This window comes from Bacteroidota bacterium, assembly GCA_040388375.1.
Lineage (GTDB): Bacteria > Bacteroidota > Bacteroidia > UKL13-3 > UKL13-3 > JAAFJM01.
Genome location: JAZKBU010000004.1, coordinates 1 through 57,671, shown reverse-complemented (window position 1 = coordinate 57,671; position 57,671 = coordinate 1). Strand labels below are relative to the sequence as shown.

The 57,671-nt window shown below is 35.2% G+C and carries 50 protein-coding genes (1 of these 50 running past the window's edge); 27 read left to right on the top strand and 23 right to left on the bottom strand.

All coding sequences use genetic code 11. The annotated features are described in order from the left end of the window. Window positions 1-2,858, top strand: the 3' portion of a protein-coding gene (locus tag V4538_05900) for a glycoside hydrolase family 3 N-terminal domain-containing protein (GenBank protein MES2380552.1). 67 nt of this gene lie to the left of the window's left edge; only the last 2,858 of its 2,925 coding nucleotides appear in the window; the start codon falls outside the window, past its left edge; it ends in the stop codon at window positions 2,856-2,858. Between the two features lie 54 nt (window positions 2,859-2,912). On the opposite strand, the gene ssb is transcribed toward V4538_05900, so the two are convergent. After that, window positions 2,913-3,254 carry a single-stranded DNA-binding protein gene (gene ssb / locus V4538_05895; protein ID MES2380551.1) on the bottom strand — a complete coding sequence of 114 codons (342 nt, stop codon included), beginning with the start codon at window positions 3,252-3,254 and terminating at the stop codon, window positions 2,913-2,915. A 197-nt stretch (window positions 3,255-3,451) separates the two neighbouring features. On the opposite strand from ssb, the gene V4538_05890 reads away from it, so the two are divergent. Further along, window positions 3,452-3,811, top strand: coding sequence for a hypothetical protein (locus V4538_05890; protein MES2380550.1), 360 nt, complete (start codon window positions 3,452-3,454; stop codon window positions 3,809-3,811). A gap of 3 nt (window positions 3,812-3,814) precedes the next feature. On the opposite strand, the gene V4538_05885 is transcribed toward V4538_05890, so the two are convergent. The 9 genes from V4538_05885 to V4538_05845 form a co-directional block, all read right to left on the bottom strand. After that, window positions 3,815-4,744, bottom strand: a complete 930-nt coding sequence (locus V4538_05885) for a DUF2279 domain-containing protein (GenBank protein ID MES2380549.1) — start codon at window positions 4,742-4,744, stop codon at window positions 3,815-3,817. Window positions 4,745-4,858: 114 nt separating this feature from the next. Then, window positions 4,859-6,142 (bottom strand): transglycosylase SLT domain-containing protein, encoded by a 1,284-nt coding sequence (locus V4538_05880; protein MES2380548.1) that lies wholly within the window; start codon window positions 6,140-6,142, stop codon window positions 4,859-4,861. 95 nt (window positions 6,143-6,237) lie between these two features. Further along, the gene (gene gatA, locus V4538_05875) at window positions 6,238-7,662 is read right to left on the bottom strand and encodes an Asp-tRNA(Asn)/Glu-tRNA(Gln) amidotransferase subunit GatA (GenBank protein ID MES2380547.1); all 1,425 of its coding nucleotides are present in this window, start codon (window positions 7,660-7,662) and stop codon (window positions 6,238-6,240) included. Between the two features lie 110 nt (window positions 7,663-7,772). After that, on the bottom strand, window positions 7,773-7,985 hold the full coding sequence (locus V4538_05870) for a twin-arginine translocase TatA/TatE family subunit (GenBank protein MES2380546.1): 213 nt from the start codon (window positions 7,983-7,985) through the stop codon (window positions 7,773-7,775). A 96-nt stretch (window positions 7,986-8,081) separates the two neighbouring features. Beyond that, window positions 8,082-8,963: a 4,5-DOPA dioxygenase extradiol gene (ygiD, locus tag V4538_05865; GenBank protein ID MES2380545.1), complete on the bottom strand. Its 882-nt coding sequence runs from the start codon at window positions 8,961-8,963 to the stop codon at window positions 8,082-8,084. Window positions 8,964-9,230: 267 nt separating this feature from the next. Next, entirely contained in the window at window positions 9,231-10,445 is a 1,215-nt protein-coding gene (locus tag V4538_05860) for an efflux RND transporter periplasmic adaptor subunit (GenBank protein MES2380544.1), read from the bottom strand. After that, window positions 10,442-11,434 carry a cation diffusion facilitator family transporter gene (locus V4538_05855; GenBank protein ID MES2380543.1) on the bottom strand — a complete coding sequence of 331 codons (993 nt, stop codon included), beginning with the start codon at window positions 11,432-11,434 and terminating at the stop codon, window positions 10,442-10,444. The genes V4538_05860 and V4538_05855 overlap by 4 nt, the downstream gene beginning before the upstream one ends. Window position 11,435: 1 nt before the next feature. After that, a complete protein-coding gene (locus tag V4538_05850) occupies window positions 11,436-15,806 on the bottom strand; it encodes a CusA/CzcA family heavy metal efflux RND transporter (GenBank protein ID MES2380542.1) in 4,371 nt (1,456 codons plus the stop codon). A gap of 77 nt (window positions 15,807-15,883) precedes the next feature. Further along, entirely contained in the window at window positions 15,884-16,270 is a 387-nt protein-coding gene (locus V4538_05845) for a hypothetical protein (GenBank protein MES2380541.1), read from the bottom strand. Window positions 16,271-16,413: 143 nt separating this feature from the next. Between V4538_05845 and V4538_05840 the strand changes: the two genes are divergently transcribed. Further along, on the top strand, window positions 16,414-17,886 hold the full coding sequence (locus tag V4538_05840; protein MES2380540.1) for a glycine--tRNA ligase: 1,473 nt from the start codon (window positions 16,414-16,416) through the stop codon (window positions 17,884-17,886). Window positions 17,887-17,935: 49 nt separating this feature from the next. Here the strand turns inward: V4538_05840 and V4538_05835 are convergent, their stop codons facing one another. The 4 genes from V4538_05835 to V4538_05820 are packed head-to-tail and all read right to left on the bottom strand — an operon-like array spanning window position 17,936 to window position 22,640. After that, window positions 17,936-18,427: a hypothetical protein gene (locus V4538_05835; protein MES2380539.1), complete on the bottom strand. Its 492-nt coding sequence runs from the start codon at window positions 18,425-18,427 to the stop codon at window positions 17,936-17,938. A 49-nt stretch (window positions 18,428-18,476) separates the two neighbouring features. After that, entirely contained in the window at window positions 18,477-20,165 is a 1,689-nt protein-coding gene (locus V4538_05830; protein MES2380538.1) for a M20/M25/M40 family metallo-hydrolase, read from the bottom strand. After that, window positions 20,146-20,970 carry a sulfite exporter TauE/SafE family protein gene (locus V4538_05825; protein ID MES2380537.1) on the bottom strand — a complete coding sequence of 275 codons (825 nt, stop codon included), beginning with the start codon at window positions 20,968-20,970 and terminating at the stop codon, window positions 20,146-20,148. The genes V4538_05830 and V4538_05825 overlap by 20 nt, the downstream gene beginning before the upstream one ends. Further along, window positions 20,970-22,640 (bottom strand): S41 family peptidase, encoded by a 1,671-nt coding sequence (locus V4538_05820; GenBank protein MES2380536.1) that lies wholly within the window; start codon window positions 22,638-22,640, stop codon window positions 20,970-20,972. The genes V4538_05825 and V4538_05820 overlap by 1 nt, the downstream gene beginning before the upstream one ends. Before the next feature lie 225 nt (window positions 22,641-22,865). Between V4538_05820 and aspS the strand changes: the two genes are divergently transcribed. Beyond that, on the top strand, window positions 22,866-24,617 hold the full coding sequence (gene aspS / locus V4538_05815) for an aspartate--tRNA ligase (GenBank protein MES2380535.1): 1,752 nt from the start codon (window positions 22,866-22,868) through the stop codon (window positions 24,615-24,617). Between the two features lie 6 nt (window positions 24,618-24,623). Here aspS and V4538_05810 read toward each other — a convergent pair whose 3' ends face one another. The 3 genes from V4538_05810 to yidD are packed head-to-tail and all read right to left on the bottom strand — an operon-like array spanning window position 24,624 to window position 26,606. Next, the gene (locus V4538_05810) at window positions 24,624-25,475 is read right to left on the bottom strand and encodes a hypothetical protein (protein MES2380534.1); all 852 of its coding nucleotides are present in this window, start codon (window positions 25,473-25,475) and stop codon (window positions 24,624-24,626) included. Further along, window positions 25,435-26,247, bottom strand: a complete 813-nt coding sequence (locus V4538_05805; GenBank protein MES2380533.1) for a hypothetical protein — start codon at window positions 26,245-26,247, stop codon at window positions 25,435-25,437. The genes V4538_05810 and V4538_05805 overlap by 41 nt, the downstream gene beginning before the upstream one ends. Then, window positions 26,244-26,606, bottom strand: a complete 363-nt coding sequence (gene yidD / locus V4538_05800; protein ID MES2380532.1) for a membrane protein insertion efficiency factor YidD — start codon at window positions 26,604-26,606, stop codon at window positions 26,244-26,246. Before yidD ends, V4538_05805 begins: the two co-directional genes overlap by 4 nt. A 40-nt stretch (window positions 26,607-26,646) precedes the next feature. On the opposite strand from yidD, the gene V4538_05795 reads away from it, so the two are divergent. The 11 genes from V4538_05795 (at window position 26,647) to ribH (ending at window position 38,623) form a co-directional block, all read left to right on the top strand. Beyond that, a complete protein-coding gene (locus V4538_05795) occupies window positions 26,647-28,320 on the top strand; it encodes a hypothetical protein (GenBank protein ID MES2380531.1) in 1,674 nt (557 codons plus the stop codon). 24 nt (window positions 28,321-28,344) lie between these two features. Next, entirely contained in the window at window positions 28,345-30,606 is a 2,262-nt protein-coding gene (locus V4538_05790) for a M48 family metallopeptidase (protein ID MES2380530.1), read from the top strand. Between the two features lie 2 nt (window positions 30,607-30,608). Next, window positions 30,609-31,397: a hypothetical protein gene (locus V4538_05785; protein ID MES2380529.1), complete on the top strand. Its 789-nt coding sequence runs from the start codon at window positions 30,609-30,611 to the stop codon at window positions 31,395-31,397. A 170-nt stretch (window positions 31,398-31,567) separates the two neighbouring features. Beyond that, window positions 31,568-32,941, top strand: coding sequence for a nucleoside recognition domain-containing protein (locus V4538_05780; protein MES2380528.1), 1,374 nt, complete (start codon window positions 31,568-31,570; stop codon window positions 32,939-32,941). Between the two features lie 101 nt (window positions 32,942-33,042). Next, window positions 33,043-33,945: a hypothetical protein gene (locus tag V4538_05775; GenBank protein MES2380527.1), complete on the top strand. Its 903-nt coding sequence runs from the start codon at window positions 33,043-33,045 to the stop codon at window positions 33,943-33,945. Window positions 33,946-33,960: 15 nt separating this feature from the next. Next, a complete protein-coding gene (locus V4538_05770) occupies window positions 33,961-34,422 on the top strand; it encodes a hypothetical protein (GenBank protein MES2380526.1) in 462 nt (153 codons plus the stop codon). 41 nt (window positions 34,423-34,463) lie between these two features. Then, entirely contained in the window at window positions 34,464-35,723 is a 1,260-nt protein-coding gene (gene kynU, locus V4538_05765) for a kynureninase (GenBank protein ID MES2380525.1), read from the top strand. Further along, window positions 35,720-36,139 (top strand): GNAT family N-acetyltransferase, encoded by a 420-nt coding sequence (locus V4538_05760; GenBank protein ID MES2380524.1) that lies wholly within the window; start codon window positions 35,720-35,722, stop codon window positions 36,137-36,139. The genes kynU and V4538_05760 overlap by 4 nt, the downstream gene beginning before the upstream one ends. 205 nt (window positions 36,140-36,344) lie before the next feature. Further along, window positions 36,345-37,334, top strand: a complete 990-nt coding sequence (gene pdhA, locus V4538_05755; protein ID MES2380523.1) for a pyruvate dehydrogenase (acetyl-transferring) E1 component subunit alpha — start codon at window positions 36,345-36,347, stop codon at window positions 37,332-37,334. Between the two features lie 44 nt (window positions 37,335-37,378). Further along, window positions 37,379-38,074 (top strand): tetratricopeptide repeat protein, encoded by a 696-nt coding sequence (locus tag V4538_05750; protein MES2380522.1) that lies wholly within the window; start codon window positions 37,379-37,381, stop codon window positions 38,072-38,074. A 57-nt stretch (window positions 38,075-38,131) separates the two neighbouring features. Beyond that, window positions 38,132-38,623: a 6,7-dimethyl-8-ribityllumazine synthase gene (gene ribH, locus V4538_05745; protein ID MES2380521.1), complete on the top strand. Its 492-nt coding sequence runs from the start codon at window positions 38,132-38,134 to the stop codon at window positions 38,621-38,623. 174 nt (window positions 38,624-38,797) lie between these two features. On the opposite strand, the gene V4538_05740 is transcribed toward ribH, so the two are convergent. From V4538_05740 to idi, 5 genes are all read right to left on the bottom strand, one after another. After that, window positions 38,798-39,352, bottom strand: coding sequence for an OmpH family outer membrane protein (locus V4538_05740; GenBank protein ID MES2380520.1), 555 nt, complete (start codon window positions 39,350-39,352; stop codon window positions 38,798-38,800). A gap of 27 nt (window positions 39,353-39,379) precedes the next feature. Next, window positions 39,380-39,958, bottom strand: a complete 579-nt coding sequence (locus V4538_05735) for an OmpH family outer membrane protein (protein ID MES2380519.1) — start codon at window positions 39,956-39,958, stop codon at window positions 39,380-39,382. A 49-nt stretch (window positions 39,959-40,007) separates the two neighbouring features. Beyond that, complete coding sequence (bamA, locus tag V4538_05730) at window positions 40,008-42,527, bottom strand: outer membrane protein assembly factor BamA (GenBank protein ID MES2380518.1); 2,520 nt, start codon at window positions 42,525-42,527, stop codon at window positions 40,008-40,010. A 26-nt stretch (window positions 42,528-42,553) separates the two neighbouring features. Then, the gene (locus tag V4538_05725; protein MES2380517.1) at window positions 42,554-43,297 is read right to left on the bottom strand and encodes an isoprenyl transferase; all 744 of its coding nucleotides are present in this window, start codon (window positions 43,295-43,297) and stop codon (window positions 42,554-42,556) included. 118 nt (window positions 43,298-43,415) lie between these two features. Further along, window positions 43,416-43,934 carry an isopentenyl-diphosphate Delta-isomerase gene (gene idi, locus V4538_05720; GenBank protein ID MES2380516.1) on the bottom strand — a complete coding sequence of 173 codons (519 nt, stop codon included), beginning with the start codon at window positions 43,932-43,934 and terminating at the stop codon, window positions 43,416-43,418. Window positions 43,935-44,145: 211 nt separating this feature from the next. Here idi and V4538_05715 point away from each other — a divergent pair, with 211 nt between their 5' ends. The 11 genes from V4538_05715 to V4538_05665 all read left to right on the top strand — a co-directional run bounded on the left by V4538_05715 (window position 44,146) and on the right by V4538_05665 (window position 56,120). Then, window positions 44,146-45,549 carry a phosphoglucomutase/phosphomannomutase family protein gene (locus tag V4538_05715; protein MES2380515.1) on the top strand — a complete coding sequence of 468 codons (1,404 nt, stop codon included), beginning with the start codon at window positions 44,146-44,148 and terminating at the stop codon, window positions 45,547-45,549. A gap of 145 nt (window positions 45,550-45,694) precedes the next feature. Then, a complete protein-coding gene (locus tag V4538_05710; protein ID MES2380514.1) occupies window positions 45,695-47,221 on the top strand; it encodes a GH3 auxin-responsive promoter family protein in 1,527 nt (508 codons plus the stop codon). Between the two features lie 64 nt (window positions 47,222-47,285). After that, window positions 47,286-47,717 carry an SET domain-containing protein gene (locus V4538_05705; protein ID MES2380513.1) on the top strand — a complete coding sequence of 144 codons (432 nt, stop codon included), beginning with the start codon at window positions 47,286-47,288 and terminating at the stop codon, window positions 47,715-47,717. 83 nt (window positions 47,718-47,800) lie between these two features. Then, window positions 47,801-49,357: a YifB family Mg chelatase-like AAA ATPase gene (locus V4538_05700; protein ID MES2380512.1), complete on the top strand. Its 1,557-nt coding sequence runs from the start codon at window positions 47,801-47,803 to the stop codon at window positions 49,355-49,357. Window positions 49,358-49,363: 6 nt separating this feature from the next. Next, window positions 49,364-49,753 (top strand): RDD family protein, encoded by a 390-nt coding sequence (locus V4538_05695; protein ID MES2380511.1) that lies wholly within the window; start codon window positions 49,364-49,366, stop codon window positions 49,751-49,753. Window positions 49,754-49,785: 32 nt separating this feature from the next. Beyond that, window positions 49,786-50,946 carry a glycosyltransferase family 87 protein gene (locus tag V4538_05690; GenBank protein ID MES2380510.1) on the top strand — a complete coding sequence of 387 codons (1,161 nt, stop codon included), beginning with the start codon at window positions 49,786-49,788 and terminating at the stop codon, window positions 50,944-50,946. Between the two features lie 96 nt (window positions 50,947-51,042). Continuing rightward, window positions 51,043-52,041 carry a type I glyceraldehyde-3-phosphate dehydrogenase gene (gap, locus tag V4538_05685; GenBank protein MES2380509.1) on the top strand — a complete coding sequence of 333 codons (999 nt, stop codon included), beginning with the start codon at window positions 51,043-51,045 and terminating at the stop codon, window positions 52,039-52,041. 160 nt (window positions 52,042-52,201) lie between these two features. Continuing rightward, window positions 52,202-53,764: a methylmalonyl-CoA mutase family protein gene (locus tag V4538_05680; GenBank protein ID MES2380508.1), complete on the top strand. Its 1,563-nt coding sequence runs from the start codon at window positions 52,202-52,204 to the stop codon at window positions 53,762-53,764. Window positions 53,765-53,824: 60 nt separating this feature from the next. Further along, window positions 53,825-54,481 (top strand): lactate utilization protein, encoded by a 657-nt coding sequence (locus V4538_05675; protein MES2380507.1) that lies wholly within the window; start codon window positions 53,825-53,827, stop codon window positions 54,479-54,481. Between the two features lie 17 nt (window positions 54,482-54,498). Continuing rightward, entirely contained in the window at window positions 54,499-55,272 is a 774-nt protein-coding gene (locus tag V4538_05670; protein MES2380506.1) for a UDP-2,3-diacylglucosamine diphosphatase, read from the top strand. Then, window positions 55,269-56,120 (top strand): hypothetical protein, encoded by an 852-nt coding sequence (locus tag V4538_05665; protein MES2380505.1) that lies wholly within the window; start codon window positions 55,269-55,271, stop codon window positions 56,118-56,120. Before V4538_05670 ends, V4538_05665 begins: the two co-directional genes overlap by 4 nt. Here the strand turns inward: V4538_05665 and lpcA are convergent. After that, on the bottom strand, window positions 56,117-56,683 hold the full coding sequence (lpcA, locus tag V4538_05660) for a D-sedoheptulose 7-phosphate isomerase (GenBank protein MES2380504.1): 567 nt from the start codon (window positions 56,681-56,683) through the stop codon (window positions 56,117-56,119). The two genes, V4538_05665 and lpcA, sit on opposite strands and share 4 nt — an antisense overlap. 156 nt (window positions 56,684-56,839) lie before the next feature. On the opposite strand from lpcA, the gene V4538_05655 reads away from it, so the two are divergent. Further along, window positions 56,840-57,671 (top strand): hypothetical protein (locus tag V4538_05655; protein MES2380503.1); only part of this gene is annotated, 832 nt, incomplete at its 3' end.

The window sequence follows — 57,671 nt, the reverse complement described above, 5'->3', positions numbered from 1 at the left end:
GCAGCCATGCTCAAACTATTAATTGGAAAAAGCAAAACGATTGGGTTGATAGCGTATATGCTAAACTAAGCAATGATGAAAAAATAGCGCAGCTAATGATAGTAGCCGCTTGGAGCAATAAGGATAAAGCCCACGAAAAAGATGTGGAATGCCATGTAAGCGAAATAGGAGTTGGCGGATTGATATTTTTTAAAGGCACTCCAACCAAACAAGCTGTTTTAACCAACAGGTATCAAAAAGTGGCCAAAGTGCCTTTGTTAATTGGTATTGATGGTGAGTGGGGTTTAAGTATGCGTTTGGATAGTACTCCAGTGTTTCCTCGTCAGTTGGTTTTTGGCAGTGCTAATAGAACAGAATTAACTAGGAATTTTGGTATAATGGTGGGTAAGCAGTGCAAGCGAATGGGTATTCATTTCAATTTTGCACCCGATGTTGATGTGAATAATAACATGAGCAACCCGGTTATAAATGACAGAAGTTTTGGAGAGAGCAAATACATAGTAGCTAAAAACGGAATCGCTTATATGCAAGGCATGCAGGATGAAAACATTTTGGCTTCTGCCAAACATTTTCCCGGTCATGGCGATACTGAAAACGATTCACATTTTGGGTTACCAGTCATAAAAGGTTCGCGTAAACGACTAGATAGTCTGGAACTTTATCCATTCAAAGAGTTAATTAACCACGATGTGGCTGCTATTATGAGTGCGCATTTATCTGTTCCTGCTTTGGATAGTACACCCAATTTGGCTTCCAGTATTTCGCCAGCAATTATAAAAGGAGTACTTCAAAAAGAAATGGGTTTTGAAGGCATTATTATTACTGATGCTTTAAACATGAAGGGCGTAAGTGGTTCTTATTTGCCAGGCGAAGTAGCAGCCAAAGCTTTGGTAGCGGGTAACGATTTTTTATTGTTTGTAGAAGATGTGCCTTTAAGTATTTCTATTATTAAAGATTATATAAAAAGCGGGCAGCTAAGCTGGGCGCAAATTGAACAAAGCTGTAAAAAAATATTGTTGGCTAAATACTGGTGTGGCTTAAACAAATACCAACCTATTGATGTAAATAATTTATATGCTGATTTAAACAATTACGAAGCTGATTTATTAATTAATCAGGTAATAAAAAATGCTATTGTAGTGGCACGTAATGGCGATAAAATTATTCCCATTCAAAATCCTGAACAATATAAAATAGCTTCCATTAATGTGGGTTCGTCAGGCTTAAGCGATTTTCAGATACAACTAAGTCATTATTTAAAAGCCGATTATTTTGCGATAGATAAAAACGAAACAAAAGAAAACTTTGATAGTCTTTTAGCTAAAAGTGACTACTATAATTTGATTGTAGTTAGCCTACACAATACGAGTAGGTTTGTAAGTAAAAAATTGGGCTTAACGCAAGCACAAATTGATTTTGTAAAACAATTAGGCAGCCGCAATAAAGCCATTTTAGTAAACCATGGTAATCCTTATATTTTACAGCATTTTGATAGTTTTAAAAATGTAATTGTAGCCTACGAAGATTTACCTATTTACAATAAAATGGCTGCGCAAATATTAGGAGGCGGAACAGAGTCGAAAGGAAAGTTACCTGTTTCTGTAACTTCGGCTTTTGCATTGGGAAGTGGGATAGAAACAGAAGCATTGCCTAAGTTTGATTATGTATACCCGGAAGAGGCTAAGGTTGACCATAAAAAATTAAAACAAATTGATAGTATAGTAAACAATGCCATTGCCCAAAAAGCAATGCCAGGTTGCCAGGTTTTTGTTGCCAAAGGAGGTAAAGTAATTTATAATAAATCATTTGGTTTTCAAATGTACGACAGCGTAACACCAGTAAAAAATAACCATTTATACGATGTGGCTTCACTGACCAAAATACTCAGTACCACTTTGGCTGTTATGAAACTGTATGAAGAGAAAAAAATTAAACTGGATGATAAAATAGGCATGTATTTGCCCTTTTTGAAAGGTACTGATAAAGAAAAAATAAAAATACAGGATATACTTACACACCAGGCAGGCTTAACTCCTTTTATTCCTTTTTATAAAAGTACTTTACTGGCCAATGGTCAATTAAATCCTATTGTTTATGCTGATACACCCAATGAAGAATATACTTTGGAGGTGGCAAAAAATATTTATATCAATAAAAATTACGAAAAAGAAATTTGGACAACCATTGCCAATAGTGAGTTGAAAAAACCAGGTGAATATTTGTATAGCGATTTAGGTTTTATGATGCTGCGCAAAATGGTAGAGATAATAACCAACCAGGAATTTGAAAGCTATTTGCAGGAAGAGTTTTATAAGCCATTAAACTTATCGACTATGGTTTATAATCCAATAAAAACAGTTAACAATAATTGGATAGTACCAACTGAGTACGATTCTGTTTTTAGAAAACAATTGGTAAAAGGTTATGTACACGACCCTGCAGCGGCTATGCTTGGAGGCGTGAGCGGACATGCTGGATTATTTGCCACGGCTAACGATGTAGGTATTATTATGCAAATGCTTTTAAACAAAGGATATTATGGTAATAACAGGGTTTTAAAAGCAAGTACGGTAGAAATGTTTACCCATAAGTTTAGTAAAAAAAGTAGGAGAGGTTTAGGTTTTGATAAACCTGAAATGGATTTAACAAAAGACAGTCCCGCCAGCCGCGAATGCAATAGCAGCGTTTTTGGCCACCAGGGCTTTACAGGCACTTGCACCTGGGTGGATCCTGAAAATGATTTGGTATATGTTTTTTTAAGTAACCGTGTTCATCCGAGTGCTGATAATAAAAAGTTTGGCGAGTTAAGTGTAAGAACCAAAGTGCAAGACGCCATTTACGGAGCTATAAAAGATTAAACAGAAAAAGCTGTCTCTTTGGACAGCCTTTTCCGTTTAATAAACCTCGTACTGTTATTTTGCTTTGTTGCCCAGCATGAGGAATTCATTGACAATAATTTCTGTAACGTATCTTTTTATACCGTCTTTATCGGTATAGTTACGGTTACTTAGTTTTCCTTCAATAGCTACCTCGCTACCTTTGGTTAAATATTTTTCAGCTATATCTGCTTGCTTACCCCATACTATTAAGTTGTGCCACATGGTTTCCTCTACTTTCTGGCCGTTTTCATCTTTGTAACTTTCATTGGTTGCAATACTAAATTTAGCTAATTTTTTTCCATTAGTAGTTTCTTTTACTTCTGGGCTCATGCCTAAATTACCAATTAAGCGAACGCTGTTTTTTAAGTTGTTCATACGTGTTGTTTTTGTTCTTAAATGAATAATAATTTTTAACTTGTTGTTGCATTTATGTTTTGTTGTAAATGAACGATGCAAAGATGTGGCAGCCTTAAAAACAAAGCCGTATGGTAAGCGCGTATTAACGGAAGTATCCGATTTATCCGTTTGCAATCGGAAAATATAAAATGTATATTGCTTTAAAATTCAACTAAATGGAAACAAAAACCTGTGCTACCTGTGGCGAACCGTTAAAGGGCAGAATTGATAAAAAATTTTGCGATGATGCTTGCAGGAGTAATTTTAACAATAGGTTAAATAGCGATGCAAGTGCCTTTGTAAAGTCGGTAAATAATATTTTGCGTAAGAACAGGAGAATTATTGAAGAGCTTATTCCCGAAAATGAGAGTAAGACCAGCGTAAGTTTAAAAAAATTACAGGATAAAGGATTCAACTTTTCATACCATACGCATACTTATGTAACAAAAGCAGGTGTTACTTATTTGTTTTGTTATGAGTATGGTTATTTGCCTTTAGAAGGAAACTTTTTTACTTTGGTAAAGCAGGAACGATAGGGTTTATAAAAACAGCCAGTAAAACTCCGTACTTGGCCCTACACGCAAAGTTGGTAAAGGAATTTTTATATAATTCAGGGTGCGTGCTAATATTTTTTGTCCATCGGTTTTTTGAGGTATTATTTTTCTCCAGTCAATATCAAGCGATAGGTAATATTCGTAATTACCCTTTCCTTTGTTTTCTGGTTCATTAATGCCTTTATAGTACCAATTCAAAGTATTGTCAACACCAAAACCTCCTGCCAAACATAAAAAATCTGGCCATACTTTTTCAACCTTTGAGCCTTTAGGAAGCCAATCATTTAAACTTAAAGTGAGCCAATAAGTATGGTTCATATAATCGTCAATCCAATCGCCATGCGAAAATTGTTTGAAGTAATAATCATCGTGTTTGTAGTAACTAAACTTAAAGTTAAAAGCGTTTAGTTTAGGGAATTTATATTTTAAATAAGGAATGGCACTGCCTACAGTTCCTGCTGCTATATCGCCAATACTAAAACCATACGTTTTGGCAAAACCATCTTTTATTTCAATAAAAGTTTGCATAGTGGTTCCTAATACAAAAGAATATAAATAGGCTTTGTTTTCATTTAAACCAGTCCATTTTAAAGCATCGTGGGTTAACTCTGCCGAAATTAATCCACCCATTAAATGCGCACATTTATCCAAATTGATGGCATATTTATAATCGGCTCCATCATCAAAATGAAACGATTGTTTGTTTTCGCTCCACCAAACATTTTGTACATAAATATAAGAAGCGGCCAGGGTTAACGAACTTGCGCCTAAAACAATGGCGAGTCTTTTTTTATTAATGGAAGAAACTGCTGTATTGGCTGTATCGGTGTTTTGATTTGATTGAGCAAAACCGGTTTGAAATACCAATAAAAGCAAACATGTAAAGTAAAAATACCTGGATGTTATTTTTTTCATTGCGAACAAATATAGCCTTTTTAGGAAACTTTACTATTAGCGTATTGTAAATGTTTTAAGACATATTTTAACACAGCATTTACACTATAGTTATGCTTTATGAAACCACTAAAATTAATCCTTACGTTTAATTTTTTTCTTTTCTTTGGTAGGCATTTTATTAATACGCTTATAGTAACCTGTTTTATTAGCAGCTACATAAATGGTTAGTTTCTGTCCTTTTTGAACTTGATTAGATTTAATCTTATTCCATTTTTTTATGTCGGCATTGGTACAGTCAAACCAATCGGCTATATCATTTAAAATATCGCCTTTCTTAACTACATATGTTACTTTGGCTTGCTTTACCTTTTTGTCACCTGCATCATCTTCTTCAACAACGTCTGTTTTTTTCTTTTTAGGTTTCGAATCGTCTTTAACCTCTGGTGTTGCTGGTTCCGTTGTTTCTGTTTTCGGCTCTTCCTGTTGTATAATTATGGGTGTTACTTCTGTATTTACTGGTTTGTAAACACTATCGTGTAGTAAGTAAAACAAACGCGATTTGGCTTTAGGTAATTTAACAAAATAACCATCAGCACTCATGGGTATAATGTCTTTTTTAAACACAGGGTTAAGCGTGCGCAAGTCTTCTATACTAACAGTCAGCGTTGATGCAATTTGTTCAAACGATAAAGGTTTATTTACTAAAACACTATCGCTTTCTATTAATAAATCAGGATTACTCGGTTTAATATTATGTTCTTTATAATAGTTCATAATATAAGCAGCTGCTACAAATTGCGGATAAGCATCGCGGCAAGCAGTTGGTAAAAACGGATAAATGTCCCAGAAATAAAGACTGTTACCAGCCATGCGAATACATTTGTTCATGGTTGTTGGTGAGCAACCATACGCACCAATTACCAATGGCCAGCTTTTATAAATACTGTATAAATCTTTAAAATGCTGTGCAAATACGGCCGAAGCTTTGTTTGGGTCGCGTCTTTCGTCTACAAAGGTATTTACCTTTAGTTTGTACATACGCGAAACAGGGTAACTCATACTCCAAATGCCACTGGCACCCGAAGTACTTACAAATTGCGGATTTAGTTCTGACGATGATAAAGCCAAATATTTTAAATCGGTAGGTAAGCCTTTTGCTTTTAAATGTTTTTCTAATAACGGAAAATAGTATTTGCTTAAACCTATTAGTTCTTTTGTTTTATCGGGGTTTTGTAAATATAACTCAATAAATTTTTTTACTTCTGGTTTATACAATAACTCAGTTTGCGAGCGCAATTGTGCTAAACGCTGTATATATACCTGCTCTTGTGCATTGCCTAAAAACGGCAATACAGTCATAACAAATACAAATAGTTGCGTAAGGCGTATAAAAAAATTGGATTGTTTATATTTCATCGACAAAAAATAAGTTAAGGTTGTACAGAGGTTATTGTACAATTTTAAACGTTTAAAAAACAAAAATTAGTTTAAGTAATTAAGATGTAAACATCTTAAAGGGTAATTGGTCTTATATTGTTGACCATTGAAAGCAGTTTTCCATCCTCTTTATGGTTGGCCATTAACTGTAAGCCAATAGGCATATTGTTCTGGTCTTTTTCATAAGGAAATGAAAGTGCTGGAATACCTACTATATTGGCATGTAACGTAAATATATCGGCTAAATACATTTGAATAGGATCGTTGCTTTTTTCGCCAATTTTAAAAGCAGTTGTTGGTGCTGTTGGCGATAGTATAAAATCAAAATCCTGAAATATAGCTTTGGTTTTATTGGCTATTAACCTACGCACTTTTTGAGCTTTGGTATAATAAGCATCGTAGTAACCTGAGCTTAATACAAAAGTACCTAACATAATTCTGCGTTTTACTTCTGGTCCAAACCCTTCGGAACGAGATTGACGTATGGTTGTTTCAATATCGACAGCTGAACTACTTCTATGCCCGTAATGCATACCAGCATAACGCGATAAATTGCTTGAGGCTTCAGCAGTAGTTAAGGTATAGTAAACAGGAATCATTAAGTTTAATTCGGGTAAACTAACTCCTTCTACCTGGTGACCTTTGCTGGTTAATTCTTTAATTAAATTTTCAGTTGCTTGTTTTACTTCGGGTTGTATGCCTTCCATTTCAAGCGTTTCTTTTATATAAGCAAACTTGTATATTTTACCTTCGGTATCAAAGTTAAAATTAACTGGTTTTTCTTGAATAGTGGTTGCATCGTATTCATCAGGACCAGCCATTATTTCCAATAAAAGCTTGGTGTCGGCTACTGATTGGGTAATAGGGCCAATAATATCGAAACTACTTGCATAAGCTATTAAACCCCAACGCGAAATATAACCGTAAGTGGGTTTGTAACCAAAGGTACCTGTAAAAGATGCAGGCTGGCGAACAGAGCCTCCTGTATCGCTTCCTAAAGCAGCATGGCATAAATGGGCTTGCACTGCTACTGCAGAACCTCCAGAACTACCGCCCGAAACTTTGGTATTATCCGCGTGGTTTAAAACGGTTTTATAAGCAGAGTTTTCGTTAGAAGCACCCATGGCAAACTCATCGCAATTCAATCGGCCAATAATAATTACATCTTCCGCTAAAAGTCTTTCAATGGCAGTAGCAGAATAAAGAGAGGTAAAGCCTTCTAAAATTTTTGAAGAGGCTGATACATGGTGGTTTTTATAACAAATATTGTCTTTTATACCAATTACCATTCCAGCCAACTTACCTGCTTTTCCCTGGGCTATTTTTTCATCAATATTTTTAGCAGCAGCTATGGCTTCATCAGCCCAAACTTCTAAAAAAGCATTCAGGTGCTTTGTTTCCTCAATACGTTTTAAATATTGGTTTACTATGCTTTCAACATTGGTTTGTTTGTTGGCTATGGCTTGGTTAATTTGAGTATATGATATAAAATTTTCCAATGATAATTTTTTATTTAGGAGGCTAAATCAGCCCGATTATTAAACAAAAAAATTCCTCTGTGCAGAGGAATTAATAAAATATGGTTTAAGGCAAACGGATAAAAAGGAACTTATTCTGCTTCTTTTTTCTCTTTGGTTTTCATGCCTTCTTCAATTTGGTCTTTTACGTTTTTCTTGGCATCGTTAAATTCACGCATTCCTTGGCCAATGCCACGCATTAATTCAGGAATTTTTTTACCACCAAATAATAATAGTATAGCTAACAAAATTAGTATCCATTCGCCACCACCTAAGTTTCCTATAAATAATAATGTATGATTCATAATTGATTGATTTTGGGCTACGAATGTAAGTTTTATTTTTGGTTTTGGAAACTAGTTTTTAGTTCAATAATTGATTTATGTTATATTCAATTTTGATTATTGGAGCAATACACTACGCATACTTAAAGAGCCCAAATCAAAATTGTCGTTAAAGAAATGTAACTCATCGTTTTGCTGGCGCAGGCCAAGGGTGTACATGAGGGGTAAATAATGCTCGTTTGTAGGGTGAGCCATTTGCGCCACGTTCCCTAATTTTTGGTACTCAATTAATGGAGTCGGGTTGTTATCTTCTAACGATTTTTTTACCAAATGATCAAATTCCAAAGCCCAGTCGTAAGGTTGCGAATTGTCGCTCCACTTAAGTGCCCCTAAATTATGTACCACATTGCCACTGGAAACAATTAACACACCTTTGTTACGCAAAGCCGCTAATTCTTTGGCCAAATTATAATGGTAAAGCGGGTTTTGGCTATGGTCATAGTCAAGGCTCATTTGAAAAACAGGTACATCAGCTTTGGGGTACATATTGCGTAATACTGACCAGGCTCCGTGGTCCAAACCCCACTCAAAGTCTTCGTGTATTTTGGTTGATTGCACGGTACTAATGGCTAATTTAGCATAATCAACTGCACCCGGTGCAGGGTATTGTACCTGAAACAGTTCTTTTGGAAATCCGCCAAAGTCGTGAATGGTTTTGGGTTTTTCGGCTAAGGTTACAGCGGTGCCTTTGGTTTGCCAGTGAGCCGAAATACATAAAATAGCCTTGGGCGGATTTAGTTTTTTACCTATTTCTTCCCATTTGGTGCGGTATTTATTATCGGTAATGGCGTTCATGGGATTACCATGGCCAACAAATAGTACAGGCATTTTATCGCTGCTTGTTTTGTCTCCCATTAGGTTTTCAAATTCTTTATTGTTCATTGCTTTGCTGAGTAATGGCGTTAATAACAGGGTTTTTATGAATGATTTTCTATTCATTGTTTAATGTGTAGGCCGTGTTTTTCTTTTGTAATGGTAAATATAAATACAAAAAAACTAGAAAACAGTTTTGTAATAGGTTCAAATTGTTCTAGACTTGGCTTGAACTGACGGATTTTGTAGAGACGTTGCATGCAACGTCTCCTTGCACTCGCTCGCGTTTCGCGAGTGAGTTTATAAGTTGGCGTTCCGCCTATGCTATTTTAGCTGTTTGGCTGATTCTTGATTTGCACGTAAAAAGACGTTGCATGCAACGTCTCTACATTTCTACTCATCCGATTTGTTTTTGGCTTTCATCAATAATGTATAAGCATTTTTTACCACAATGTTTTGCTGGCTTAGGTTTTCGCTTTCCAATATTTCGGTATAGTTATTTTCGATAGCACCTGTTTTTACGGCTACCATTTCAAATTGATTTTTGCTTTTTTGTACATATACATATTGTTTTCCTTCATACCTTACAATGGCCTCGCTAGGCAAAACAAATGCTTTGTTGTTTTTAGTTTCAATTTCGGCATTCATATACATACCCGGCAATAGGGTTTTATCGTAATCGTTAAAATGACAATGTACTTCGGCACTTCTGTCGTTGCCTAAGTTTTGTCCTATCAATATAATTTCGCATGGATGTTTTTTATCGGGCTCGTTATTGGTATAGGCTACCAGTTTTTGCCCAACCGATATTTTAGCTAAATCTTTTTCAAAAATGGTTAAAGCCAAATGTATATCCAACGGATTTACCAATTCAAAAAGTACTTCGCTTGGTTGGGTGTACTTGCCTATATTTACATTTACTTTTGATACATATCCGTTAATAGGTGAATAAATATTAATGCTTTTTGATATATTGTTTTCGTTTAACTGCTCAGGGTTGATGCCAATTAGTTTTAGCTTTTCTGCTAAAGCTTTTACCATTACTTTATGGGTTATAAAATCGGCTTCGGCTTGCTGATATACTTTGTCGCTACTGGCTTTGCTCTGGTTTAATTCCTTTTGCCTTACGTACTCGTTTTGTATATAGTTTAGTTGTGCTTTATTGGTTAAGTAATCTTGTTGCAGTTGTATATACTGTTGGTCCTGCATAACGGCTAATACTTCGCCTTTGCTTACATGCATACCAGCCAATAATTTGCTTTCTTTTAAATAACCACCAAGTGCAACACTGATAGATACCATGTTTTGTGGTGGTACATCTATTTTGCCATTTACTTTTAATACACTCGATATATTTTTTTGCTCCAATTTGCCTACCACAATATTGGCATTTACCAATTGTTCGTTGCTTAATTCAATCAAGGTTTCATTATCAACTGCTGTTGCTTGCTCCACGGGTTTGTTGTTGCCACAAGCGGTCAAGAGTAGCAAAAGGAGTAGGGTTGTATAAGTAAAAGTTCTTTGTCCAACAAGTTCTCGTCCGATAGCTATCGGACTCCGCTCAAACTGACTTTTTAAAATATGATATATAAAATGTGATGTTTTCATGAAAGTAATGTGTGTTTTTGATTTGATAAAATATTATCGTTAGTCCAATCAATATGTTTAATAAATGCTGTTTGCCTTACTGGGCATTTGGGTATATTACAAATGGCGCATTGTGTAGGGATACATCCATCTATATGAATAAAAAATTCCACGCTGTTGTCAAAGTGTTTTTTGAGTAGATCAGTTAAGGTATCTAATAGGTGGTGTCCCTCTTTTACATTAATATAATAAGGCACTGTTAAATGGCAGTCAATATGATAAAAGCCGGCATAATTTATTACACGCATATTGTGTACATCAATCCAATTGGTATTTCTATGTTCGTTTAATACGCTTACTATACGGCCTATTATTTCGGTGTCCGATTCATCCATGATACCTGAAATGGCTTTGCGTATAATTTTGTAACCTGTGTAAATAATAATGAAGGCAAACAATATAGCTGCTGCACTATCTAACCAGGTATAACCTGTTAATAATATCAAACCAATACCTGCTAATAAACCAATAGTTGAATAAGTATCGCTTTGTAAATGGGAACCGCTGGCAATAAGGATAGGAGAGTTTTCTTTTTTTCCTTTTTGAATACAAAAGTAACCGACAATATAATTAATAAGCGCGGTAACAGCTACAATAATTAAACCGTAATCAAGCTGTTTTAACTGTGGTGGATGTATAAAATTAAGTGATGCTTTATATATAATAATCAGGCCTGCTATGCTTATTAAAATGCCTTCAATGGCTGATGATAAAAATTCTACTTTACCATGTCCGTAAGGATGTTCTTTATCGCGTGGTTTGGAAGAAAGAATAATGCTGTACAAGCCTATCAGCCCCGCTATAATATTTACGGTGCTTTCCATGGCATCGGTTAGTATAGCTACTGATGAAGTAATATACCATGCGATTACTTTTAAAATAAATAAAACAATGGATACGGCTACCAATAGCTGTTGCATTTTTATGCTGTTTACTTTTTTTGTTTCCATACTATTTATTCATTAAGTATTGTAAGTAAATAATGCTTTCGTTTAGCTTAAGCACTTCGCTCAAATAGTCGCTTTGTATGTTAACAGCTTGGTTACTCAGCATAGTCCATTCAATATAACTAATGCTGCCATTGCTTAGTTGCTTATTGGCTGTTTCTATGATACTGTTGGCACCCTGCAAGCTGCTTGTTTCGTAGTAATCAACTGTTTTTATGTAACTGTAGTATTGGGTAAAAGCATTTTTTAGCTGTAACTGTAAGGTGTTTTTTTCAAGCAGCAAATTGTTTTCAGCTATTAACTCATTCGATTTAGCGGCTTTAATACGTGCCTTGTAAGCACCGTAAAACAAAGGAATACCTAAGCCTATTTGTGCTGATTGGAAACGGGTAGTATTGTCGTAAAGTACATCATTAGCACCCAAGCCACGCATGGTCATGTTATTATAAGCAAAGCTTATATCAGGTAATAATCTTGCTTTTTCAAACCGGGTTTGCGCCAATAACAATTGTTTGTATTGCATACTTAACTGTATGCTTGGGTGGTTGTTTATCTGACTGCTATCAAGCAACAAGTTGTTGCTTAGTTTTAAAGGTGCATTGGCAGGAATAAAGATGGTTTTGGTATTGAGTAGCAACTGAAATTGTGTAATCATTATATCCATATCTGTATTCAATTGTTGCAATTGAATAGCTATTTGGGTACGTTGGTTTTCGGCTGTTTTTAACTCTAATATATTGCTTTCGCCAGCTTTGAATTTAAGTGTAGCTTTGCTTAAAAAATCGGTATAGAGTGAATCAATATGCCATAATAATTTTTGCTTGGCAACCAAATACAAATAGGTAGCATAGGCTAAGCGTACTTGTTTCTTTACTTCTATTTCTTTTAAGTTAACAGCTATTACATTGCCTTTCCATTGTTGCAATAAGGTTTCTTTTTGTTTGCTGTAAATTGTAGGAAAATTGAGTGTTTGACTAATGGAAAACTTATTGTCGGTATAGTAACTATTTATTTGACCAAACTCGCCACTTATGGTAGTTTGTGGTAAAGCTGCTCCTGAGTTAATCAACTTTTTACTATAGTCGGCTTTTAAACGATCGCTTTTTACTTGAAGGTTATTGGCCAAAGCACTGTCAATAGCTGCCGATAAGGTAATGGTGTTTTGTGCCTGACTTTGTTGGCTATAGGTACTCAACACCAAAACAAGTATAATGCTTAAAGTAGTTGCCATACCTTTATTGTTTTTACTGCTAAAGCCGTTTTCAAATAATATATATAGCAGGGGCAATACAAATAGGGTTAAAAAACTGGCTACGAGTAAACCCCCAATTACTACGGTGGCTAAAGGTCTTTGTACTTCGGCTCCTGCACCATTGCTAAAAGCCATCGGGAAAAATCCTAACGAGGCAACAAAAGCAGTCATTAATACAGGTCGTAAACGTAGCTTGGTACCTTGTATAACCAATTCTTTTAAGTTGGTCATACCGCTTTGTTTTAGTTTGTTAAACTCTGCTATAAGCACTATACCATTGAGTACGGCTACGCCAAACAAAGCTATAAAACCAATGCCCGCACTAATGCTAAAAGGCATGCCACGTGCGGCTAAAGCAAACACACCACCAATGGTTGAAAGTGGAATAGCGGTATAAATAAGTAAACCATGTTTAACTGATTTAAAAGCAAAGTACAGCAGTAAAAATATAAGCAATAAGGAAACAGGAACGGCTATGCTTAAACGCTTTTTAGCAGCGGTTAAATTTTCAAAAGCACCACCATAAGTTACATAATAAGCATCGGGCAGATTAACTTGTGCATTTACTTTTTCTTTCAGTTCGTTTACTATGCTTTCTACATCCCTGTTGTGTACGTTAAAGCCTACCACAATTCTGCGTTTGGTATCTTCCCGTTGTATTTGGTTTGGCCCTTCTTTTATCTGTACATCGGCTACTTGGTTAAGTGGTATTTGCGCTCCGTTTGACGTTGGAATTAATAAGTTTTGTACATCTGCTATGTCTGTTCTCTGTGCACTATTCATGCGCACTACTAAATCAAATCTTTTTTCACCTTCGTAAACCATACCAGTACTTTGCCCCGCAAAAGCTGTATTGATAATTTTATTGATATCGGCAATGTTTAAACCATATTGTGCAATATTGGCCCGGTTATAAGTAATTACTATTTGCGGCATCCCTGCAACAGGTTCTACATATAAACCAATGGCTCCATCAACAGTTTCAATAATATGAGCTAGCTTGTTGGCATAATGGGTAAGCGTATCTAAGTTTTCGCCAAATATTTTGCATACCACATCTTGTTTAGCCCCAGTCATTAACTCATTAAAACGCATTTGAACAGGATACTGAAAACCAAACGTAACACCGGGTATGGCTTCTAAAGCTGTGGTCATTTTTTCTGCCAGTTCATCAAAAGTTTTGGCAGAGGTCCATTCGCTTTTGTCTTTTAAAATAACCATCATATCACTGGCATCAATAGGCATGGGGTCGGTTGGTACTTCGCCACTACCTATTTTACTTACTACTTTTATTACTTCCGGAAATTGAGCGAGTAAAAGTTTTTCGCTTTTTGAAGTAGCATCAACAGATACGTTTAAGTTGCTGCCCGGCAATACCCTTGTTTCAACAGCAAAGTCACCTTCTTCTAAGGAGGGAATAAACTCGCCACCTAAATTGGTTAACGTAAAAACAGCCATTATAAATAAAGAAATACTGATAAGAATAACTGTTTTAGGAAAATGTAGAATGCGGCTCAATAGCTTTTCAAAACGGGTTTCAATCCAGGCCATTAACTTATCAGAAAAGTTCATTTTAAGTTTCATTTTTTTACTTAAAACCAATGCACTCATCATAGGTATATAAGTTAGCGATAAAATGAAAGCACCTAACAATGCAAACGATACAGTTTGTGCCATGGGTTTAAACATTTTGCCTTCAATACCCTGTAAACTAAAAATAGGTAAGTACACTATTAAAATAATAATTTGTCCAAACACCGCACTGTTCATCATTTTCTTCGATGATTCCGTTACCAGCGAGTCCATTTCTTTATCTGTATATACCTGTAAAGAAGAATTGAGTTGATTGGCATTTTTTCTCGCCAGTTGATGCATAACTGCTTCTACTATAATAACAGCTCCATCTACTATCAAGCCAAAGTCGAGTGCACCTAAACTCATTAAGTTGCCACTTACGCCAAATAAGTTCATCATAATTATGGCAAATAATAAGGCTAAAGGAATAACGGATGCTACGAGTAAGCCTGCCCTGAAATTACCTAAGAACAACACCAATACAAAAATAACAATCAATGCACCTTCCAATAAGTTTGTTTCTACCGTGCCAATGGCATTTTTTACCATTTTGGTTCTGTCCAGAAAGGCATCTATTTCTACTCCTTCAGGCAAAGTTTGTTTTATCAGTTCAATGCGTTCTTTTACTTTATCAATAACTATTTCACTATTAGCTCCTTTTAGCATCATGACCACTGCTCCGGCTACTTCACCTTCGCCATTGCGGGTAAGTGCCCCATAACGTATAGCATGACCAATTTTTACTTCGGCTACATCTTTTATAAATAAAGGTGTTCCGTTGCTGGTACTTTTAACGGCTATATTGTTAATGTCGTCAATGCTGCCAATTAAACCCTCACTTTTAATGGATAATACGGTAGAGTGTTTTTCAATATAAGCGCCTCCGGTATTTTGGTTGTTTTGTTCCAAAGCTTTAAATACATCGGCTATGGTAATATTATACGATTTAAGTTTATCAGGATTGATTGCAATTTCATATTGTTTTAAATAGCCGCCAAAGCTACTTACATCAGCTACTCCGGGTACACCCAATAACTGGCGTCTTATCATCCAATCCTGAATGGTGCGCAAGTCAGTTAAGTTGAATTTTTCTTCGTAGCCTTTTTTCGCTTTTACAGTGTATTGGTATATTTCGCCAAGACCTGTGGTAACGGGTGCTAAAGTAGGTATGCCTACTCCTGCAGGAATAACTTCTTTAACCAATTGCAACCGCTCGCTTACCTGTTGTCGTGCCCAATACACATCCGTATTGTCGTCAAAAACAATGGTTACTAGAGAAAGGCCAAAGCGCGAAAAACTACGTATTTCAATCAAGCCAGGAATATTGCTATTGGCTTGTTCAATGGGAAAGGTAATTAACCTTTCAATATCCGTTGCTCCCAACGAGGGAACAATGGTGATTACCTGTACCTGGTTATTGGTAATGTCGGGTACGGCATCAATAGGTAATTTGCTAAACTGGTAACTGCCCAATGCAATTAAACCCAACACAAATAACCCAATTATTAGTTTCTGCTTAACAGAAAACATGATAATTTTATTCAGCATAAGCTAAAGTATTATTTAGTTAATAAAAATAAAACCAAACCGCAAAATGCAGCTGATTTAACCGAAAAATAAAATACTTAAGCTTGTTTAGGTGGTTGCCAGATGGCGTTTAATAATGCAGAGTTTGGAATATGTTCCGAATAAATAAAATAAAAGGCTTTGGAGTTTTGAACAGGATAATTTAATTCTGTTTCAAAATTAGCCTGCAAACAATTTAGCGCATTAAAAGCAATGGTATTACTTGGCGATTTAAAAGGCAATTTCATGTCTTTATTGTAGTCAGCATCTTTAGCGTGAGCTGTAGAATAATGCATGTGCAAAAATTCTAAAAAAGTAATAAGCTTGTTTTCTTCTTTGTGTTCAATATAATGCTCCACCAACAACGGAAGCTTTAGCAACTGACTAAATTCCGTAGCCGAAAACACATATACAGTTAAGAATAATATGGCTAATAGCTTTTTCAACAGAACAAAAATAACATAAAACCGATTAAAAAAAACAGAATATTAAAGGGTTCCAAATATCCATTGCTTACTCATAAACCGATATAAATTTCTATTTTATAGTATCCATACAAACTAAAATACATTATTTTGCGCCACATTTTATGAGCGAAGAAATTTTTAAGAAGGTAGTATCACATTGCAAAGAGTATGGCTTTGTTTTTCCAAGTAGCGAAATTTATGACGGACTTGGTGCTGTTTATGACTATGGTCAGAATGGAGTAGAATTAAAAAATAATTTGCGTCAATACTGGTGGAAAGCTATGGTGCAAATGCACGAAAATATAGTAGGCTTGGATGCTGCCATTTTTATGCATCCTAAAACATGGAAAGCCAGCGGCCATATTGATGGTTTCAGCGACCCGATGATTGATAACAAGGATAGCAAAAAACGTTACAGGGCTGATAACTTATTAGAAGATAAAATTGCTAAATACCAGAAAGATGGTAAAACCAATAAAGCGGAGGAATTACAAACTGCGCTTGACAATGCTTTATTGGCAAACGATTTAAATCAACTAAAAACATTAATAGAACAACACGAAATAGCTTGTCCGATTAGCGGAACCCGCAACTGGACAGACGTACGTCAGTTTAACCTGATGTTTAGTACCGAAATGGGTGCTATGGCTGAAGATGCTGATAAAATATACTTACGTCCGGAAACGGCTCAGGGTATTTTTGTCAACTTTTTAAATGTACAAAAAACAGGTAGAATGAAAATACCTTTTGGTATAGCCCAAACAGGTAAAGCATTCAGAAACGAAATTATAGCACGCCAGTTTATTATGCGTATGCGCGAGTTTGAACAAATGGAAATGCAGTTTTTTGTTCGCCCGGGTACACAAAAACAATGGTACGAATATTGGAAAGAAGCGCGCATAAAATGGCACCATGCGCTTGGTTTTGATAAAGCCAGCTACCGTTTCCACGACCATGTAAAACTAGCCCATTATGCTGATGCTGCTGTTGATATTGAATTTGATTTTCCATTTGGATTTAAAGAAGTAGAAGGTATTCATTCGCGTACTGATTTTGATTTAAGCAGCCATCAGGAACACTCAGGCAAAAAAATGCAATATTTTGATGCGGAGCTGGATGAAAACGGCAAAGCGTATGGCAACTATATTCCTTACGTTATTGAAACCAGTATAGGTTTAGACCGATTATTCTTATATACTTTATGTGCCAGCTATAAGGAAGAAGAAGTAGGCGAAGGTGATAAAAAAGATACCCGTGTGGTATTGAGTTTACCTCCGGTATTGGCTCCTTATAAAGTAGCTATTTTCCCGTTAACCAAAAAAGATGGTTTACCAGAAGTAGCCCGTAAAATAATTGACGATTTGAAATTTGATTACAATTGTTTTTACGAAGAGAAAGATGCCATAGGCAAACGTTACCGCAGACAGGATGCATTAGGTACTCCTTTCTGTATTACTGTTGATCATGAAAGCCTGGAAAACCAAACTGTAACCATTCGCCATCGCGACTCAATGGTGCAAGAGCGTATTCCGATAGCACAAATTAAGTCCATATTAGATGAGGCTATCAGTTGGAAAAAGATGTTAGCTCAATAAATAAAAAAGCCCCGAACTTCGGGGCTTTTTTATTGCATTAAATGAAATATTAAAATCCTGCAGCAGCTAAAAAATCAGGTACAGAATAATCAGTTCCTGGAAGCTTTTTCCATGAAGGTTCTCCTTCACTTGTTTCATACATTTCCGCCCAATGAGCTACCAGATCTGTAACGCCTGATGACATCTGCATTTCAAATACCCATTGTTTATTATCTTCTTTCATTTTACCAAATCCCGAAGTAGCCATTGATGCCCCAATATTTATAATAGGCATAAATGCAATTTGAACAGTACCTTCAGGTGTAATAGTGCCAACCAGCCTCATTGCATTTGGGCTGTTGGTCGGTTGCGTTCCTGCTTCATATATCAAAGCTGCACAATTTCCCCAAAAATAACCATCATTGTAACCCGTAATTTGCCAAACCGTTTGGTCTAACATTTGAGTTGGTTCTGTTGTTTCGGGGCTCATTTGAAGAGCGGGTAAATATTTTACCGGAACATACCAGTAGCTATCTTTTAAGAATGACCATTTATTATTCATTGTATTTGGGGTTGATGTTTATAAAGCAAAGCTATTCTTTCCGATTTACCTAAAAAGTAACATTGGCTTCTATCGTTTTACCATCTCTTATATATGTAATGGTTGTTTTATCACCCTTGTTAAATTTACCCAAAGTTTCCATGTACGAAGTCATATCGGCAATAGTGTAACTACCTAATTTTACAATATTATCGCCTTTCTTTAAACCGGCATTGGCAGCAGGCTTGCCTTCTGTTACACCATCTATTTTTATGCCCTTGCCTTCGTATAAATAATCAGGCATAATGCCTAAAGTAACTTTAAATGATGAAGCCGTTCCGCTATGGTCCGTATCTTTAGTTTTGGTAAAAGTTAATTTATCTACCTTCTCCAGGTTATAAACCAATTGATAAATATATTTTATAATATTCATCTCTCCTTTATAATTAATTAAATCATGGTCATCGCTGGGTTTATGGTAATCGTAATGTGAGCCGGTAAAAAAATGCAATACTGGTATATCCATGTTGTAAAACGAAGTATGATCACTTGCGCCTGAACCACTTTCGGTAGTTATAGGTGCATTTAAACCTTTTACATTTACCACTCTCAAAGCTTCACGCCAAATAGGCGATGTACCTACCCCATTGATTGAAAAAGTGTTTTTAGTAGAATCCAATCTGCCCACCATATCCATGTTAATCATGTAGTTTACTTTGCTTATATCAATGGTCGGGTTTTTGACAAAATAATTCGAGCCCAATAAACCCTCTTCTTCACCACTGAAGGCAATAAACAAATAATTGTTTTTACGTAAGTTGGCTTTTTTAATAATCTCTGCTAATTCAATTAAAGCAGCAGTCCCACTGGCATTGTCGTCAGCACCATTGTGTATCTGTGGTTTTTCGTTTTCTGTTCTTCTGTAAGTAGAGCCACCCAATTCGTTATAGCCTAAATGGTCGTAATGCGCACCAATAACAACCGTGTTGGGTGCTTTATTGTTAATGTATGCAATTACATTGTGTCCTTCTAAGGAGCGTGTAACAGTATCAATGTTTAATTCAACCGTAGCATTATCAAAATTAAGCGTATCTATTTTTGTTTTATGGGTAAATAAATAAACAGGTACTTTTCTAAAATTAGGTTTAAAAAAAGGTTTAAATTCTGGCTCCAGTATATCTTGGTATTGGTTTACAATTACAATGGCTTCCGCACCTAATTTAATGGCTGTATCAATTCTATCTTCTAATGGTTTAGTGCTTATGTTTGGCGCACCTAATTTTATTACAAATATTTTTCCGTCAATATTTTTTTTGTTTACGTAGTCAGCAGCTTCGCCTAAACCCAACCAAATAGTTTTACCTTTTATTTTGCCAATATTGCTTTGCGTTAACGGGTAAAATTCTATTGGATTAAGCCCTTTAAAAACCTGTTCGTAGCTTTTCTTTTTAATGCTGAAATTTACATTGTTATACGACAGTTTATTGAGCGAAAAAGTTTGTATAAAGCTACCGTTAGTTCCTTTGGCCACAAAACCCAATGATTGAAAATTATCTACCAGAAATTCGTAAGCCATTTTTTCGCCTCTGCTTCCCATTAATCGGCCTTCCAGTTTTTCATCAGACAGGTAGCTTATATTTTGTTGCAATGAGTTAATAATATCGTCATCACTTTTTTGAATGGATTGAGCTTTGGTTTGGCTTACCAATGCCAATAAAATAAAAACAGAAGCGCTTAGCTTATTGTACAAATAATTCATAAATAACTTTGAGTAATATAAGAGAAGCAAAACTAGCAAAAGTTATTTGAATTGTTTTCGAATTACTTTTTTGTGCTATTTTAACTCCGTAGGGGGCAAAAATAAAGGTGGCCAGTATAAGCGGTAACACTACCGGAAATATAATAAAACCTATTTGCCATTGGCTTATTTGGGTTTCAGGAACTTCTTTTAAATTAAGTATACCCACTACAAAAGCAAAGGCCGGTATAACACCTGTTGAAATAGCACTGGCTTTTTTAATATTTATTTTTAACCATTCGGTAAATATAGGTGTCATAATAACACCACCGCCAAGCCCCGACATAGCAGTTACTATACCGGCAAAACCACCAGTAACATAGTATTTAAAAGGACTAGCTATCGCTGTTTCCTGTTCATGGCTTTTAGGTTTTGATAAAAACATTTTAATCACTACAAAAAGTAACATGATTAAGAAAAACCATAAAAAAGTTTCGCGGTTATACCAGCTTCCTTGGTTAATAAGCGTATGCATAACAACAACCGTAACAATACCTGGTATAGCGGTTAATACAATTTCCTTTAAAAAGAAATTACCCAGTTTGTATTGCTTGTAACTGGCAATGGTGGCCGAAAATAAAATAGTAAACAAAGAGTTGGCGAGTACTGCTTTTACTATCTCGCTGCTATTGCTAAAATATTTTGACAGGAAATAATCAAGTATGGGTACATAAATAATACCTCCGCCAACACCTAAAAAACCTGATAGAAAGCCACCTAAACAACCTGCTAAAGCTAAAATAATGAAGTCTGAAATTTCAAGCATTATGGTTTAGCTACAGTTAGTGTTTTTTGGTAAGCATTTTTATCAGCAAATATTTTTAATGCTTCCTGTATATCATTGTCGTGTGCGAAACCAGCTTCAATTTTACCTTTTTGGAAATAATATCTTCTTACTATTTCTTCCTCTAATAATTCAATAATTTCTTTTTTGTTTTTATCAATATCAGCCAGTTTATCATGGTTTAAACTTTGTTTAATACTTTCAAATTGTGTTTTAATAGCATCAAAATATTTTTCATCCTCTGCTTTCTTTTTCACTTCCAATAAGGCTGTTTCCGTAGCAGTACTATAGGCGTAATCTTTATCAGCAATAAACTTTTTAAAGTCGTCAAAATCAGCCTCGCTTAATTTAAAAGTCTTAGCATCGGCAATGCTTGCATTTTTGTTTCTGTAGTAAGTAGCAAAATCAAAAATCAATTGTTTACCCATTAAACTCTCACTAATTTTAGATAGTTGTTTCAACTCCACTTTTATATCAGGGTCAACACCACCACCATCAAGTACCTTACGGCCAATTTTTGTTTTAAAAGCTTTCTTTAAACTGTCAGGTACACTTTCTGCATGGCCTTCTTCGTCCTTGTGAGAGTAATCAAGCGCCTGAATGCAACGACCGCTTGGTGTGTAGTATTTAGCAGTTGTAATTTTTATTTGTGCATTGTAGTTTAATGGTCGGGTAGATTGTACCAATCCTTTTCCAAAAGTTTTTTGGCCAATAATAATCCCCCTGTCTAAGTCTTGAATAGTACCACTTACAATTTCCGATGCCGATGCTGAATTTTTATTGGTTAAAACCACCAAAGGAATAGCTTCATCAGTACTAGGATTTAAAGTTCTGTAGGTTTTTTCCCATTCCTTAACTTTACCTTTAGTGCTTACCACTTCTTGTCCTTGCGGTACAAAAATATTTACAATATTAACAGCTTCGTGTAGTAAGCCACCCGGATTTCCCCTTACATCCAGTACTATATTTTTTAAGTTATTATTTTTCTTTAAATCAATAAAAGCATTGCGAACCTCTTCGCCCGCATCATTGGTAAAACCACTTAGTTTAATATAACCGGTTTCATTGTTAATCATACCAAAGTAGGGTACATTTTTCACTTTAATTTCTTCACGTGTAAGTGTTTTTTTCGTTTCAACCCCATTACGGCTAATAGTTATATTTACTTTGCTTCCGGCCTGGCCTTTTAACAATTTGCTTATTTCAGTAGTGTTTTTGCCTTTGGTTGTTTTTCCCTCTACAGCCACAATTAAATCGCCCGGTAACAAACCTTCCTTTTGTGCAGGATAACCTTCGTATGGATCGGTAACAACTACATAGTCGCCTTTGGTTCCAATTTGTGCACCCACACCACCATATTGCCCGGTCATTTGAAACCTGAAATCTTCCGCTTCCGCCTCGCTAATATAATTGGTGTAAGGATCCAGCGTATTTAACATTTCGTCAATAGCCTTTTTGGTTAGTTTACCCGCATCTATTTCATCTACGTAGTACGTATTTATTTCCTTAAAAACAGTAGAAAACAAATCCATGTTTTTAGAAATTTCAAAGTAAGTATCAACCCCTTTAAATGACACTAAGCCAACGATTAAAAAGGCAAAAACTATTTTATATTTTTTAATAGAAACAACTATATTTTTAAATGTAAACATGGGAGCAATATAAAAAAGATACGGTAACAAAAAGTACCACTTAAAAAATAGAATAGCCAAAACAGCCATATCAGGTAAATTTACTTTTTGCTGACAAAACAGGAGTTGTTAAAACTATATCCGTTTTGGTGCTATAATTCTGTTTGAGTAGCTAAATATTTTATTACTTTCGCACCTTAAAAAATTGACTTTTCTTGTTAAGAAAAGTTTGTTAAATATACATTTATGCACAGAACACATACCTGCGGAGAACTTAGAATTACTGATATTGATAAAACTGTTACCCTAAGCGGTTGGTTACAAAAAAGCCGCGATTTAGGTGGAATGACTTTTATAGACTTACGCGACAGGTATGGTATTACCCAATTGGCTTTTAATATGGAAACCAATGCTGCTATTTGCGAAAAAGCCCGCAAATGCGGTCGTGAGTTTGTATTAAAAATTACAGGTAAAGTAATAGAGCGCAGTAGCAAGAACAACAATATTCTTACAGGCGAAATAGAAATAGAAGTAACGGAATTTGAAGTATTAAATGAAGCACAAACACCTCCATTTACCATTGAAGACAATACCGATGGTGGCGATGATTTGCGCATGAAATACCGTTATTTAGATATTCGCAGAAAACCCGTTCGCGATAATTTATTGTTGCGCCATAAAATGAGCCAGCAAACGCGCGTTTTCTTAGATGCACAACAATTTACAGAAGTAGAAACACCTGTTCTAATTAAATCGACACCCGAAGGCGCACGCGATTTTGTGGTGCCAAGCCGTATGAACCAAGGACAGTTTTACGCTTTGCCACAATCACCACAAACATTTAAGCAGTTGTTAATGGTAGCGGGTATGGATCGCTATTACCAGATAGTAAAATGTTTCAGAGATGAAGATTTACGTGCTGACCGCCAACCGGAATTTACGCAGATAGATTGCGAAATGAGCTTTGTGGAGCAGGAAGATATTTTAAACATGTTTGAAGGATTGGTAAAACACTTGTTCAAAAATGTAAAAGGAATTGATATTGATACTTTACCAAGAATGACCTTTGCCGATGCGGCCAAATATTATGGTTCCGATAAGCCCGATACACGTTTCGATATGAAATTTGTAGAGTTAAATGAATTAACCAAAGGCACAGGTTTTCCCGTATTTGATAATGCAGAATTAGTAGTGGGTATTTGTGCCAAAGGTTGTGCAGAATATACCCGTAAGCAATTAGATGAATTAACCGAATTTGTAAAACGCCCACAAATTGGCGCAACAGGTTTAGTGTATGCACGTGTAAATGCCGATGGAACCATTAAATCATCAGTAGATAAATTTTATGATGAAGCAGCTTTAAAAACTTGGGCAGAAGCTATGCAGGCGCAGCCTGGCGATTTGTTATTATTAATGGCAGGTGGAGTTGATAAAACACGTAAAGCATTATGCGAATTACGTTTAGAAATGGGAACACGCATGGGTTTACGTAACCCGGAAGTGTATTCGTGTCTTTGGGTAGTTGATTTTCCTTTATTAGAGTTTATTGAAGAAGAAGACCGCTGGTTCGCTATGCACCATCCGTTCACCGCACCAAAACCCGAAGATATAGCCTTTTTAACTAATGGTGATTATGCTAAAGTAAGAGCCAATGCCTATGATATGGTTATTAATGGAGTGGAAGTAGGAGGAGGTTCTATCCGTATTTTCGATAAAACATTACAAGGTAAAATGTTTGAAGTATTAGGCTTTACAAAAGAAGAAGCACAAGCACAGTTTGGCTTTTTAATGAATGCCTTTGAATATGGTGCACCACCACATGGTGGAATTGCTTTTGGCTTTGACAGGTTATGTTCACTTTTTGGTGGCGAAAACTCAATCAGAGACTTTATAGCTTTTCCTAAAAACAATTCAGGACGCGATGTAATGATAGATGGCCCTAGCCCGATTGATCAAAAACAATTGAATGAGTTGGGAATTAGTGTAAACACTAAATAATTTCGATTAATACTTCAGGTATATTTTTAAATAGCTGCGCAAGTACTCTTTTTGTATGGCTTTAAGTTTGCGGTTTGCAATATCCTTGCTGCTTGTTATGCCTCCTATATAAAAACGGGGCCAGTAAACAGAAAAGAACAAGAACGAACTGATAAAGTTATACTGGATACCTGTATAAACAAAAGCTGTAATTAAAGCAGCATTGATAACAAATGAGTTTATTCCGTTTTTAAAATCGCCATGAACAGATTGGCCTAAGCCCGGTAGAACAGCACTGTAAAAGGATGCTGCATTAGGGTTAAAGCTTACAGCTTTGTAGTTTTTATTTAATAAATCGTACAGTAGAATGCTATCATTGGTATGTACTAAATGGGCACTACTATCAAAATAAATTTTAGCCGTTAAAAAGTTTAATTGTTGCGTTTCTATAATGCCATTGAGTAAAAACGACTTCTGTTTGTAATACTCAGCAGGTTCAAACAATTGTATTTCTGTTAATATTTTTTGAGCCGTTTCAAACTGCTCATCCATTACCAAACATAAAGCTTGTTGTAGTAATAAATTATAGTACAAGCTGTCAGCCGATACGAGTTTACTTGCCAATTTATAATATTGAGCAGCCTCGGCAAATTTATTAAGTGCAGCCTTGCAAACAGCTCCTTTTTCCAATGCTTGTAGTTGTTGCGTACTGTCAGCAAAAAAAATAATACGGTCATACAAAACATCCGCCTGCTGATACAAACCTGATGTTAGTAATGAATCTGCTTTGGTTTTTGTTTGCTCAATAGTTTGACCAAAACAAAAAGAAAAAAACAAACTAAAACTCCAAGCTACTAATACGCTTTTTAATTTCATCATTTGTTTTTAAAAAATTTATTTGATTAATACGTTTGGCTGATTGTGCTGCACCGTAAATATTACCTATATAAAAGCCCGAAGCCATAGCGGTATTTAACCAACCAAAAATACTTTGTATCCCCGCTTGCGAAAACGCCATGTAAGCAATAGTACCATGTAAATAAAAAGGAATTAAGCCCAGATAAGTGTCTGCATATTGTCGGGTATAAACTTGCCCTAATCCGGGAACAATGGATAAAGTAGCAGCTAGCCAAGGCTTTTTATAACGGTAAGCAGGCTTGGCTTTGCTAAAAACACCAACCATATACTGCATTAATAAAGTATCGTGTATGTTTTTTTGCGTATAAACAATAGCGCTATCAATTCCTTTGGTATAAAACTCTCGGTAACAAAGCAACTCTGCTATGAGGGCATTTGTACTGTCAAATACATAACTATTATATTTAGTGAAATTATTACTTAATAAACTATTTTTAAGCAATAAGAAATCATACTCCGGTTTATGCTTTACATTTACTTGTATAGATTGAAGTGTATAATCAGCTTCTGTATATTGCTTAAGATTTAAGTAACACCGTACTTTCCAAATAGCTATTTCGTTTTTATTATTTGTATTCGAGTCAAACGTATTCAATATTCCCAATACTTGTTTATAGTCTTTATGCTCATATAAATATTTAGCGTAAGTTATGTTGTGCTCATAGTCAAAAATATTCTGGGCTTTAGAAAACCCCCAACTAAAAACCAATAATGAAAATATGACAAACTTCACTGAACTAAATCGAGTAGCTTTTGAGTGGTGGGGTGAAACAAGTAAAATTCATGGTTATGTCCATTGCATCTGCTCAACCTGTCAAATGCAGCAAAGGTGCCAATAACAATTCCTTTCTTACTGATAGATTCTGCCGCAAACTGCGAGCAGCTTGGATAAAACCCACAGGAGTTACCATCTTGCGATGAAATTAAATTTTTATAAAAGCGAAATAAAAGAGATTTTTTATTGACGTGTTTTACTAAAGGTTGTGTACTCAGTTTTACTTGTATAATGTTTTCAAGTGTTAATGCCGATTGACAGAATCCGTGTTTAACGAAAAACAATAACAGAATTAATACAAATTTGTTTGGAAACATTATAAAAAAAATTATTTTTCCGCAAAATAATTAATAATAGATGAAAAAAATAATACTATTTAGTTTAGTAATTTTTAGCTGCTTAGGGGTAATTGCCCAAAAAAACAAAGCTCCGGAAGCAGAAACCATTAAAGACGCCATAAAAATTCATAAAGAACTAAATATGGATGATGCGGAAGCAAGCTTTAAAGTTATTCCAGTTGATAGCCAAGGTTTAATCGTTGCCTATATGCCGGAATCGAAAGCTAAAAATGGTTTGAAAGATTTCATCTTTAAAAAATTAGATGTTTCGTTTGAAGAAGACTACAAAACAAAAATTACCATAAATAAAGACTATAAGATTTTAGATTACCAGTTTGAAGGAGAGAATCTGTATTTTTTGTTTACTAATAATAAAAACTCACATGGCAATACATTTTTGACTGATCCTTACTTTAAAGATTACCTGTTGGTTAAATTAAACATTGCTACCAAAGAAATAAAAACATTTCCTGGCTTGTTAGATAAAGCCTTGCATTTAAAACAAATGCTGGTTAAAAATGGCGTAGTTAGTTTAGCCGGAAAAATAGGCCCGACACAAAGCGACTTACAAATGGTTACCTGCCTGTCAGCTTGCTTATGCTATATACCACTTATTTTTTACACACCAACCTTCAAGCCATATATAGTAAATGTTGATATGAAAACTAAAAGTGGTTCCAAGAAAGAGTTTTTAATGGAAAACTATGGAAAAGGAATTGGCGAAATTGTAGATATTGATCAACATGACAGTATTGATGAATTAAGCTTTACTGTTAAACATAAGTACAAGAAAATATCTAAATTATCTATCAGGACAATTAAAGGCGGTAAGCTAAATGCCGATGTAAATATTAAAATACCACAAAACATTGAAGTATATAAAGGAAAGCTAAACCACATAGATGCTGAAAACAAAGTAATAGTTGGTGCTTACGGGCCTATTACCGGTATGAAAACAGGAACAGGAAATGTTACCCAGGGAATTTATGTGGGAATGATGACCAACAACAAACAAAAATTCTTTAAAACAATTCCTTGGAATAAATTTAAAAACTTTAAAGTAGCCACTACCAGAGCCGAGGATAAAGCCATTAAGAAAAGCGCTAAAACGGGCAAGGCTGCTAATATTACCATGCAGGTTATTTTCCACGATGTAATAGTAAGAGAAGATGAGAAAGTATTTTTTGGAGAAACCTATTATCCGAAATATGAAACCCATACAGAAGTTTCAATGGTAAATGGAAGAATGCAAACCAGAACAGTAACTGTTTTTGTAGGTTACCAATATTCAGGCACTTTGATATTTGCTATTAGTAACGAAGGTGAGCTGCTTTGGGATAACGGATTTAACGTGAACGGCCCGTTGACATTCTTCTTAAAAGAACGCTTTAAGTTTTATGAAACCGGTGATAATGAATATACCGTTGTGTACAATGATGGGTATATTTTAAAAACCCAAACTTTCGACAAAGAAAATAATACCCGTAACTTTAAACAGGTAGATATGAGTAATACCGAGAAAAAAGGAGATAAAATAACAGCTTCTTATACCAATAGCGATATAGAATACTGGTACGATGATTATTACATAGCAAGTGGTAGTTTAGATATAAAAAACAAAAACGAAAAAGGTAAAAATAAAAAACGCAGCGTGTTTTATTTTAACAAAATAGAGTTGCCTTTATACGATTAATTTAAACTATAGCATACATTAAGAATGAAATTGAGAATAAAAATTTTAGCCGTATTTTTATTAAGTATAAAAGTTGCCACATCGCAGGATTTTGATAATTATAAGAATATAAAAAATACAGGAAATCTTCCTGCGGAATATACCAACTTTGCCAGCGAGCAGTACAAACAAAACGTACAGGAACATAAAAGTAAGAACGATAAAAACGTAAAGTTAAGAGACAAAAAAGAGTTTTTATTAGAGTCGAATTTTGCTGTATCCGATTTACTGCGCGGGGGAAGAATTTTATTTAATTCACCTGTCAATGATTATATCAATAAAATAGTTGATAAACTTTTAGAATCAAATACCAAGTTAAGTAACGAAGTAAAAGTATATGTAGTACAATCGCCATCAGTAAATGCTTTTGCTTTTAGCGATGGAAAAATATTTATCAATATGGGCTTATTGGCTCATGTTAAATCAGAAGCACAATTAGCGTTTATATTAGCGCACGAAATATCACATTATGCCAAAGGCCATTCGTTTAACATTTTTGTAGAAAGAAAAAAAATACAAAAAGGAATAGATGAGTACGAAGACTTGGATGATGCCGATAAAATTTTTGCAAGCAACAGCTATAACAAAGAGCAGGAAATAGAAGCCGATGCAGAAGGCTTAAAGCTATATGCCAAAACACAGTATAACATGGATGAGCCTAAAAAGGCTTTAGACATGTTACACTATGCCGGTGAACCATTTGAAAACAGGTTTTTATCATCATCATATATAAGCAGACCATATATGATGTTACCAAGGGTATATTGGCCTGATACTGCACAAGATTATACCATAAAAGACGATAATTTAGAGTCAGGCGATGACGAAGAAGATGGTGACAAAGAAAGTGATGCCAATAGCACACACCCCGGTATAGCCAAACGTATACGTACTTTAGATAAAGTAAATCTAGGTAACAATGAAAGAGAGGGTGGATTACTTTTTGTGGTTTCAGAGAAAGATTTTTATTTAACACAAAAAACAGCCCGGTTCGAATTGTGCAGGCTATACAGTTTAAATTTTAGACCCATAGAAAATTTATATACCATTTACTTGTTGGAAAAAGACAATCCCAACAGTAAATATTTGGCCGAAGCAAAACTGCGCAGTCTATACCAGATTATTACTGCTGTTAATAAGGGTTACCGTAAATCCATTTTATCAAAACCAGATAAAGTACAGGGTGAAATTCAAAAACTGCATTATGCTTTTTATAACATGACCAAAGAAGAAGTAAGCGTTGTATGCTTGCGCATGGCCTGGGATATTAAAACAAAGTATAACTTTTCAGATAAATCAACTGATAACGATTATATGAAAAGCATAGTTTACAGCTTTGCCAATAACATAAGCACCAAGTATAGTTACTTTAAAAAAGACTATAATGACAGTTTAGTACAATCGTGGTATGTGCAACAGGTAGTTGAAAATAAAAGCGAGTGGAAATCAAAAAAGAACAAGAGTAAATACGGTAATAAAATAAAGCATAAAGGAACCTTTGCTATATACACTATGATACCTTATTTATCGACCAATGACTTTAAAGATTATTTTTTAGATGTAACCGATAAAATTGATGAAAAAACAAAAGAAGATGAGGATACCGAATCGGATTTTGAAAAGACCAAAGCCAGTATAAAAATAACAAAGACCAAAAATTTAGGCATTAAGAAACTGGTTTTTTTAGATCCTAACTATTTGGTTATTGACCAACGAAAAACGCAATCAACAAGGTATATAGAGTCAGAGCAAAAAGAAGTTGAGTTTAAAAATACCATTGTTAAATGTACCGAAGCCGCTAAGCTCGAAGCAGATTTTATTATTCCTGCCGAAATAAACAATTCAGATGATTATAATGAATACACGCTCATTAAATCGAGAATGATAGAGTGTTTTAACAACGAAGATTTTAAACCTTTAGCAACCGATAATTTAGCCATTCATAATTTTGTAGAAAAGCACAATACCGAATATGTAGCCATGCTTGTTGATTTAGCTATTACTGATAAAAAAGATGGCGGAGATATATTGTTTGGTTGCATTTATTCAGTACTTACTTACGGAATATATTTACCTTTTTTCATTTATAATTTAACCAAACCAGAACGTTCAAATGCATTGGTTTTAGCCGTGTATAATGTTAAAACTGGCGAAATTAAATATGGAAATATTAAGTACAGTGCGGAGAGAGACAGCAAAGATTTACTGACCTCTGAATTATATAATTTACTGATTAAACTGAAATAATAATGACCCGATTTAGATATATATTTTTAGTAGTAAGTTCTTTACTGTACTTGGTAAATGCCCATGCACAAGTGCCCGGTTATTTAGGAAAACGACTGGCTATTGGCTATGCCCCGAGTATAATGCCCTTTGCCAGCATTTTTGATTTTAAAGCAGCCGATGGAACCGATTTAACAGGACTGGCATTAAACATAAAACACCGTATAGATTTAAACTATGTTGTAAGCGAACATACCACCCTTTCATTCGATTATTCATTCCAAAAGTGGGGTGTTATCAGTAATTTAAATGGAGAAGGAAAATTAGTTTCAAAAGATGATTATTACGATGAGGAAAGTATGTTCAGAGAATTCGGCCTGTATGACTGTAGTTACGTTTATACCACTTCTAATAAGTTTACCTTGTCTTTAGTTACCTCTAAAGCAATAGCACCTCGTGGTAATTATTTTGCTATAGGGCTTTCTTACGAATCTATATCGCCAAAAATGGTTGATATTGAAGGTAAAACCATTGATTTAGATCCGCTTAGTGATATAGGTTTAACCATGCGTTTTGGAAAAAGGAGAGTTTTTTTTGATAAGATTTTGATAGATGGTGCATTGTCTTTTGAAGCGAATACGGGGTTTATCTATGCTGGTTCTTCTTTGGGTGATTATAATGCAGAGAGAAGAGGGTTTGGGGGAAGTAACTATGGTGGATTAAAAAAAGAGGATCTAAATAAAGAAATATTAAAGCAAGCTGCTTTGCATACCCTTATTAGCTTACGACTGGGTGTTTATTATTTATTATAACACGTAAGGTTTATTTACTAGTCAGTAAATAGTACATATTAACAACTGCCTATAAATTACATTTTTGGCTTTGTGGTAAAAATGCTACCATTGTTACACAATTAGTAATTATGGCATTAAGTAGGTTTTGGTCTTATATTTTAGTAGGTAGTATCGGGTACATTTTTTTTATGTTAGCCACTGGTCAGCTGTATACTTTAAACAGCATGGTTAATGGTAAACAAAATGAACCAATTATAGTTAGTGAAATACCCGCAAAAAATATACAAATAAGCGATACTACTTTATATGCCTCCATTATAGCCAATAAACCTTCAGGCTATGTGCAAGGCGATACCCTATACAGAATACTTGACAATGGAACAATAGAAATATGTTCAGGAAAACAAGCAGCCGATGGAATATTCCCTATTTGTAAAAACACCATTATGGATATCTGGCTTCCATTAATTGGTTATCTCACTTTTTTCTGTGGTTTGTTAAACCTGTTAAACGATTCCAATGCCATAGCAAAACTGGCAGGTGTGTTAGCCCCGTTTTTTATTCGGGTCTTTCCAGAGTTACCTAAAGGCCATCCTGCTTATGGTTTCATGACCATGAACTTTGCTGCTAATTTTTTAGGCTTAGACAATGCTGCTACTCCATTTGGTTTAAAGGCTATGGAAAGTATGCAGGAAGTAAATACCGATAAAGACAAAGCATCCAATAGCCAGATTATGTTTTTGTGTTTGCATGCGGCAGGTTTAACTTTAATTCCCACTTCCATTATTGGTTACAGGGCAGCTCAGAACGCAGCTAATCCAGCCGATATTATGCTTCCCTGCATTATCACTTCATTTATAGGAACCTTAGCGGCACTCATATTTGTAAGTATAAAACAACGTATCAATTTAATTAACTGGGTGGTGATAGGTTTTGTAACTGTAGTAAGTGCCATTATAAGTTTGTTGTTATTTTATATTAATAAATTAGATGGCATAGAAAAATTTCATTTTACAGGTAACTTAAGTAATGGCGTATTGTTATGTATCATCCTGCTAATAGTTATCTATTGTATTTTCCATGAGAAAATATTTAAGCTGAATAACACCAATATATTCGACTCATTTGTACATGGAGCAAAAGATGGATTTACTACAGGAGTGCGCGTATTACCTTATATGATTGCCATGTTGGTTGCCTTGAGTATTTTTCGCAATTCAGGCTTAATGACCATTGTAATGGGTGGCATTGTTGCCGTATTAAAAGTATTTCAGGTCGATCCACAAATAATAAATGCTATTCCTGTAGCCATTATGCGTCCGTTTAGTGCAGGTGGTTCGCGCGGCTTTATGCTCGATGCCATGAATACCTATGGAGCCGATAGTTTGGCAGGTCGTTTATCGTGCTTATTTCAGGGAGCTGCAGAAACTACTTTTTATGTAGTGGCTTTATACTTTGGTTCAGTAAATGTAAAAAACTCACGCTATACGTTAAGCATTATGTTGTTGGTTGACCTGGTATGTGTTATAGCAGGAATAGTTGTTTGTAAAATGTATTTTTAACCCATAAAAAACACAATTGCATGAAGTTGTGTAAAGTTTAACAGAAAGTAAAATATACGAAAATTTGCTACTTTCTGCTATTTTTGTGCATCATATAACTTTTGATAAAACACGTAACACATAACGAACTTGATAAAATTAAGTGGGACAATTGTATTGACCACGCCAACAATACGCTAATATATGCTTACAGTTGGTTTTTAGATGTAGTGAGTCCTAACTGGGAGGCTCTGGTATACAACGATTATGAGGCAGTAATGCCACTAACCCATAAAAAGAAATTTCTGATTAATTATTTATACCAGCCCTTTTTTACACAACAGTTAGGAGTATTTAGCCGCTTTGAAAACCAGTCAGAATTAACCAGAAGTTTTCTGGTATCAATACCAAGCAAGTTTAAATACGTTGACGTAAATCTAAATGAAGAAAACGATTGTGAATCATTTGAATTAAAGCCACGTAAAAACTACGTATTACCCATAGATAATGATTATAAAGAAATTTACTCTGCTTATAAAGACCAAGCAAAACGAAATATAAAAAAGGCCAAGCAGGAAGGTGTTTTTTTGCAAGCCCTGCCTCATAAACAAGTAGTTGATTTTTATGCAAAGTATAAAGGTAAAGAAACAAAAGGCGTAAAATCAAACGACTATAGAACCCTTAAAAAACTTTACAAAATTTGTAAGAAACAAAACTATTTAATGGCTTATGGCGTTTTTACAAAACAACACGGATTATTAGCCTGTGCCGTTTTCTTAATGCATAAAGACCGTATTATTTACCACATGGGTGCAGCAAATCCCAAAGGTAAGAGTTGTGGCGCCATGCACTATTTAATAGATGCATTAATTGTACAGTTGGCAGGCAAAAATATGATGGTTGATTTTGAAGGGTCAGAAAAAGAAGGCATAGAAAGATTTTATAAATCGTTTGGCGCATTTAACAAGCCTTATTTTAAACTGAAACAAAATTTTTTACCAAGGATTATAGCCTGGTTAAAATAGAGAAGAGTATTATAAATGAAGTATAAACTATTAATTATATTAGGTATCATTTTTTTGAATTTATCGTGCGAGAAAGATAAAAGTAATCAAAACAGCGATTTTTTTCCTCCCGTTAATTTCGATATCAATATCAATTTATCATTGCCCGATGCAGCTCCGCTTTTAAATGTAGGCGGTTATGTGTATAGAGATGGGCAGGGAGTTGGTTACAAAGGAATAGTTATCTATAACAACTTTGACGATTATATAGCTTTTGACAGAGCCTGTCCTTATAAAGTAGATAGCGCCTGCAGCAAAATATATGTAAGTAGCAATAGTTCCAATTTTCAGTGTGGCCCCGGTAACAGCCGCTGTTGTGCCAGCGAATTTTTTATAACCACAGGCACCGTAAGTAAAGGGCCCGCAGAAAGAGCACTCAGACAATATTATGTTACACACAGTGGCAATTATTTGCGTGTAACAAGCTATCCGCAATAATTTTTTTATTAAGGCAATAAATCATTTAGTATAATTGCCCCATGCATTTTGAGAATACTTTGACCTTTGCCCAGCAAATGGATGCTAACGATAAATTAGCCCATTTTAAAACCCAATTTCATTTATTATCCAATAACAATAAACACGTTGTTTACTTATGCGGTAACTCTTTAGGCTTACAGCCAAAATCGGCTCGTGCAGCTGTTGAACAAGAATTAAATGATTGGGCAAAATATGGAGTAGAAGGACATTTTGATGCTAAAAATCCGTGGTTTGGATACCACCATTTATTAACCGAAAACGCAGCAAAAGTAGTAGGGGCTTTACCAGTCGAAGTAGTTATTATGAATAACCTTACGGTAAACCTGCATTTAATGATGGTTAGCTTTTACAAGCCAACAGCCACCCGTTATAAAATTATAATGGAAGCCGCTGCTTTTCCGAGCGATTTGTACGCTATGGAAACACAAGTAAAACACCACAATTTAAATCCGGATGAGGCTATTATTGAATTAAAGCCTCGCGAAGGAGAGCATACCATAAGAACAGAAGATATTATAGCAACCATTAATGCCAATGCCGATAGTTTGGCTTTGGTTATGTTAGGCGGAGTAAATTACTATACAGGTCAGGTTTTCGATATGCAAGCCATTAGCAAAGCAGCACACGCAGTGGGTGCTTATGCCGGTTTCGATTTAGCGCATGCAGCCGGTAACCTGCATTTACAATTGCACGATTGGGGTGTTGATTTTGCAGTTTGGTGTACCTATAAATATTTGAACTCAGGACCAGGAGGAACAAGCGGTGTGTTTGTGCATGAAAAACATGCTACGGCTGATTTGAACCGTTTTGCAGGTTGGTGGGGACACGATGAAGGCGAACGTTTCCAAATGAAAAAAGGATTTAAACCTATTGCAGGTGCGCAAGGTTGGCAATTGAGCAATGCACAGATTTTTCCAATGGCTATTCACAAAGCATCGCTTGAAATGTTTGTAGAAGCAGGTATGGAAAACCTGAGAGCCAAAAGCGAATTGTTAACGGCTTATTTAGAGTTTATACTGAATCAGTTTTCAGAAAACTTAACCATTATAACCCCGAAAAATAAAGAGGAGAGAGGCTGCCAGCTTTCTATTATTGTAAAAGAAAATGGCAAACAATTATTTGACTATCTGGTAAGTGAAAACATAATGCCCGATTGGCGAGAACCTGATGTAATAAGAATGAGCCCGGTACCTATGTATAATACCTTTGAAGATGTGTTTTTAGTTGGCCAGGCATTGAGTAAATATTTTTCCAAATGATAAAAATTGAAAAAATAACCGATGCTGAAACGCAACAAAAAGTTTGGGATATAAGACACGAAGTTTTTGTAATAGGTCAGAATTGCCCAAAAGAAATTGAATATGAATTTGAAGAAGAAAGCATTCATTTTATAGCCTACTATAATAACCAGGCAGCAGGAACGGCAAGGATAAGAGAAACAGAAAACGGTTATAAACTGGAGCGTTTTGCAGTATTAGATGCGTTTAGAAACAAAGGCATTGGCTCAGCTTTAGTGACTCATTTACTAAATGAAACCATTCCGTTTAAAAGAAAAATATATTTACATGCCCAGTTAACAGCTGCTCCTTTGTATGCCAAACATAATTTTAAGCCGTCAGGCGAAAATTTTTGGGAAGCAGATATTGAACATGTAAAAATGGTTTTTGAAGCTTAAAAACAGGTATGGTATAATCTTACAAAAGGTTGTTAATGTATAAAATAGCCATAATTTATACGGCTTAGCATTTGGGCTATCAAATGGATTATATTCAGTAAAACAGGCTTAATAATAAATCTACAGCTGATTATCAGAGAATTAATTTAGTGTACTTACTTTTTAACTTAGCATATTTTTTGTTTTTTTGCATTCCTTTAAAATAATGACAAGCTACACAAAAGAAACATACATGCGCTGGTTCGAGCAAATGATGCTTATGCGCAGATTCGAAGAGAAAACGGCTCAATTGTATGGCCAGCAAAAAATAAAAGGTTTTTGCCATTTATACATTGGTCAGGAGGCTGTTGTTGCAGGTACTATGAGTGCTTTGGAAAAAGACGATAGAATAATAACTGCATACAGAGACCATGCACACGCTTTGGCTTGTGGTATTTCTGCTGATGCGGTAATGGCGGAATTATATGGTAAAGTTACCGGTTGTTCAAAAGGAAAAGGTGGTTCAATGCATATGTTTAGCAAAGAGCATAACTTTTTTGGCGGACATGGTATAGTTGGTGGGCAAATTCCATTAGGTGCAGGTATTGCCTTTGCCGATATGTATAGAGGAGGCAAACAAGTTACTGTTTGTTACATGGGTGATGGAGCAGTGCGCCAAGGCGCATTACACGAAGCCTTTAATATGGCTATGTTATGGAAAATTCCTGTAATATTTGTTTGTGAAAACAATGGATATGCCATGGGAACTTCAGTGGAGCGTACCACCAACCAAATGGATATTTATAAAATAGGTTTAGCCTACGATATGCCTTGTTCAGAAGTAGACGGTATGCAGGCAGAAACCGTTCATGCAGCTATAGCTGAAGCAGCTGAAAGAGCAAGAGCAGGAAACGGGCCAACATTTTTAGAGATTAAAACCTATAGATACCGCGGACATTCTATGAGTGACCCGGCTAAATACCGTACAAAAGAAGAAGTAGAAGAATATAAAATGCGTGACCCGTTAGAAAGAGTAAAACAAACTATTTTAACTAACAAATGGGCTACCGAAGCAGAATTGGATAGTATAGAGGAAAAAATAGTAACAGAAGTTCAGGCTTCGGTTGATTTTAGCGAAAACTCTCCATACCCTGAAGGTTCAGCACTATGGGAAGATGTATACGCAGAACCTAACTATCCGTTTATAACAGAGTAAGCAACAAAAATATTATTTAAATTATTATCAAAAACAAATACAGCATGTCAGAAAAGCACAAAGAATCAGAATTAGATATAGACGCTACTTTAATGGAAACAACCCATAAAGTAGAAGAATTTTATCATGACAATAAGAAAAATATATTAATAGTTGGTGGTGTTATTTTAGGAGCCATATTACTATACGTTTGTTATAATAAATTTTACGTTGAGCCAAAACAAAAAGAAGCAGAAGTTGCTATCTATCCGGCACAAGCTTGGTTTGAAATGGACTCAGTAGATTTAGCATTGAATGGTAAAGGTGATAAATTAGGTTTTATTGCTATTGCTGACGAGTTTGGAATGACTAAAACAGGAAACCTTGCGCATTATTACGCTGGTGCTTGTTACATGCAAAAAGGAGATTTTACCAATGCAATTGAGCAATTGGAAGATTTTAAAACCGATAATAAATTAGTAGGTCCTTTAGCAGAAGGTTTATTAGGCGATGCTTATAGCGAAACAAACGACTATAGTAAAGCAGTAAAACATTATACTAAAGCTGCTAGCATGGGCAAAAATAAATTAACCTCACCTATCTTTTTAAAGAAAGCAGGTTTAGTTTACGAAGAGCAAAAAGAATGGGGAAATGCTTTAGATATGTATGAAAAAATAAAATCAGAATATCCTGAGTCAACAGAAGCAACCGATATTGATAAGTTTATAGCAAGAGCTAAAGCATCAAAAGAAAACAGCTAAATAGTATTTACAAAGCCAAGCAATTTGTTTGGCTTTTTTTATAAAATAAAAAACAGCATGGCTAGTCATTTAAAAAATTTATCAAATACCAGTATAAAAACAAACGAGGCGTACGGAAAGTTTAAAATAGCTTTAGTAGTAGCTGAATGGAATAGTGAAATAACATTTGCATTAAGAGATGGAGCAATAGCTTTTTTGACCGAAATGGGTGTTAAAGACAAAAATATATTAATTAGCTATGTCCCCGGAGCCTATGAATTGGCTTTAGGTGCGCAATGGCTTGCAAACAATAAAAAGTTTGATGCAGTAATTACATTAGGTTGTGTAATAAAAGGCGATACACCACATTTTGATTTTATCAGTGATGCTTGTGCACATGGAATTATGCAAGTTGGCTTGCAAAGTAATAAACCGGTAGTTTTTGGTGTACTTACTACTGACAACCTCAAACAAGCGCAGGAACGCTGTGGAGGTAAACATGGCAATAAAGGAATTGAAGCTGCTGAAACAGCTTTAAAAATGGTTGCTTTACAACAAGAGTTAAGTTAATTAAAAAACGTATGAGTTATTTTTTTGCATTTGTATTTGTTTCCGTATTTTTAGGTATGTATTTACTATTTAAAAAGTATTCCAAGCGGAATGGAGACAAAGAAGATAATCAATAAATAAAAAAAGCCAGTGTTCAATTGAACACTGGCTTTTTTGTTAAGCTAAAAATATTAATTATTTTTTAGGTGCAGTTGGCTTTGGAGCTGTTGGAGGAGCATCTACAATACCTAATTTCTTTTTAACTGAATCAGTAATGTTATCGCCTTCAGGTTTATATAACATACCTGCAGTATTGCTATCAAAAACATAAGTGTAACCGGCATCTTTAGCAACCTGAGCAATAGCTTGTTTTGCTTTTTCTACAATTGGTTTTAACAAATCAGCTTCTTTTTTTCTGCTTTCTTCTACTGCTGATTGTTGAAACTCTTGGATACGAGCTTGTAAATCGCGTAATTCTTTTTCCTTGAATTCACGCATAGTTGGAGTTGTTGGTGTATTTTTTTCGTAGTCTTCGTATTTGGTTTTAAACTCTTGTTGTAGTTTAGCCAAATCATCTTCCAATTGTTTTTGGTATTTTTCCATATCGCTGTTAGCCTTTTTGTATTCCGGCATAGCAACCATAATTTCTTGTAAGTCTACATAACCCAACTTTTGAGCATTTGCAACAAATACTCCACCGCAAAGTGCAAATACCATTGCCAATGCAAATTTTCTGATCATTCTGTTCATTCGTGTTTATTTATTTTAATTTTTGTTTTAAGGTTTTGTCCCAGTATTACTTGGGTCAGGATTATTTTGTTTTGGTTTAGTGCTTTTATCAATTGCTATGCCAAGTTCAAACAATACGTCATTGCTCATATCGTATTTAGCATTGGTGTAAAGCATTACTACTTCGCCACCTTTTGCAAATATAAAGTCATAAGCACGAGCTTTTGCTAATTTTTGTATAGCATCAAAAACTTTATCTTGAATGGGTTTAACTAACTCTTGTCTTTTTTTGAATAATTCCCCTTCAAAACCAAATTTTTTATTTCTATAGTCCCTTAATTCTTCTTGTTTTTGCTTTAACTCTTCAACGCGTTTTTTCTTCATTTCATCGCTCATCAAAATTTGCTCAGCAGCAAATTCTTTTTCAGCTTTTTCCAATTCGGCCATTTTACGCTCCATCTCTTTTTGCCATTCTTCACTTAACGCATCCAATTGTTTTTGAGCAGAGCGGTATTCAGGAATTAAATCCAGTATATATTCCGTATCAACGTAGGCAAATTTTTGAGCTACCGCTTTAGAAGCGCCTAAGGTTAATAATACAGCAATAAGAATAATTATTTTTTTCATGATAATTTAAAACTGCTTTTTAAAATTTTTAGTGTACCAATATATAAATTTAAAACTGCTGTCCAATTAAGAAGTGGAAATTACCTCCGTTTACACCTTGGCGTAAAGGCACATCATCAATTCCCCATCCGTAGTCAAGTCCAATCATACCAAACATAGGTAAGAATATACGAACACCCATTCCATAACTTCTGTACAACTTAAAGGGGTTAAAATCCCTGAATTCCAATTGTGCATTTCCTGCCTCGGCAAATACCAATGGAAACACAGTAGCTTGAGGGTTTAATGAAATAGGGTAACGCAACTCCATGGTGTATCTATTGTAAACGGTTGCTCCTTTTGGTGCAATTTGACCTGTGCGTGGATCATTATACAAAGGTGTTAATGTATTGTCCTGGTATCCACGTAAAGCAATCAGCTCCCTACCATCAAGGTTAAATCCGGTAAGACCGGCACCACCCACCCAAAATCTTTCAAAGGGGGTTACACCAAGTGTACTGTTGTAATAACCAATGGCTCCAAAGTTTATTCGCGTCATTAAAACCAAATCGCCAAAAATTCTATTGAAGAAAGAAGCATCAAACTTCCATTTATGGAATTCAAGCCAACGCATTTTTTCACTTTCCTGTACTTGAGAATAGTCGGTATTACTAAACAACGAGTATGGTGGGGTAAATTGAAGCGACAAAGAAATATTAGAACCCGAACGAGGGTAAATGATTTGGTCAGTTGAGTTTCTACCCAAAACCATTTTAAAACTTAAATTGTTTGAAATGCCTTCGCCAATAGATGATATATAAGGCAAGCCGGCTTTACTGTATTGGTGGTCATATTGCTGGAAGCTGGCTTGGTATTGTAAAATAAAATAATCGTCAGGCCATTTTAATCTTTTTCCTAATCCAACCGTTAATCCGGTAGTATATAACCCGGTTCTGCGCTCGTCTTCGCTGCTGTAACCATTACTTTGGCGCGAATGGAAAACAGAAACACTCAATGCATTTGGTTTTTTGCCACCCAACCAAGGCTCCGTAAACGAGGCTGAATATGATTGATAATAAGTTCCATTGGTTTGAGCCCTTAATGAAATACGTTGTCCGTCTCCACTAGGTATAGGGTTCCATGCACTAGCTTTAGTAGCCTTACGTGCTGAAAAATTATTAATGGTTAAACCCAAAGTTCCTATAATCATCCCGGCTCCCCAGCCTCCTGAAAGTTCTATTTGGTCATTGGCACGCTCTTCTACTTTATATTCAATATCAACCGTACCCGTATTAGGGTTTGGCACCGGATTTACACCCAATGCTTCCGGGTTAAAATAACCAATTTGACTTAATTCACGTAAACTTCTTGTTATATCAGTTCTACTAAATAATTGGCCTGGTTTAGTACGTAATTCACGTAAAATAACGTGGTCGCTGGTTTTGGTATTTCCTTTTACAGTTACCTTGTTTATGCGAGCCTGCTCACCTTCACTAATTCTAATTTCAAGGTCAATGCTGTCATTTTCAATCAATACTTCAACAGGCTCTACCCTAAAAAACAAATACCCGTCATCCATATACAAAGTACTGATGTCAAGCCCTTGCTGGCTCATATTTAAACGTTGATCCAATAAGGTTTGGTCGTAAATATCGCCACGTTTTATATTCAGTACACGACTCAATTCTTCATCTTTGTACTTAGAGTTCCCTATAAACTTAATATTTCTGAAATAGTATTTAGCTCCTTCATTGATATTTATTTTAATATTTACATTTTGACTTTTTCCCCGCCAGATAGAATCAGATGTTATTTGAATATCCCTATAACCTAAACTTAAATATTTTTCAATAATTTTTTGTTTGTCATCAGTGTAGTTTTCATCAATAAATTTTGATTTGGCAAATAACCTGCGTTTCCATTTTGTTTCTTTCATCTGGGCACGCAGTTGTCTGTCTGTTAGTGCTTTGTTGCCAACAAATTCAATGTTTTCGATTTTTATTTTTGGGCCGGGCGTTACATATATCTTTAACTTATTGGTGTTTTTTATTGGATTGTATTCAACCAAATCAAATTTTACTTTTGTGTCCGAGCGGCCTTTGTCAGCATAAAACTTTTTAATTTCACGGTCTAAAGTAACCAATAAGTTTTCGTTTATTATTTGCCCTGATTTAATAGATAATTCGTCACTTAAATCTTCAGCCTTCCCTTTTCTAATACCTGTAATACTAAAGGTTGACAAACGGGGCTTTTCTTTTAAAACCAATTCAAGCCAAATTCTGTCGTCTTCAATTTTTTGGATTTTTATTTTAACATCATCAAAAAGTTTTTGCTTCCAAAGTGAACTAATGGCTTTGGTCACATCATCCGATGGGATTTTTATTTTTTGGCCTAACGAAATACCGGCAATAACCTGAATAACCGATTTGTCGTAATAACTCGTACCCGTTATTTCAAAGCCGGCCACTATATACGTTTTAGATGCATTGTAATCAATCACAGCGTATTTATTAGTGCTGTCTGATTGGGCAAATAAGGTATTGGTTAAACTTAAAAATATATATGCAATAAGTGCAATTTTCTTTGTCATGCGTCTAGTACGAAATAATGAATCCTTTAGTTACTAATTTGTTCTGTTGTTTTTCCAAAGCGCCTTTCTCTGTTTTGAAAATCAACAATTGCTTTGTAAAAATCTTCACGTGTAAAATCAGGCCACAATTTCTCAGTAAAATAGAGTTCAGCATAAGCCAACTCCCAAAGTAAAAAATTGCTAATACGTTGTTCTCCACTTGTTCTAATCATTAAATCAGGATGTGGCATTCCATTGGTCGATAAATGATTGTCAATTACCTGATCATTTATTTCGTCAATACGAAGCGTATTATTTTTTACTTTTTCGGCTATCTTTTTTACTGCATTTACCATATCCCACTTAGCGCTATAACTTAGTGCCAGCACTAAAGTCAGCCCTGTGTTATCTTTGGTTGCATCTATGGTTTCTAATAGTTGTGTTTGGCATTTTGGAGGTAAATCACTCATATTTCCAATAAAAGCCAGGCGAATATTATTTTTTTGTAAAGTAGCTGTTTCCTTTTTAATGGTATTTACTAACAGTTCCATTAATGCCATTACTTCGGCTTGCGGACGGCTCCAGTTTTCAGTGCTAAACGCATAAAGCGTTAAATATTTAATACCAAGCTCTGCCGCAGCTTCTGTACTTTCACGCACAGCAGTAACTCCATTTTGATGGCCAAAAATTCTAAATTTACCAAAACCCTTGGCCCAACGCCCATTTCCATCCATTATAATAGCTATGTGTTGAGGCAGTTTTTTGGTATCTATTTTATTTTTGTCGGACATGTTGTTTTTAGCAAAATCGGACGAAAATAACGAAAATGTTGGAATGGAAAAGGATGTTTTTGCTTAAGCGTAAGTATTACACTAATATGGTTTAATTTTAACTACTTGGCAATAAATGTTATTGGTTAACTATTTCCCAGAATTTTTCAGCAATAATGGTAAACCAAGCAGTGTAGTTTTCAGGGTTTTGTAACAGGTCGGTTTTTAGCCATTCTGTGTTAACCCATTTATAAGCAGCCACTTCTTGTGGGTTAATGTTTATGGCTTGGTTGTATTGGCCTACTAAAATATGGTCAAACTCATGTTCGGTTAAGCCATTTTCGAATGATGCTTTGTAAATAAAACTTGTTTTTGTATGCAATTCGCAATCAAACCCCATTTCTTCCTGTAATCTGCGGTGAGCGGCCTGTTCAATATTTTCTCCCGCCCGCGGATGGCTACAACAGGTATTAGTCCAAAGGCCGGCACTATGGTATTTGTGGAGCGCACGTTGTTGCAACAGCAACTCGTTTTTATGGTTAAATATAAAAACAGAAAAGGCACGGTGCAACAAACCTTTTTCGTGCGCCTCCTGTTTTTCCATTAAACCTGTTTCCCGGTCGTTTTCGTCTACTAAAATTACGTACTCTAATGCCATTTAAAAAACCAAACATAAGTGAAAGGTTTTGGTTTTTGCCAAGAGAATTTATTTATTACACCTATTTGAAACAAATAATACTTAGGTGCTACTGAAATTATATGTTAGATAAAAATTGTTACAAAATAGACAATGTTGTAAAAATAATAGATACCCTATAGCCACACTTTGTATTATTTTTACTTTTTTGCAGCATTATATTATAAAAATTATGTACGTAATAAAATTTGGAACTGACGGTTGGCGTGGAATTATAGCCGATGAATTTACTGTAGAAAATGTAAAACGTGTAGCGCAAGGAACAGCTGATTATGTGAAAGCAAATTTTGCCAATAATTTAAAAGTAGTTTTAGGTCACGATTGCCGTTTTGCAGGCGAGTTGTTTGCAGAAACTACAGCCAAAGTTTTATGTGCCAATGGCATAAAAGTAATTATGGCTAAAGGTTTTGTAAGCACCCCTATGATTAGTTTAGGTGCCGTAAAACAAGGTGCTGCATTGGGCGTAATTATTACAGCAAGCCATAACCCACCGGCATATAATGGGTTTAAATTAAAAGCACATTACGGTGGGCCAAGTAGTCCAGCGGTAATAGATGCAGTAGAAAATGCTATTCCTTCAACTGTTTCTTTAACCTTAAAAAATATAGACATTTTAGTTGCAGAAGGCATGGTTAGTTATACTGATTTAGAAACCATGTATGTGGATGAAGTAGAAAGCAAATTTGATTTAAAAATTATAAAAGAAAGTAAGTTTGAGTTTGCTTACGATGCTATGTATGGCGCAGGACAAAATGTAATGCGCAGGGTTTTTCCTGATATTACTATGTTGCATTGCGAGTACAACCCGGGTTTTGACGGGCAGGCACCGGAGCCTATTCATAAAAACCTGACAGAGTTTAGTGAGTTAATACGTATCAGCGAAGAGATAGATTGCGGTTTGGTAACCGATGGCGATGCTGATAGAATAGGTTTATACAATAAAAAAGGAGAGTTTGTTGATTCGCATCACATCATACTTTTATTGGTGCATTATTTACACAAGTACAAAGGCATGGATGGTAAAGTAATTACTACTTTCAGCGCTACTTCAAAAATTACTAAACTGGCCGAAGCGTACGGATTACCGATAGAAATAACCAAAATTGGTTTTAAATACATTTGCGAAAAAATGGTTACCGAAAATGTATTGGTAGGTGGCGAAGAAAGTGGAGGAATAGCTATTAAAGGATTTATTCCGGAACGCGATGGTATTTGGATTGGTTTAACCCTTTGGGAGTTTATGGCTAAAACAGGTAAAAGCTTAGATGAATTGATTCAGGAAGTGTATGATGTAGTAGGAAGTTTTGCTATGGGCAGAATTGATTTACATATTACCGAAGAAATTAAACAAAAAGTATTAGCCAATTGCAAAGCAGGTAAATACACCCAGTTTGGTGCTTATAAAATAGAAAAAACAGAAGATTTAGATGGTTTCAAATTCCATTTAGGAAATGGCGAATGGGTTATGATTCGTGCAAGCGGAACTGAACCCGTATTGCGTGTGTATAGCGAGTCAAGTACCAATGAAAAAGCTACAGCTATTTTAGAAGCAACCAAAACAGTATTGTTGGCTTAACAAATAGTTTAAGTATTCAAATAATAGTGAAAAAGCCTGCTTAAAAGCAGGTTTTTTTTGTTAGGTTAGTTGGTTTAATACTAGGTAAATCATGCTTCCTGTTTTTAGATTACGAATTGTGATTTTTTTTGAGTAAAATTGCTTCATGCCGATAGTAAATTCATTAGTAAGCTGGTACTTAAAAAAGCGGGTTCCGTTTATTGATAGAATAATGCTTGATCCTCATGCTGTGCAGGAAGAACAATTAATGAGTTTGTTAAACCAGGCAGAAGATACTTTTTTTGGTATCAGGCACAATTTTAAGACCATTCGTAATTTTGACGATTTCCAGAAGCAAGTTCCCATTACCAACTACGATGGTTTTAAACCGTATATTGACGAAATATTAAATGGCAAACAAAATGTAGTATGGCCCAGCGATACCCGTTGGTTTGCAAAATCATCAGGCACAACAAGCGATAAAAGTAAATTTATTCCCGTTACTTATGAAAGTTTAGACGAGTGCCATTTTCAAGGAGGTAAAGATGCTTTACTGTTTTATTTATTACAAAACCCCGATAGCAATTTGTTTGATGGAAAAGGTTTGGTAATAGGTGGAAGTAACAATGTAAATAAATTAAACGAAGAAAGTTTTTATGGCGATTTATCAGCCGTCATGATGCAGAACATGCCCTTTTGGGCACATTATTTACGTACTCCTGAATTGGCTATAGCATTAATGAATAATTGGGACGAAAAAGTAGAGAAAATGGCAAGAGCTACTTTAAGCGAAAACGTAACCAATATGTCAGGTGTTCCTACATGGACAATCGTACTAATAGAAAAGTTATATGAGATAACTGGTAAAAATTGTTTAACAGATATTTGGCCTAATTTAGAATTATATATTCATGGTGGAGTAAGCTTTACTCCCTATAAGCAAAAATTTAAAAAGTTAATCAACAACAGCCAGCTTAATTATTTAGAAACCTACAATGCCTCAGAAGGCTTTTTTGGTATTCAGGATGATTTGAAACGTGACGATATGCTATTGATGCTTGATTACGGGGTGTTTTTTGAGTTTATGCCTATGAGCGAATATGGCAAAGAACAACCTAAAACAGTAAGCATAGGCGAAGTAAGCATGAATGAAAATTATGCGTTGGTTATAACCACCAATGCAGGTTTATGGCGTTATATAGTTGGCGATACCATTAAGTTTACTTCTACCAAACCATATAAATTTAAAATTACAGGCCGCACCAAACATTTTATCAATGCCTTTGGCGAAGAATTAATGATAGAGAATGCAGACTCCGCTATTAGCAAAGCATGCCATGAGTTAGATGCACATATAGTTGATTATACAGCAGCACCTATTTACTTTGACGATAACCAGAAAGGTGGGCACGAATGGTTAATAGAGTTTGACAAAGCACCGGCAAATATTGATGAGTTTTCGAGCTATTTAGATAACTATTTGAAAGAGTTAAACAGTGATTACGAAGCCAAACGATATAAAGATATGGCAATGCAAATGCCTAAAATCAATTGCTTACCAAGAGGAGCGTTTAATAATTGGCTTAAATATAAACAAAAATTAGGAGGGCAGCACAAAGTTCCCCGCTTAAGTAACCACCGAGATATTGTGGAAGAAATATTAGGTATGCAGGGTCACAGCGTTTCTTTATAACATATTTTCTTTCTCTTAAAAGCAACACTTTACTTTTTGCTTTAAAAAAAGCACATTTGCAACAATGGCATTATATATTGATAACAGCATTTTAAAAGGTGCGGGCAAAGGATTGTTTACAGATTCATTAATAAAAAGAGGAGAAAAAGTAGTTGAATACACAGGTGATGTAATAACCTGGAAAGAGTGTGAGCGTAGAAATGGCGATATGAAAGATGGTGTAGGAGCCTATTACTTTTACATAAGCGAAAAGAAATGCATTGATGCCCAAAACCATTTAGATAGTATGGCACGTTATTGCAACGATGCCAACGGCTTTACCAAAATACCCGGCTTAAGAAACAATGCACGTTTCGAAATTATTCGCGGTAGAGTATATATTATAGCCAGCCGTAACTTAAAGCCAAGCGATGAAGTTTTTGTAGCTTATGGACGTGAATACTGGGACGCCTTAATTGAACAAGGCTTTGGTCCAAAGCCTGGCAAGAAAAAATAAATTTATTTTTTCAGTAATTGTGCCTTTCAAATCAGGGAACAATTCATTTTATTGCTTTACAATATTATTTAAACAGTTCGTTTATGCTTGTTAGAACATTTGGCAGCGCAGTACATGGTGTTGATGCTGTAACTATAACCGTAGAGGTAAATGTGGGAGAGGGAAATGGAGTAGGCTATTTTTTAGTAGGCTTACCTGACAATGCCGTAAAAGAAAGTCAACACAGAATAGAAACAGCCTTAAAAAATAACCACTATAAAATGCCAAGGCAAAAAGTAGTTATTAATATGGCACCTGCCGATATACGCAAAGAGGGTTCCGCTTACGATGCAACAATAGCCATTGGTTATTTAGCCGCATCAGACCAGTTGAATGCAGAGCATGTAGAAAAGTATATTATTATGGGCGAACTAAGCTTAGATGGTTATTTAAAACCCATCAAAGGAGCTTTACCCATTGCCATTAAAGCACGCGAAGAAGGCTTTGCAGGCTTTATTTTACCCAAAGAAAATGCACGTGAGGCAGCCATTGTAAATAATTTAAAAGTATACGGTGCTACCCATATTCGCGAAATTATTGAGTTTTTCAATGGCGATGAAAGCCATTTAGCACCATACGAAATTGATACCCGCAAGGAGTTTGAAGATAATTTGGCTTTAAACGAAGATGATTTTGCAGATGTACGCGGACAGGAAAATATAAAACGAGCTTTAGAAATAGCAGCAGCAGGTGGACACAATGTTATTTTGATTGGCCCTCCGGGTGCCGGAAAAACCATGTTGGCTAAGCGTTTACCGAGCATATTGCCGCCTTTAAACTTACACGAGGCCTTAGAAACAACTAAAATACATTCAGTAGCAGGCAGACTTAAAAGCAACTCATCCTTATTGTATTCACGTCCTTTCAGGGCGCCACACCATACCATTAGCGATATAGCATTGGTAGGCGGAGGCAATGTACCACAACCGGGCGAAATAAGTTTGGCCCATAACGGTGTTTTATTTTTAGATGAATTACCCGAGTTTAAACGAACCGTTTTAGAAGTAATGCGCCAACCCTTAGAAGAAAGGCGTGTAACAATTTCAAGAGCTAAATTTAGTATTGAATATCCAACCAGTTTTATGTTGGTAGCAAGCATGAATCCTTGCCCTTGCGGTTATTTTAACCATCCTGAAAAAGAGTGTGTATGCGGAACAAGCGTAGTGCAAAAATATTTAAGTAAAGTATCAGGTCCTTTATTAGACAGGATAGATATACATATAGAAGTAACACCCGTTAATTTTGACCAGTTAGCTGATTCGCGAAAAGCCGAACGCAGCGAAAAAATCAGAGAACGTGTTATCAAAGCAAGAGAAATTCAAAGCAATCGTTTTGCCGGTAACCCCAATATTTATAGTAATGCCCAAATGAGCAGTACACAGGTAAGAGAACTTTGCCAGATAAGTAATATAGGGCAAACCCTGTTAAAAACAGCCATGAATAAATTACAACTGTCGGCCAGAGCATATGACAGGATTTTAAAAGTAGCACGTACCATTAGCGATTTAGCAGGTAGCGAAGAAATAAAAACAGAACATTTAGCAGAAGCTATTCAATACCGTAGTTTGGATAGAGAAACATGGGCTGGTAATAATAATTAATAGAATATGGAAGAAAAATATCCAACACTTTTAGCAAGAATACAGTCTTCCCTTATTGATGGAATCCTAGTTATTATTTTAATGTATATTACATCTATGCTGCTAGATAAATTTCCTAATATTTATGATGAGATTAGAGTTTTTCTTTTTGTACTGATTGTAGTTTTGTTTGATCCAATTTGTGTAAGTTTAGGATGTACTTTAGGAAATTATATGATGGGGATAAGAGTGAGGAAAGCAGAGGATACCAGTAAGAAAATTGATTTTTTTCAAGCACTTTTTAGATATCCTATTAAATTAATTTTAGGTTCAATTTCATTTTTAACTATTCATAGCAATCCCAACAGAAGAGCAATTCATGATTTTGTTTCGGGAAGTGTGATGATAGAATTATAAATACGATGATGCAAAAAATAAAAGCCTTCTTTATGCAAAATAAAACCCTCATTGGGCTTTATATTTTAGCCACCATTATAGCAAGCGTACATTTGTATTTGTTACCCGACAATACTTTTGGCGGAACCTATACCCATTACAATAATTTTATTATTTTTAAGTATTCATTCTGGCATTTAATAAATGGGCAGGATTTATACATTGAACATTTAACCGACCAATATGATTTATTCAAATACAGCCCGGCTTTTGCCTTGGCTATGGCGCCATTTGCTTTGTTGCCCAATTGGTTTGGCTTAGTAATTTGGAATTTACTCAATACCTCTTTATTACTTTGGGCGGTTTTTAAACTAAAACTATTTACCAATACACAGAAACAAATAGCCTTATTACTTATTTTTTTCGAAACGCTTACCAGTTTACAAAGTGCCCAAACCAATGTAATGATGGTGGCTTTGTTTTTGTTTGCCTATCATTTTTTCGAAACAGACAAACCACACTGGGCGGCTTTAATGCTCATGCTTTCCGTGTTTATTAAATTATTTGGTTTAATACTTTTCCCATTGTTCTTATTGTACAAATACAAAGAAAAATTCATTGTTTGGTCAGCCGTTTGGTTTATGCTTTTATTGGCTATTCCGCTCTTAGTGGTTAATATGAATCAACTACTGCATTTGTATATAAGTTGGTGGAATATGTTACAACAAGACCATTCCGTGAGTTTTGGTCTTTCCGTAATGGGTTGGTTAAAAACTTGGTTTTTTATAGAACCAAACAAAACATTGGTGGTTGGTTTAGGTCTGCTTATTTTATTAGTAAGTATTGTTTTACATATTAAAACCACCGACTGGACAAAACGGGCTTTGTTATTTGCCAGCAGTTTAATCTGGGTTATTATTTTTAACCATAAAGCTGAATCGTCTACCTTTAATATAGCTTTGGTTGGGGTGGCTATTTATTATTTGGTTGCACCACCAAGCAAATTAAAAAATGGCTTATTGGTATTTTGTTTGTTGTTTACCAGCCTTTCGCCAACCGATTTATTTCCGCCTTATGTAAGAGTACATATAGTTACTCCATACGTATTAAAAGCAGTACCTTGCATTTTTATTTGGTTCCATATTAACTATTTACTTTTTAGCCGTAAACAAGCATTTGCCGAACCGGTTTTGGAAACACCTAAAAACCAATAAATATCAGCCTCCAAAAAATAGAGTTGTTTTACTTAAAATCAATTTTATTTTCGCAGCCAGTTATTTAAAGTCTTAATTATTAAATAAAATACAAAAATGAAAGTAGGTATTAATGGATTTGGCCGTATTGGCCGTTTGGTTTTCAGAGCCGCTATGCACAACCCCAATGTGCAAATTGTAGGAATTAACGATTTAATTGATGTTGATTACATGGCCTATATGTTAAAATACGATTCAACTCATGGTATTTTTAAAGGTACTATTGCAGTAGAAGGAGGTCAGTTAGTAGTAAACGGAAATAAAATCAGAGTAACTGCAGAGCGCGATCCAGCCAACTTAAAATGGGACGAAATTGGTGCTGAATACATAGTAGAATCTACAGGCTTATTCTTAGAGCAATCAAATGCTTCGGCACATATAAAAGCAGGCGCTAAAAAAGTAATTATGAGCGCTCCTGCTAAAGATGATACTCCTACGTTTGTAATGGGTGTTAACCATAAAACATATTCAAAAGATATGAATATAGTTTCAAATGCTAGTTGTACTACCAACTGTTTAGCGCCAATTGCTAAAGTGTTAAACGATAACTTCGGTATTTTAGAAGGTTTAATGACTACTGTTCATGCAGTAACAGCTACCCAAAAAACAGTGGATGGCCCAAGTGCTAAAGACTGGAGAGGTGGTCGTGGAGCTTATCAAAATATTATTCCTTCGTCAACAGGAGCAGCTAAAGCAGTAGGTTTAGTTATTCCAGAATTAAAAGGAAAATTAACAGGTATGAGTTTACGTGTTCCTACACCGGACGTATCAGTAGTTGATTTAACTTGCCGTTTAGTAAAAGGAGCAAGCTACGAAGCTATTAAAGCAGCTATGAAAGCCGCTTCAGAAGGTGAAATGAAAGGTATATTAGGTTATACAGAAGACGAAGTAGTAAGTAACGATTTCTTAGGCGATTCACGTACTTCTATTTTTGATGCAAAAGCAGGTATTTCATTAAACGATAATTTTGTAAAAGTAATTAGCTGGTATGATAACGAGTGGGGTTATTCAAACAAAGTGGTTGATTTAATCAGTTATATGGATTCAGTAAAATAATAATACTGAATTTAGTAATATTACGAAAGGGTGTTTCAACTTGTTGAAGCACCCTTTTTAGTTTAGTTAATTGGGTTAATGACTCAAGGAATAAGCCATAACAAAAAATAGAAACCTTTTAACTTTGGTTATATTTGCCCTCCTTTTAATTAATGGTATAATGACGGAAAACAAAAAATTTATAACCGATAGCAACATAGAAATAAAAGAACTTTATAGCCCCGCAGGTAATTTAGTAAATAATGAATTACCGGGTGAATTTCCTTACACAAGAGGCGTTCAGCCAGATATGTATAGAGGACGTTTATGGACTATGCGCCAATATGCAGGTTTTTCAACAGCCGAAGAATCTAACAAACGGTATAAATATTTATTAGCCAACGGTACTATGGGTTTATCAGTAGCTTTTGATTTACCAACCCAAATAGGGTATGATAGCGACCATGTAATGAGCGAAGGAGAAGTAGGTAAAGTAGGAGTGGCTATTGATAGCTTACGCGATATAGAAACGCTTTTTGACGGCATACAATTACAAGACATTACAACCAGTATGACCATCAATGCAACGGCATCCACCTTATTGTCGTTTTATATTGCACTGGCAAAAAAACAAGGAGCCGATATAAAGAAAATTTCAGGTACCATACAAAACGATATATTGAAAGAATACGCTGCGCGCGGCACCTATATTTATCCGCCAAAACCCAGCATGCGCATTATTACCGATATTTTTGAATACTGTAGTAAAGAAGTTCCTAAATGGAATACCATTTCTATTTCAGGTTACCATATACGTGAAGCTGGAAGTACCGCAGTGCAAGAAATAGCCTTTACTTTAGCCAATGCTAAAGCCTATAGCGAAGCAGCTATTGCCAAAGGATTAGATATAAATGTATTTGGTCAGCGCTTGTCGTTTTTTTTCAATGCACACAATAATTTTTTTGAAGAAATAGCCAAGTTCAGAGCTGCACGCAGAATGTGGGCTAAAATGGCTAAAGACCTGGGAGCAACCAATCCAAAAGCCATGATGTTGCGTTTTCATACCCAAACAGGAGGCAGTACATTACAAGCACAACAAGCAGAAAACAATATAGCCCGTGTAACGATACAAGCCATGGCAGCCGTATTGGGTGGTACCCAAAGTTTACATACCAATGGTTTTGACGAAGCATTGAGTTTACCTACCGAAGCTGCAGCGCGAACAGCTTTACGCACTCAACAAATAATAGCTTTTGAAAGTGGTGTGGTTGATACCGTTGATCCGTTAGGTGGAAGTTATTTTATAGAAGAATTAACTAACCAAGTAGAAGCTGAAGCGTGGAAATACATTGAACGTATTGATGCCATGGGGGGCAGTGTAAATGCTATTGAGCAAGGCTATATGCAAAATGAAATAGCCAGTGCCAGTTATAAATACCAAACCGATATAGAACGCAATGAAAAAGTAATTGTAGGTGTAAATAAGTTTACCGTAAAAGAAGAAGTAGCTCCTCCGGCATTTAAAATTGATGATAGTATCAGAGTACAGCAAACAGCCAGAATAAACCAGCTAAAAGCAGAACGTGATAATGACAAAGTAAAATATTGTTTAACCCAATTAGACCAAGCGGCTAAAGATGGAAGTAATGTAATGCCTTTTATTATTGATGCCGTTGAACAGTATGCTACATTGGGCGAAGTAGCTGATACATTTAGAAATGTTTTTGGAGAGTATAAAGCCTAACAACCCAAAATGTTGTTAAATGGAGTTTTTATTTTATAAAATATTTATACCTTGCAACTAGTGGAGCAGCAAGTAACGCCTAAAGAAAAAATACTTAAAAAAGTAAGACAAGCACTTACTTTTAAAGGTAAAAATCAATATGCCAATATTGATTTGGATAGCAATGTTTATGTGCAGCCCAGCTCAGATAGCAATGTAGTAGAAGTATTTGCCAGGCAACTAACCGAAGCAAGTGGCCAGTTTATATACTGCAGCAACCAATTCGATTTTTTAGATAAATTGATAACCCTACTTGACCAACGTAAATGGAAACATTTTTTCTGTTGGGAACATCAATTGCAGGATATGCTAAAAGATACCGGTATTAATTTTAGCCATAGAAAAGAATTTTTAGATAAAGTGCAGGGTGCTATTACTTCGTGCGAGGCTTTAATTGCACGTACAGGCACTATATTAGTAAGTTCAAGTGCCAATAGCAGGGCATTAACCATATGGCCTCCGGTACATATAGTAATGGCCAAAAAATCGCAAGTGGTAATGGAAATGAAAGATGGCTTTCAACTGGTTAAAAACAGGTACGGAAAAAACATACCATCTATGCTTAGTTTTATTACAGGCCCTAGCAGAACAGCAGATATTGAAAGCACCTTGGTAATTGGGGCCCATGGTCCTACAGAAATTTTTGTTTTTGTGGTGGACGATGAAAGAAAAGACTAGGAAACAGATTCTGTAACGTGCAAAAAAAAACTTACTTCATATCAGACTTTCATTTAGGTATTCCCACTTTTGAAGAAAGTAGAGAACGCGAAAAACGTATCATATCATTTTTAAATGAAATAGAAGCCGATTGCAAAGAGCTTTATATTGTTGGTGATATTTTTGATTTTTGGTTTGAGTTTAAAACCGTTGTTCCAAAAGGTTTTGTCCGTTTACTGGCTAAATTAGCCCATTTTACAGATAGTGGAATTCCCGTTCATGTTTTTCACGGTAACCACGATTTATGGCAATTTGGTTATTTAGAGAAAGAAATTGGATGTATGGTTTACAGTAAACCCATTATAAAAACCATAGCAGGTAAAAAATTATACATTGGCCATGGCGATGGATTAGGCCCGCGTCAGTTTAAATTTAAATTCATATTAGGCATATACAGGAACAAGTTTTTTCAACGCTTATTTGCCTTTTTTCACCCAAACATAGGTATAGGTATAGCCAACTGGTTTAGCCATAAAAGCAAAGAAAAAACCTATAGCGATAACCATGCTTTTTATGGTGAAAAAGAATTCTTAATTCAACATGCGCGTCAATTTTTAGCACATGAAAATATTGATTTTTTTATTTTTGGTCACAGGCATTTGCCTATGGTTTATCAACTCACCAAAACAAGTTCCTATATTAATTTAGGCGATTGGATTGAATACAATACCTATTTAGTAATTGATGAAGATAGTGTAGCGTTAAAAAGTTACACAAGTCCCTCAGAGAGTTTTGTTTACTCGGAAAAATGATGGAAAAGTTTCAAATAATTATTAAAAAAAAATTAAGCGTTTTTGTAAAAATAATTGCTTTGGCGGGGCTGTTTATTTTGGGTCAGAAACAAGCGTTAAGCCAGGTGCTTGACAGTACTAAACTAAAAAGCAACTTTAAATTAAGTGCCAAGTATATTCAGGCCGATGAACTCGGCAATATTTACGTAGTTTCAGCCACCAATCAATTATATAAATACGACCAGTCAGGTAAAATACTAGCTACCCTAAATTACAATTACAGTGGTAATATTACCAGTATAGATGCTTCCAACCCTATGGAGTTATATGTGTTTTATAAAGAAATAAACAGGGTAATATTTTTAGATAATAATTTAGCCTACCGGGGCGAAATAGATTTAACAAAATCAAATATCATTCAGGCATCTTCCGTTGCCAGAAGTTATGACAATGGTTTATGGGTATTTGATTTAGGCGATTTACAGCTAAAAAAATTAGATAAAGAAGGTAAACAATACCAAAGTTCAGGTAACATAAAACAATTTTGCAACTTTAATTTTGTACCCAATTATTTAGCCGATAATGGTAAGCAGGTAATCTTGTCCAACGATAGTGTTATCTTATTTTTTGATGTGTTTGCTTCCTATACCCGCACACTAAAAGTAAATAATGCCACTACACTGCAGTTAGGTACTGAATATTTATTTCATACTTCAGCCAATCATGTTAACATGATTGATTTAAAAATAGGCATAGTGAAAAACTCCTTTAGTTTTAGTTACAGTTATAAAACCCAATGGGCTTTTGTAAGCAAAGAATATATTTATTGCTTTGACGGAAGTAATATTTTTATTTTTAGCAGAGACTAAACGTGATTTTCGATATAGTCAATCAGCGAATGAATAATTTTAATATGAATTTCCTGGGCTCTGTCAGCATACGGGCTGTGTGGCGCTCTTATTTCTACATCGCATAAGCCAGCCATTTTGCCACCGTCTTTACCCGTTAGTCCTACTATTTTAATACCTTTTTGTTTTGCCACCTCCATGGCTTTAATTACGTTAGTAGAATTACCACTGCTGGAAATAGCCAAAAGTACATCCCCTTTGCGGCCAACGGCTTCGAGGTATCTGCTAAAAACGTAATCGTAACCGTAATCATTTCCCACACAAGCCATGTGGCTCACGTCACTCATAGAAATAGCCCCAATAGCAGGCCTGTCATTTCTATATTTACCGGTTAATTCCTCTGCAAAGTGCATGGCATCGCACATACTGCCTCCATTGCCACAACTTAAAATTTTACCGTCATTTTTAACCGCATCTACCATTAATTGCCCAGCTTTTTCTATAGCTTCAAAATTGGAATCATTATTTAAAAATTGTGTTAAAATATGAGAAGCTTCTTCAAAGTGCTGTTTAATAGAGTTCATGCTAAAATTATAATTTGCTTCAATATTAACATTAATCTATAAAATTAAATACATTTACAAACCAATAGCATTTTTTTTCGTATTAGAGTTTAATAAATTAATAATTTATTACCAAATTGCATTTAATTAACTATAAAATAATAAATTAAGAATAATATGAATAAACACGTACACTTATTACTGATTTTATTTTTGCTTGCTATAGCAAGCAAAATCAGTGCTCAACCAACCTTTTACACTGGGAATATAAATGCACCTAGTAATTCCTTTCCTTTTAACTGGGGTACTGCCGGAAAATCAATGCAATCTCTGGTTGCTCCCGGTGAATTAACAGGAGCCTATATAGGTAGAATAACAACATTGTATTTTCAGGGTACTGCAAGCAATACTTCTAATTTTACCGGTGTAACCATTAATATGGGGCAAACAGCAGCAACAACATTGCCTGCTTCTTCCATTGTTACAGGATTAACAAATGTTTATACTGCAGCCACACTCACGGCTTCATCTGATGCTGCCGGTTGGATGTCCATTACCTTACAAACACCATTTGTTTATGACCCGGCTCAAAGTTTAGTAATTGAAATTACTATTTGTTCTACCAATTCAGGGGCATTTACAGTTACTAATGTTTCAAAATCTGGCTTCAGAAGAACTTGGAATGTAAGTGGTTGTACCATGGCTTATTCTGGTCAGGATGCAAATTTATTTAATTTTGGAGTAGATATGATACCGGGCGTTGGTGCAAATAATTTACTACCTCCTATTGCTAATTTCTATACACCTGATACCGTTTGGATTAACAGTCCACAAACTATATTAAATACTTCAAGTTTTCAAAGCCGTGTGTTTTGGAACTTACCTGATGAAAACCCATTATACCCTGGTTACAACCGTACTACAGCAGGTGTTTATGCAGGTTATATTGATACGGCTAAATACAAAAACCACTTTACTTATACTTTTACCTCACCAGGTTTAAAACGTG

What these genes read in the sequence shown, in the direction of transcription:
- ssb (MES2380551.1), bottom strand. Translation starts at nt 3,254, where the DNA reads ATGAACAACTTAAAAAACAGCGTTCGCTTAATTGGTAATTTAGGCATG.
- V4538_05890 (MES2380550.1), top strand. Translation starts at nt 3,452, where the DNA reads ATGGAAACAAAAACCTGTGCTACCTGTGGCGAACCGTTAAAGGGCAGA.
- V4538_05885 (MES2380549.1), bottom strand. Translation starts at nt 4,744, where the DNA reads ATGAAAAAAATAACATCCAGGTATTTTTACTTTACATGTTTGCTTTTA.
- V4538_05880 (MES2380548.1), bottom strand. Translation starts at nt 6,142, where the DNA reads ATGAAATATAAACAATCCAATTTTTTTATACGCCTTACGCAACTATTT.
- V4538_05870 (MES2380546.1), bottom strand. Translation starts at nt 7,985, where the DNA reads ATGAATCATACATTATTATTTATAGGAAACTTAGGTGGTGGCGAATGG.
- ygiD (MES2380545.1), bottom strand. Translation starts at nt 8,963, where the DNA reads ATGAATAGAAAATCATTCATAAAAACCCTGTTATTAACGCCATTACTC.
- V4538_05860 (MES2380544.1), bottom strand. Translation starts at nt 10,445, where the DNA reads ATGAAAACATCACATTTTATATATCATATTTTAAAAAGTCAGTTTGAG.
- V4538_05855 (MES2380543.1), bottom strand. Translation starts at nt 11,434, where the DNA reads ATGGAAACAAAAAAAGTAAACAGCATAAAAATGCAACAGCTATTGGTA.
- V4538_05850 (MES2380542.1), bottom strand. Translation starts at nt 15,806, where the DNA reads ATGCTGAATAAAATTATCATGTTTTCTGTTAAGCAGAAACTAATAATT.
- V4538_05840 (MES2380540.1), top strand. Translation starts at nt 16,414, where the DNA reads ATGAGCGAAGAAATTTTTAAGAAGGTAGTATCACATTGCAAAGAGTAT.
- V4538_05835 (MES2380539.1), bottom strand. Translation starts at nt 18,427, where the DNA reads ATGAATAATAAATGGTCATTCTTAAAAGATAGCTACTGGTATGTTCCG.
- V4538_05830 (MES2380538.1), bottom strand. Translation starts at nt 20,165, where the DNA reads ATGAATTATTTGTACAATAAGCTAAGCGCTTCTGTTTTTATTTTATTG.
- V4538_05825 (MES2380537.1), bottom strand. Translation starts at nt 20,970, where the DNA reads ATGCTTGAAATTTCAGACTTCATTATTTTAGCTTTAGCAGGTTGTTTA.
- V4538_05820 (MES2380536.1), bottom strand. Translation starts at nt 22,640, where the DNA reads ATGTTTACATTTAAAAATATAGTTGTTTCTATTAAAAAATATAAAATA.
- aspS (MES2380535.1), top strand. Translation starts at nt 22,866, where the DNA reads ATGCACAGAACACATACCTGCGGAGAACTTAGAATTACTGATATTGAT.
- V4538_05810 (MES2380534.1), bottom strand. Translation starts at nt 25,475, where the DNA reads ATGATGAAATTAAAAAGCGTATTAGTAGCTTGGAGTTTTAGTTTGTTT.
- yidD (MES2380532.1), bottom strand. Translation starts at nt 26,606, where the DNA reads ATGTTTCCAAACAAATTTGTATTAATTCTGTTATTGTTTTTCGTTAAA.
- V4538_05795 (MES2380531.1), top strand. Translation starts at nt 26,647, where the DNA reads ATGAAAAAAATAATACTATTTAGTTTAGTAATTTTTAGCTGCTTAGGG.
- V4538_05790 (MES2380530.1), top strand. Translation starts at nt 28,345, where the DNA reads ATGAAATTGAGAATAAAAATTTTAGCCGTATTTTTATTAAGTATAAAA.
- V4538_05785 (MES2380529.1), top strand. Translation starts at nt 30,609, where the DNA reads ATGACCCGATTTAGATATATATTTTTAGTAGTAAGTTCTTTACTGTAC.
- V4538_05780 (MES2380528.1), top strand. Translation starts at nt 31,568, where the DNA reads ATGTTAGCCACTGGTCAGCTGTATACTTTAAACAGCATGGTTAATGGT.
- V4538_05770 (MES2380526.1), top strand. Translation starts at nt 33,961, where the DNA reads ATGAAGTATAAACTATTAATTATATTAGGTATCATTTTTTTGAATTTA.
- kynU (MES2380525.1), top strand. Translation starts at nt 34,464, where the DNA reads ATGCATTTTGAGAATACTTTGACCTTTGCCCAGCAAATGGATGCTAAC.
- V4538_05760 (MES2380524.1), top strand. Translation starts at nt 35,720, where the DNA reads ATGATAAAAATTGAAAAAATAACCGATGCTGAAACGCAACAAAAAGTT.
- pdhA (MES2380523.1), top strand. Translation starts at nt 36,345, where the DNA reads ATGACAAGCTACACAAAAGAAACATACATGCGCTGGTTCGAGCAAATG.
- V4538_05750 (MES2380522.1), top strand. Translation starts at nt 37,379, where the DNA reads ATGTCAGAAAAGCACAAAGAATCAGAATTAGATATAGACGCTACTTTA.
- ribH (MES2380521.1), top strand. Translation starts at nt 38,132, where the DNA reads ATGGCTAGTCATTTAAAAAATTTATCAAATACCAGTATAAAAACAAAC.
- V4538_05740 (MES2380520.1), bottom strand. Translation starts at nt 39,352, where the DNA reads ATGAACAGAATGATCAGAAAATTTGCATTGGCAATGGTATTTGCACTT.
- V4538_05735 (MES2380519.1), bottom strand. Translation starts at nt 39,958, where the DNA reads ATGAAAAAAATAATTATTCTTATTGCTGTATTATTAACCTTAGGCGCT.
- bamA (MES2380518.1), bottom strand. Translation starts at nt 42,527, where the DNA reads ATGACAAAGAAAATTGCACTTATTGCATATATATTTTTAAGTTTAACC.
- V4538_05725 (MES2380517.1), bottom strand. Translation starts at nt 43,297, where the DNA reads ATGTCCGACAAAAATAAAATAGATACCAAAAAACTGCCTCAACACATA.
- idi (MES2380516.1), bottom strand. Translation starts at nt 43,934, where the DNA reads ATGGCATTAGAGTACGTAATTTTAGTAGACGAAAACGACCGGGAAACA.
- V4538_05715 (MES2380515.1), top strand. Translation starts at nt 44,146, where the DNA reads ATGTACGTAATAAAATTTGGAACTGACGGTTGGCGTGGAATTATAGCC.
- V4538_05710 (MES2380514.1), top strand. Translation starts at nt 45,695, where the DNA reads ATGCCGATAGTAAATTCATTAGTAAGCTGGTACTTAAAAAAGCGGGTT.
- V4538_05705 (MES2380513.1), top strand. Translation starts at nt 47,286, where the DNA reads ATGGCATTATATATTGATAACAGCATTTTAAAAGGTGCGGGCAAAGGA.
- V4538_05700 (MES2380512.1), top strand. Translation starts at nt 47,801, where the DNA reads ATGCTTGTTAGAACATTTGGCAGCGCAGTACATGGTGTTGATGCTGTA.
- V4538_05695 (MES2380511.1), top strand. Translation starts at nt 49,364, where the DNA reads ATGGAAGAAAAATATCCAACACTTTTAGCAAGAATACAGTCTTCCCTT.
- V4538_05690 (MES2380510.1), top strand. Translation starts at nt 49,786, where the DNA reads ATGCAAAATAAAACCCTCATTGGGCTTTATATTTTAGCCACCATTATA.
- gap (MES2380509.1), top strand. Translation starts at nt 51,043, where the DNA reads ATGAAAGTAGGTATTAATGGATTTGGCCGTATTGGCCGTTTGGTTTTC.
- V4538_05680 (MES2380508.1), top strand. Translation starts at nt 52,202, where the DNA reads ATGACGGAAAACAAAAAATTTATAACCGATAGCAACATAGAAATAAAA.
- V4538_05665 (MES2380505.1), top strand. Translation starts at nt 55,269, where the DNA reads ATGATGGAAAAGTTTCAAATAATTATTAAAAAAAAATTAAGCGTTTTT.
- lpcA (MES2380504.1), bottom strand. Translation starts at nt 56,683, where the DNA reads ATGAACTCTATTAAACAGCACTTTGAAGAAGCTTCTCATATTTTAACA.